Raw genomic sequence first — 57,671 nt, forward strand, 5'->3', positions numbered from 1 at the left:
GTATATTTATGGATATGAAGACATTGACTTTGCATTTAAGTTATACAAGGCAGGATATAAAACAATCTACAATCCTGCAGTGTTACTCTTCCATCATGAATCAGCAACAAGACATGAAGATGATGACAGGAAAAATCAGCTGAATTATCACAATATAATGCACTTTGCTGATAAGTGGGGAGACTTCATTTTTAAGGAAATTTTAAAGGATAAAATTGAGGCAAATAACTTTTTCACAAATAAAAAACTGGATTTCACGATTGTAGGTAAAAATAATGATTTAGTAAAAAAAGCAGTTTTTAAATTAAACAGTGAGGGTTATAATGTTAAACTTGTTCCCAATATTGGTGATTTGGACATCGGCCAGGACTGTGATATTTTAATATCAACTGAAAAGGAATATGATATTAAAAATGTAAGCTCAAGACTTAATTTAATAAAAATTTTAATATCTGATGAAGATAATGATGGTTATGACATGGTTTTAAGTGAAAATGACTTTGAATTTAATCTTTTAGATAAAATTAAAGAAAAATATTTGTGATACTATGAGTTATGAGGAAATTTATGAAACATATCAGGAAGTTGCAAAGGAGCATATCAACAGGGATTTATTTAATCATTCCTCAGAAGATGCGGCTGAAACAATTGAAGATATTAAAAATAATAAAATAGCTATTTATACAGCTTTCACAGGTGATTATGATACTCTAAAAGAACCTGAAGTAATTGATGAAAACTGTGATTACATATGTTTTACAGATAACCCTAATTTGGAGTCTGACACTTGGAAAATTATTCAAATGGAAGAAACTACCTTAGACAATAATAGGAAAGCCAAACAATATAAATTACTTCCTCATAAATATTTAAAAGATTACAAATACAGTTTTTGGCTGGATGGGACATTTAGAATAAAAGGAAGCATCAGGGAATATATCTACAAAAACATCAGGGCTTCCTCTCCAATGCTTTGTGTAGTTCACACAGAAAGGGACTGTGTTTACGAGGAATACGAAGCTTCTAAAATAATTCCAAGATATCCTCGTGCTGTAATGGAAGAACAGATTAATTATTATAAAAGTCAGGGGTTCCCGGAAAAATACGGATTGGGAGTAATGGGAGCTATTTTCAGAAAACACAATGATTCCTTAGTTATTAAAGTCATGGAAGATTGGTGGAATGAAAATATCAGGTTTACAAATCAGGACCAGCTTAGTTTTGCATATGTATGTTGGAAAAATGATTTCCATCCGTCAGTTAGTTTAATTTATTACTGGGACAATGAATACTGGGCCAAAGACAAGGGCAATTACCACCATAAGGTAGTGTTTTCAATGCCTATAACCAGTGATAACCTGAGAGCTAAAATAGGAACTCAGGTAGAAAATATGGACATTGGGGATACAATCGAGCTTTCAAAAGAAGAAATGTATCTTTTAATTAATGATGTAAAAGGAATGGCAGGTTATAGAATAGATACTGCAGGCAGAGTGGGATACCTGCAAAATGAATATAATACCTTTTTAAATTCCAATTCATTAAAGCTTACAAAACCGTTAAGAGTAGCTGGAGATGTAGCTAGAAAAGTTAAGAATAACCATTTCTTAAAATTCGCCAAACATAAAAATGCAGAAGAAAACATTAATATTTATGATACTATAAAACATTTTGGCATTTTTGACGAGGCAGAATACAAAAAATTGCATGGGGAGGTTGGAGATGCTGTTTTACATTTTATAGAAGAAGGTTCAAAAACAGACAGCATTGATGATAAATTAAAATATATCAATTCAATATTTGATTTATATTATTATATCAGCTCAAACAATCTTTCAGCTGATGAAGACCCTCTTATTCATTATATAACTAAAGGTTTTGATAAAAAATTAGCTATTAATAGAAATTATCCTCATTTTGTCGAGTATTTGCATGGAAATTTACATGAGCAGTTAGATGCTTTTGTCACTAAAAGAATAAAAGAAAAACTGGCTGATGAGAGTTATATTTCAGATTCAAAAATTTTAATTGATTATATTCATACAAATCATGAATTTAAAACAGATACAATTAAAGTGGGAGTATTTTTAGAGGATAATTTTGATAATATGAATGCATGTCCATTTATAAGGATTCATTCATTGTTTAAAGAGTTAAGCAAAAGCGGAGACTATCATTTCTTTGTTTATGGTCAGGAAATTCTACCTTTAATTGATGTGAATCAAATAATCAAATCAAAAATCTTTGATGTAATTGTAATTCAAAGAGTAAATCCGTTTTCCACTAAACTAGCTAAAAAAGCTAAACAGCATGGAATTAAATTGGTTTATGAAACTGATGATGACTTTTTGGATATGAATTCGTCCAATCCCTCATTTAACTATATTCAGGGTAATTTGGCAAATATTAAAAAGCTGGTTTCTGCAGCTGATGAAATAGTTGTAAGTACTTCAGAGCTTAAAAGACGTTTCGATAACCTGAATTTGTCCAGCAATGTAACAATCATTAGAAATTACTACTTGGATAATGTATTGCCATTAAAAGAATTTTCATATAGTGGCAATCAGTATGTAAAAATAGGTTACTTTGGAACAATGACTCATAATAATGATTTGGAGCTTATTCATAATGTTATATTAAGATTAAAAGATATTTTCTCTAAAAAAGGTATTCAGGTTGATTTGGAAGTCATTGGAGCATCTATTGATGAAAATGTAGACTGGTTCAATGTTAAAAAAATGCCGTATTATCCAATGTCAATGGCTACATTTATGAAGTGGATATCTGTCAGGGCGAACTGGGATATTGGAATAATTCCATTAGTTAACACAGAATTCAATAAATGCAAAAGTGAGTTAAAATACATTGAATTTACAGCTCTTGGAGTTCCGATAGTAGCTAGTGATGTTGATGCATATAAAGGTACTGTTGAAGAAGGAGTAACTGGATTTTTAGCCAATAGTGAAGATGAGTGGGTAAATAAATTATCTATGTTGATTGAAAATCCGAAACTTAGACATGGAATATTAAACAATGCACGTGATGATATTTTGAAAAACTATGATTTAAGATCCCGTGCAAAACAGTGGGATGAAATTTTTAAGAGGGTGTCCTGATAAAAAAGTTTTTTATTAATGGAAAATTGATATTATTTCGTAAATTGTTTTAATTTCTTAAATAAAAGTTATATACTAATAAAATTTATAATGGAGGTAATAAATTTAATGTACTTGTTAAAGATAGGGATACATATAAGTTTACTACTGCAGGTGCATTATTTTTTACAGAGAATCCTAATAAATTTGATGGAATAGATGTAGGGGTTAAGCTTGCTCGTTTTGATGGAACTGATAAAACGATATTCATTGATAAAGCTACTTTGAATGGTTCTTTATTAAAAATATTAAATGAAATTGAATCTTTTTTTAAAAGAAACACTAGATATGCTACAAAAATTATCGGTTTTGAAAGGTATGATATACCGGAATATCCATACGATGCTGTAAGAGAAGCAATTATTAATGCAATTGCTCATAGGGATTATGAAATTAAGGGAACTGATGTAACATTTTTTATTTATGATGATAGAATTGAAATTATTAGTCCGGGGAATTTAAAGTTTCCATTAACCTTGAATAATCTAGAGGATGGTAATTCTGTTAGGAGAAATGAAATAATCTGTAATTTGTTTCATCATACAAAGTATATGGAGCAATATGGAACTGGAATTGAAAGAATTAAGACAAAAATGATTGAACATGGCCTGCCTGCACCTAAATTTGAATTGAATGGAAATTTTTTTAAAGTAATATTATATGGGCCTGGAGAAAATATTCTTAAATTACAAGATTCAGTTCATGCTAATAAAATAGATCTTAAAAAATATGATTTAAATGATAGACAATATAAACTTTTAGAAATACTTTCTCAAAATAATGAAAATATTACAAATAAAGAATATAGAGAATTATTTGAAGTATCAAGATCCACAGCAGCAAGAGATTTAAGAAGATTGGTTGAATTAAATTTGATTCAAAAATATGAGATCAGTGGCAAAGAAGTTATTTATTCAATTAAATAATTCTTAGGAATGATATGTTGATTAAAGTAAAATGTTTGTTTATTATTTTTAAGTTTCTTTAAGTATCTGTAACATGATACACTCATGACACACTTAAATATTTTTTTTAAGTTTTATTATATTTGAATGGAGCTTTTATTATTGTGTGTTGTGTTGTGTTTTTTATTATTTTTTTGAAGTTTTCTTTCAGTATTTGTGTGTGTCCTATGCATGACACACTTAAATATTTTTTTTAAGTTTTATTATATTTGAATGGAGCTTTTATTATTGTGTGTTGTGTTGTGTTTTTTATTATTTTTTTGAAGTTTTCTTTTAGTATTTCACTTTGATGAATCATGACACACTAAAATTCAAATCTTTTTTTTCAATCTCTGTTTTATATTTTTAGTTTTATACTTAAACCAGCCTTTTGTAGTTTGCAGATTAGCTATCTGCTGGGTTTTATGAGCCAATTCAACTTCCAGCTGATGGATTCTATTTCTAAATAGCTGATAATCACCCATGAGACTGTAGGCTTCATCCAGATTTCTGGCTCTTATCTGGGTTATTATACTTTTAATTGCATTATTTTCAGGAGTCGGATTAACATCACCCATTTCGTCAAATAATTTAAGTGACTTATTTACCAGCTCCTTTTTATCTTCAAAGTCAATTGTTTCACTTAGAGCCACATCACTAATCCAGCAGCTTAAATGCTGGTTAAAAATAGTGTCGTAATATTTGCATGCATTGTTTTTCTTAAGTACATCTACTGTATTATTATATCCTTCAATTAATCCATCTAAATAATGCATTCCTTTAGATAAACTTGTTGAGCTGTTATCACCAGTTCTTAATCTGAAATTATAAACAATATCATTTATAAAGACTATTTTTGAGGCATTCACAAAAGCATCAATCATAAAAGTTAAATCTTCGGCAAAAACTCCTTCCGGAAAAGTTATTTCATTTTTATTAAGGAAATCTTTTGGAAATATCATTCTCCATATATTATTTATTGAAAAAAAGCGTAAATCTTCATCAATTGAATTTAAAACAACATCATGTGTAATCCAGTCTTCAGGAACTATTTTTTGCTCTCCAAATGTTTGGAATTTTCCGATAGCTACATCACATGAATTTTCAGTAACTGCATTGTATAACTTTTCAACACTTTCGGGCAGGTAATTGTCGTCATGATCAATAAACATTATATATTCTGCTGTAGAATTGGCTATTCCTATGTTTCTGGCTCTTCCTGGTGTTCCTGTTTTTTTACCTGATTCGAAGGTTTTTATATTTTCATATTTTTCACAATAGTGGTTTATTAACTCCTGTGTGTTGTCAGTAGAGTAATCATCAACAATAATCAGTTCTATATTTTCAAATCCGATGCTCTGGTTCATAATTGAAGCTATTGTTGAATCTAAAAATTCTACACTATTGTATGTTGGAATAATAACAGTGACTTTATAAGACATAAATTTATTTTTATGTTAAGGTATTATATAATATATTATGAATTTGTCTAAATCAATTAAAAGCAATCCTTTGGCTTACATAGCCATGAAATCAAAAGCCAATCCTAAAAAGATTTCAATGTATAAAAAAATTTATTCAAGGATTAAAAATTTGGAATTAATTGATAAAGACAAATATTTGGCTATTCATGATGACTGCAAAACTCAGGATATGGATGTTAACCTTCATTATCTCTATTATGGAGTTAAAGATGATTTGGCTACTCAGCAGTCATATATCACAGATGTATTTAACCTTGAATTTTATAAAAACAGATATAGTGTTGAAAATCCTGTTTTTGATTATGTTTTAGAAGGATTTTTTAAAAACAATCAAATCAATGTTTTTGACAGTAGGTATGTCAATACACTTGAAACTCCTATCTTCAATCAGTATTATGGGGGTCAAAATGATAAACTGCTTTCGGAAGTTAAAGATAATTGCTATATAACTGATAAGCGAACTTTAATTCCATATATTCAGCTTGAAAAACCTATATATTCAGATAAAATTAGAATTGGTGTTTTTACAAATGATCCTTTTGAAAATTTGGCCCCATGTCCATATATCCGACTTCATGCCCCATTTAATCAGCTAAGCAAATCTGATAAATACACCTTTTTCATGTATGGTATGGATAGCTATGTTATGATGGATATAGACAATATTTTAAGGTCTAAGCTATTTGATATTGTTGTTGTCCAAAGAATTTTGCCGTTTTTGGATTTGTTACTGGCCAGATGCAAAAAGCATGGTATTAAAGTTGTTTATGAAACTGATGATGATTTGTTGGGTGTTGAAAAAAACAGTCCTTCTTTTGAATATGTTGACAGTGTCAGAAGTCAAATAACTAATTTCATTGATAATGCAGATGCAGTAACTGTTACCACTCCTAATTTAGCTTCCAAATTTGATTCAGATAAGACTATGATAATACATAATTATTATGTAAATACTGTTTTTGATGTTAAAAAAGATATTAAAAGAGGTGGTAAATTAAAGTTAGGGTATTATGGAACATTAACTCATTCTAAAGATTTGTTTTTAATTAAAGATGTTATTTTAAAGCTTAAAGAAAAATATGATTTTGATTTTGAGGTAATCGGAGGCTTTAATGCAGAGGATAATGTATGTGAAGACTGGTATGATGCTGTTGAGCTTCCTTCAAATAATATGTGTTTTGAGGTATTTATGCCATGGCTTTCAAAAGTGGCTAATTGGGATGTTGCATTAGTTCCTTTGGAGAATTCAAAATTTAATTTGGGAAAAAGTGAATTAAAATATATTGAATTGGCAGTATTGGGGATTCCAGGCGTTTATAGTGATATGCCTGTTTATAATGGTGTGGTTAAAGATGGTATCAATGGTTTATTAGCGAAGGATACTGAAGAATGGGTTTTAAAAATTGAAAAATTGCTTTTGGATTTGTCTTTAAGAGAAAATATTCGTAAAAACGCTCTGGAGGATGTTTTAAAAAATTATTCTTTAGATGATGTTGTAAGTATGTGGGATGAACTATTTTCAAAATTGATTTAAGTTTATTTAATATTTTATAAACTTTACTTGATTTTTCTTAAAAATTATTATAATAAATGATTTAGCTACTTATTTTGGACATTATTTCCATAGTATAAAGTGTTTTTATATAGTTCTTTGTTTAATATATGTTAAACTGTATATTGTTGTTGTATATTTGCTTGCTAACTGTTTTAAACAATAAGGTTAATTTAGTTTTATGTAAAATTTAATTTTATTTAGTTTCTATTTTCCCACAGTTTCGGATGTTTTAGTTGTTGCAGTATTTATTTAAGTATTAATAATTGTTATAGCATTTATTATTTCAATAATTTAATTAAAATTCTTAATTAAATTATAATAAAAAGTATAATATTTTATTTCATTTTTAAAGCTTTTTCAGTTTCATATATTATTTTTAAATATATTAAAAAAATTAATTACTATATTTATACCATAATTTTATATACAATTAATTTTAAAGTTGATTAGTGTGGATTTTTTTATTATTGAATGTTATTCATAATGAAAAAATTTACATATATGGAATATGGTGATTTGAATGTTAGAAGAGTATATACCTTTTATAGGTTTATTAATTTTCGGTAATATTGAAAACTTAGTATTATCTTCACAAGGTGTGGTTGCCGGAGCAAATATTTTAAAATTAAGTATTTACAGTATTATTTGTGTTCTTATTTGGCTTATTGTAGGAACTGTAGGGGCTACTGTTGCTGCACAATATGCTAGTTTCATTGATTTTGTTGGCGGTCTTGCTATCTTTATATTAGGTCTTCAAGCAATGTATGAATCCATTGCAAATAAATAGTTAATAGGGGATTAAAATATGGCAAATGAATTTAAACAATTTATGGGATTATTAATTTTTGGTAATATTGAAAATTTAATATTGTCTGCACAAGGTGCAACAGCACATGTTGACCCATTCATATTAGGTGGGTTAAGTTTAATTTGTGTAGTTTGCTGGCTTTTAATAGGTACTTTTGGTACTAAATTCGCTATTAAATATGCTAGACACATTAACTTTATTGGCGGCCTTGCTATCTTCATTTTAGGTATTCAATCTATGATTGGAGCAATTCCAGGTATGTTAAAATTTTTTTAAGCATTTTTAATTTTTAGTTTGAAAAAGTTTTTAATCATTAAGTGTCTTAAAAACTTTTTTAAGCTATTATCTTTTTTTAGATATATTTAATTAATATTAAAATGAAAATTATTATCAGTTATTTTAATAAATTGTTTTGCTGATTTTTATGACTGAGAATAATGTTGACCCTTATGAAGTAGTTAAAAAGAGATATGAATCAACAGTAGACAGCTTTGTTTTAAGTGATTTATTCCAACCTACTTTAGAAAGCAATCAGGAATTAATTGATGATGTTAAAGATAACAGATTAGTTATTTACACAGCGTTTACAGGAAATTATGATGAATTGAAAGAACCTGAGTTTATTGATGAAAATTGTGATTATGTATGCTTTACAGAAAATCCTGATTTGGAATCTGACACATGGGAAATAGTTCAAATGGAAAAGTCAACATTGGATGATAACAGAAAAGCAAAACAATACAGGTTATTTACAGATAAATACTTCCCAGAGTATAAATACAGTTTTTGGTTAGATGGAACTTTTAAAATCGTTGGAAGTATCAGGGAGTACATTTACAAGTATGCAAAATCTAAAATGCTTGTTGTTGTTCATCCGGAAAGAGACTGTATTTATGACGAGGCAGTAATGTCAATGCCGTTTCCAAGATATTCAAATTACACCATGACCAAACAGGTTGAAAAGTACCGTTCTGAAGGAATGCCTGAACATTACGGTCTTCCAGCTACTGGTGCATTATTTAGGGCACATAACGATCCTGAAATTATTTCAATCATGAGGCAATGGTGGAGGGAAGTTGTAAACTACACTAATCAGGACCAGTTAAGTCTGCCTTATGTCATGTGGAAAAATAATTTTCACCCGTCAGTTTCGGATGTTTATTATTGGGTTAATGAATACTGGTCTAAAGAAGGAAGTTATCAACATAATTTTGAAATTGAAGATTATATAACTAGCAGAAATTTAATTGAATCTTTGGAGGGTAATATTAAAGATAAAAACACTTTAACTAAAGAGGAAATCAATTTGCTATTCAATGATATTGATGCACTTAGGGATGAAGCTAATGCATTAAACATAGCTCGTGATCATTGGGATAGACAGATTAGGGGAGTTAGAAATTCAACTTCTTGGAAATTAACTAGTAAGTTACGTAATATGCGAAATAGGGGAAACAATGACTAAACATTTGATTAATTTCTTGATTAAATCCAATTTTGATTTTAGAAAAGCCATGAAAAATTATAAATATTATGGGGCTATTGAAGAATCCGGGCTTTTTGATGAAAAGTTTTACTCTAAAACTTATGATGATGTTAAGGGGGACGGTTTAACTCATTATCTGGTTAAAGGATACTTGGAAGGAAGGCTTCCGAGTCTGGATTTTGACCCCGACTTTTATAATAATAATTATCCTGATGTTCACAGGGCTCAGTTAAATCCTTTACTTCATTATATTGCTCATGGAAAAGATGAAGGCAAAATATTTCAATATGCATATTCTGTTAGGAGAAAAGAGGAAATTTGCGAAACAAATTCAGTATTCTTAACTAATTATGAATTTGACACAGAACCTCTGGTTTCTATTATCATACTGACAAGAAATGGTTTAGGTCACCTTAAAAGATTATTTAAAGATTTTGATAAGAAAACCAATTATTCAAATTATGAAATTATTGTTGTGGATAACGCCTCAGCAGATGAATCTGTCAGCTATTTGAAAAATCTGGATTTGCCAATTAGAATAATTGAAAATGAGGAAAATGTCAGCTTTTCAAAAGGAAACAATGATGCAGCCAAAATAGCCAACGGGGAATATATATTACTTTTAAACAATGATATTGAACCTACTTACGGATGGCTTAATGAAATGGTGGGAGCTATTGTTAATGATGAGGATGCAGCGTCTGTAGGTGCGAAATTGGTTTTTCCATTTTATGAAAACAACAGGAAAAAGTCATTTAGAATTCAGCATAGTGGTGACATCTTTGCAGAAAGGATGTATCCTTGCTGTTTATATGCAATCAATAAAAGTAATGACCATTTAGACATTTTTGACTCTTCACTTACAAAGAATGCCCAATGTGTTGCAGTTACAGGAGCTGTTGACCTAATTGATAAAAAAGTCTATGATGAGCTTGGGGGTCTTGACGAAGATTATATTTACGGCCTTGAAGATGTTGATTTTTCATTAAAATTACATAAAAAGGGTTATAAAACCATTTTAGCTTCCAATGCTTTACTTTTCCATCATGAATCAAGTACAAGGGTTAAATCCAAAGATTATGAAGATAATGATAAACATAATTACAAAGTATTTTGGTCTAAATGGGGAAATTATCTTTCTAAAAATATGCTTTTAGATAAAATACATGATAACAAATTTTTCACTCAAAAGAAACTTAAAATTACAATAGTTGATGAAAATTATCATGATAATTTTGAATTTTTATCTAAAATTTCCAAAGGCTTCAATGAATTGGGTTTTACAGTTGAGCTGATTTCGGATCTGGAAAACATGTATATTGGAAACTCTTCAGATATTTTGCTTTGTCTATCTGAGGATTATGATTTGGAAAATATGGTGGCCAGGGATGATATTGTCAGGGTATTTATTTCACAAAACAGTAAAGATAATCCCAAAGGTTATGATATTGTAGTATCTGATGAAAATAAGACTTTTGATTCCAAATATAATTTTGCAATTAAAGATAATTTTGTTAAAGAATTTTTGGAGAATTTGGAAGATATTTTAATAAAAAGTGACGGATTTTTATGAGTTTTAAGAATAGGTTAATGAGTAAAATTCCAGCTAGCTATATTTTACATAAATCATCCAATAAAACAGAGGCTAAGTTAATTGTTAAAGGATATAATGCGATTCGTAAAAATAACTTGTTTGATGATGAATTTTACTTAAATAAATATCCTAAAGTTAAAGCTTCAGGAATGGATCCTCTCCTTCATTATATTTTCTTCGGATTCAATGAGGGAAAAAAGCCAAATAAGGATTTTGATGGGGTATTTTATAAATATCACTATGATGATGTGGAGATTAATCCTTTAATTCACTATGCATTATATGGAATTGATGAAAACCGCCAGATTAAAGTAGCCAATGAAGATTTGGCCAATTTCAATGATTTAAATAAAACTAATATATTATTTGTTCTACATGAAAAAATAGGAACTATTGGAGGCACAGGCTTTACCAATCTGGATATTATAAACAGCTTGGATAAAAGATTTGGGGCATTTATTTTAACTTCTGATGGGGAAGATGTTGAGCTGTGGAAATTCACATCTTCTTTAGAAAAAATAGCTAATTTTAACTGTCATCCTAAAAAATATGAATTTTTAGACAATAGGTTAGCTGGTATTTACGAAGAAATCCTATCAAAATTAGATATTAAAATTATTCATATTAATCATTTAATTAACCATACTTTTGATCTAGCCGAAATAGCAAATAAAAAAAGAATTCCTTATATTGTAAGTATACATGATTTTTATTATATCTGTCCATCAATTCATTTAATCAATGAAAATTACAGTTATTGCGAGTTCAAATGTAAAACTTGCAAATTTGAAACTATTTTAAAGGATTGGCAAAAATACGGTTTTAAATTACTTGAAAATGCTTATTTAAATATTGTACCGTCTGATTCAGTAATTGAAATCTATAAATCGGTTTATCCGGATTTAAATAATTTTAAATTAATCAAACATGGGCGAGATATTGAAAAATCAAATATTGAACCTGAATTATCTAAAAATCCAATTAAAATAGCTATTCCTGGCCATATCTCACAGCATAAGGGATCTTTATTGATTAAAAAAATAAAAAATTTAGATAAGGACAATGCACTGGAACTGCACTTTATGGGAACTGCAATTCCAAATTTAAATAAATATGGGATAAATCATGGAAGGTATAAAAGGGGAGATTTTAATAAAGTAATAGCTGAAATCAATCCTTCATTTATAGCTATTTTATCAACATGTCCTGAAACATTCTCACATACATTAACCGAAAGCTGGAAATCAGGGATTCCAGTAATAGCTACAAACATTGGAGCACTAAAGGAAAGAGTTAATAAGACTGGTGGAGGATGGTTAGTGGATTATAAGAATCCGCAAAAAATATATGATAAGATTCTAAGTATTGATGAAACAGATTATCTGGAAAAAGTAGAAAATATATCCAAAATCAATTTTAAAAGCCTTAAAGAAATGACTGATGAATACAATAAGATATATGGGGAAATGTCTGATGAATTATAAAATATCTGTAATAGTAGCTACTTACAACTCTGGCGATTTTTTAAATGAGTTTTTAGACTCAATTAAATCTCAGAGTTTGGGCTTTGAGGATATTGAGGTTATTTTTGTTGATGATGCTTCAACTGATGATTATACTTTGGATTTATTGAATAATTTCAATGAAAGCTACCCGAATGTTTCAGTTATTTTTTTAGATGAGAATTCAGGTTTTCCAGGAACTGGTAGGAACAGGGGTTTGGATTTGGCTGGCGGTGAGTATGTTATATTTGCTGATCATGATGACAGCTATGTGGAAAACGCTTTTGAAGTAATGTATGATAAAATAAATGAAAATGATATGCTGATATCTAATTTTAACCAGGTATTCGATGATAAAGTAGTTAAATTCAAATCATTATACAAAGACACTCCGACAGTCTGCGTTAAAAACATTGATGAGGATAGAAATCTTTTAAGAATTCCTGCAGCTATATGGACAAGATTATTCAGAAAGGATTTCCTGGTTGAAAATAATATCCGATTTTTAGAGAGGATGCTTTGTGAAGATGTTTATGTAGCCACTTTAGGTTGTTTAAAAGCAGAGGGAATAATTTATCTCAATGATTTCTATAGCTACAACTACAAAATCAGGGATTCTGAAGGAAACAGATCAACAATTCATATTAGAAACAGAAAATACATTGAAGCAATGTTGGACGGATATTATGAAATAGCTAAAATGCTTGAAAAGGAAAATAAAACAGGTTATGGAAAGGAAATATTTAGACAACATTTAACATCATGGTTATATACAATTGTATTAAGTAAATTAGATTATAATGATAAAAAAGAATTATTTGAAAAATCATATGACATTTTTAAAATGTATTATACACAAGATTTATACTTTAAAAAAAGGTATAATAACCTTGTTGACAATATTTTAAGTAAGGACTTTGATAAGGCTGTTGTTGAAGCAAATAAATTAGAAAAAACTCAAGAAAATATGAATGACAGAAGTTTTCTTTCAAGGTTAAAACGTAAATTGGGAAGATAAAATGTATAAAATTTCAGTTGTAGTGGCTACTTATAATTCCGGTGATTTTTTAAGTGAGTTTTTAGACTCAATTAAATCTCAGAGTTTGGGTTTTGAGGATATTGAGGTTATTTTTGTTGATGATGCTTCAACTGATAGTTGTACTTTGGATTTATTGCATGATTTTAATAAAAAGTATTCTAATGTTTCAGCTGTGTTTTTAGATGAGAATTCAGGGTTTCCTGGAACTGGCAGGAACAGGGGTTTGGATTTGGCTGGCGGTGAGTATGTTATATTTGCTGATCATGATGACAGCTATGTGGAAAATGCTTTTGAAGTAATGTATAATGAAATAAGCAAGGAAAATGCTGATTTTTTAATTACTAACTACTATAAAGTTTATGAAAGGGAGACAGTTAAAGAAAAAACTGTTTTTGATGGGGAAAATGTTGTTGTAAATACTTTTAAAGATGATTTGAGGTTATTTGACATTGGCCCAAGTATCTGGACAAAATTGTTTAAAAAAGACTTCTTAGCTGAAAACAATATTAGATTTTTGGAAGGGATGCTTGCTGAAGATTTGTATGTTTATGTTTATGCACTTCTCAAATCTAAAAAAACAGTTTATTTGGATGATTTTTATAGCTATAATTATAGTATACGTGATGTTGATGGAAACAAATCAACAATACATATCAGAAATAAAAAATACTTGGAAAGCATGGTCAATGGTTATTTTGAGGTAGATAATTTATTGGATAAACTAAATAAAGAAGAATTCTTTTCAAATATTTTTAAAAGACATTTTGTTTATTGGTTAACGAGTTTGGTAGTTAGTGATATTTCAGATGCAGAAAAAAGAGAGCTAGTGGTAGCTATTAATCCATTGCTTAAAAAACAGCTGGCTATAAGTTCTGAATTTGATGAAAAAAGTTACTTGCCATTAATTGATCTTATTTTAGCAGAGGATTATGATAAAATAGTTGAGGAAATATGTAAAATTAAAAAATCAAGAGCCAGAAAGGATAAAATCAAGTCATTTTTTGGTTTGCGATAAAAATATTGATTGTTTAAGCTAATTTGACTCATTATTTTAAACACAATATAAATTTCGTGTTTAATGTGTGGGGATAATAAGTTTAAATAATTTTTGGATAAGCAATCTTTTTATAATTCTTTTATTAAAAATAACTAACAGTTTTAAAAAATTTATTTTAGAGAGTTCCTGTTCATGTTTGAAAACAATGTGTATGTGCAAAATTTTAATAAGTATACTTTTCTACTTACTGAATTGATTAAAAGGGATATAAGTGGAAAATATAAGGATTCTACTTTAGGTTTATTCTGGAGTTTTTTAAATCCGTTATTATCTATGATTGTTTTAACAATGGTTTTCTCTTTAATATTTGCAAATACAATTGAGAATTTCCCGGTTTATTTGCTAAGTGGTAAATTGGTATTTGATTTATTTGCTAATGCTACTACTGGAGCTATGGATTCTATTAAGGCAAATTCAGAGATTATTAAGAAGATTTATGTTCCCAAATACATGTTTGCTGTTGGAATTGTCTGTTCAGAGTTTATTAACTTTTTAATCTCTTTGGTGGTATTGGTTGCTGTAATGATATTTACAGGTGCTCCGTTTCATTTTGCGCTGATTTACTCACCGATTCCATTGTTTTTCTTATTGGTTTTAACAATGGGGGTAGGTTTAATCCTTGCAACAGCTACAACATTTTTTACGGATATTAAATATTTATATGGGGTTCTTGTAATGCTTTTATCATTTATGACTCCGTTGTTCTATCCGATTGACATTATTCCTCAGCAGTTCTTATTTGCATATAAATTAAATCCTTTATATTCTGCTGTTGAGTGTTTCAGAAACATTATACTTGGCGGAACTTTCCCGGATACCTGGCCGTTTGTGTTTTTAATTGTAACTTCAATAATTTCACTTGTCATTGGTGTTTATGTATTCTTCAAGTATCAGGATAAATTTGTACTTAATATATAAGGAGGTTTTTTTAGTTTGACTATTCAAGTAAGATATCCAAAAGTTATTACTCAGGAAGAAAATTCCAATAAGTCTGAATGGGTTGATTTAAATAATGTTAGAATCGATGATTGGGATGAATTGGCTTCTACAGTAGTTAAATCAAATGAAGCTCCTCAGGTTATATGTACAAGTCATTTTGATTTTAATATTCCTGGTGATGCCAAAGTATCAGAAATTATTGTAGAACATGATTTTCATAAAGATTCTTCTGAAAATCCTATTAAAATGGATCCTCCAATGATTAAGGCAGTCATAGGGGATAATGAATTTGAAAAGGAATCCTTTGTCCATGCAGATGTTTATCCTGCAGACAGATCTGTAAAGATAACTGTCGATGACATCAGAGGTGAGGACATCAACAATGATTTTGCCGTTAAAGTAGAATTTCCTAAAAACACAAGTGAAAATGACGGAATACTTTATTTTGATTATGTTCGTGTTAAATTAGTTTTTGAAGTTAAAAGATATCTCATAACTTCTGGTGAAACTAACAATTATTTCCCAACAAAAGAAAAACCTATAAAAATAGCAGTAGGTGAAGAATTAAGGTACTCTATTTACTTCAGAAATGTGAATGGTATTTCAAAAGAACCTCAGAAGGTTAAAATCAATGTTCCTGAAGGTTTTGAACTTGTAAAATATTATTTCAAACCTAAAAAGGTTAATAAATTAGCTGAAAAAGATGTTGAAGTAGCTGAAGATATATTTGATGAAAAGAATTATGTTTGGATTCCTTCAGCACGCGGAAAAGGAATGTCCGGATTGAGATTGATTCTTAAAGCTACCCATGAAGGATCCAGCCATATAAATGCTTATACTAAACATTATGGTGCAACTCCTAATTTTTATGTTGAAGTTCATCCTGAAGGCTTTGAAAGCCCGGTTAACATGTTTGATGAAACTTCAGGGGTTTGGGCTTCTGAATTGGAAGATAATGAAGAATTTCAGAAATTAAATCAGGAAGTAGCTATTGAAGTTGACAATGTATCTATGGAATTTGAAATGCCTCAGGAAAAAGTGGATAATCTAAAAGAATATTGTATTAAATGGGCCAAAAGAGAACTTAAGCCTAAAACCAACTTCAAAGCACTTAATGATTTGTCATTTACCATTAACAAAGGTGAAAGGGTAGGAATTATAGGATTCAATGGTGCAGGTAAAAGTACTCTTTTAAAAGTCTTGTCCGGGGTATTTAAACCAACTAAAGGTAAGGTATACACTGCTGGAAAAATAGCTCCGTTACTGGAACTTGGTGCAGGTTTTGACCATAATTACAGTGGAAGGGAAAACGTATTTTTAAACGGAGCAATATTGGGTTATTCCAAGGAGTTTCTATTAAGCAAATATGATGAAATTGTTGAATTTTCAGAACTTGGAGACTTTATGGAAATTCCAATTAAGAATTATTCTTCCGGTATGAATGCCAAGCTTGGCTTTTCAGTAGCTACTGTTGTTGAGCCGGATATATTGATTTTGGACGAAATTCTATCTGTTGGAGATGTAAAATTCCAGAAGAAAAGTGGGGACAAACTTAAATCTATGATGGGTTCAGGAGTTACTGTTCTTTTAGTATCACATTCAACTGCTAAAATAAGGGAATTATGTACCAGAGCTATTTGGTTGGATAAAGGTAAGGTTATAATGGATGGTAATGTGGATTATGTCTGCGATGCATATATTGAAGCAGCTAAAAAAGCATCTGCAGATGAAATTAAAGATTTAGAGCTTGTATAAGTATGTATCTTAAACATAAAATTTATGGAAAACTCTTTAATTTATTTACAAAGTTTTCAATTAATGATAAGCAAATATCCTTTATTTTAGATTCCAGCGAATCATTTAAGGGAAATTTGGATTATATTAAAAAGGAATTTGAAAAAAGAGGAGATTTCCAATTTAACTTTTTTTATAAGGATAAATTATCTTTTTCCAGTTTTAAAAGATTGGCTACTTCCAGATATGTATTTCTGAATGATAATTTTTTTCCATTGGCTTTCATGAATTTTAAAAAGGATACAAAAGTGATTCAGCTATGGCATGCTCCAGGTGCCTTTAAAAAGTTTGGTGCATCAAGTGATAATAAATCCAGAAATATTTTAGGTAAAATCAGCAGGAATATTGATTATCTGATTACCTCTTCAGACAATATTGAAGATTATTACAGTGAAGCATTTCAGATAAATAAATCTAAAATCAAGTCTTTAGGTCTTCCAAGAGCAGATTATTACTTTAAAAATCATAATTTGGATAAATTAAGGGATAATTTTGATTCCAAATATCCTATAGCTAAAAATAAAAAAATAGTGCTTTATGCACCTACATTTAGGGATAATCCTGAGAACAATAATGTTTTTAACTTTTTAGATTTGGAAAAATTCAATAGGGAGTTGGGGGACGAATACATTTTGGTGTTAAGGCTCCATCCTAAGATTAAAAAGTTTTTTAAAGATAAAATCGAAGTTAATCAGGAATATGTTGATTGCAGTGATTTTAAAAATGAACAGGAGCTTCTGTTAATTTCTGATGTTTTAATAAGTGATTATTCATCAATAATGATTGAATTTGCTTTGTTGGATAAACCAATAATCTTTTTTACTTATGATTATGATACATACATGTCTGAAGATAGGGGATTTTACTTTGATTTTAAAGAAAATGTTCCGGGACCTGTTGTTTATACAACTGATGAGCTGATAGCTGAAATTAAAAATAATGATTTCGATAAAAATAAAATTTCCGAGTTTAGAAAAACACAATTTAATGCAACTGACGGTGAAGCATCTAAAAGAGTAGTTGATTTCTTATTAAATGATGGTGGAAAAAATGGATAATATTAAAGTAAGTGTAATTGTTCCAGTGTATAATGGTGAGAAATATATACAGACTTCCATATCCTCTATAATAAATCAGGAGTTTAGTGAGAATTATGAAATAATTGTTGTAGATGATGGATCAGATGACAACAGTTTGGATATTGCACAGGAACTATTAAGTAAATCTGACATTCCATATAAATTGGTTCATCAAAGAAATTCCGGTGTAAGTGTAGCCAGGAATAATGGAATTGAAGTTTCAAGGGGGGATTATCTGGTATTTGTTGACAGTGATGATTATGTATTGACAAATCATCTCTCTGAGTTATACAATGGAAAAACAGATTTTACATTAACTCAAATGGCAAAAGAAGGTTCAAAATCAACAGTCAATTCAATCAGTTATCCGGAAGTTCCAATATCTGCTCATGACTTAATTAAAATGGAACTTCAGATGATAATTCCTGAATTCAGCTTTTGCCAGCTAATCTATAAAGCAGATTTAATTAAGGATAATAATTTAAAGTTTGATTCGAAGGCTGTTTACGGGGAAGACACTGAATTTGCCCTAAAAGCGTTAAGCTATGGTGAAAGTGTAGCTGTCGGGGAAGAAATAACTTATCTTTATATTCAAAGGAACGACTCAGCAACAAGCAAATCAGGTCTTAAAAGATTTAATTTCATTGAAACTTTGGAAAATCTCTCAAAATTTTATAAATCAGGGGGACAAAATGAATTAGCGGACTTGGTAATTACAAGCAGAATTCCCAGAGCCATTTTTGGCAACATGAATTATTTTTTTTACCATGGTTATGATTTTGATGAAGTAATGTCTAAAATGGATGATTTGGATTTATTTTCAAAATTGTCTAAGTTTAAGGGAGATTCTAAATTCAAGTTTAAAATAAGGCTATTTTTATTAAATCCAAAATTATATTATAAAATGTGGAAAAAATTTAAAAATACTATCTGATTATTATGAAAGCTTCTGTAGTGACTCCAAATTATAACGGAAAAGAATTTCTAAAAACATATTTCGATTCTTTAAATAGGAATAAAGAATTTGTTGGTGAAGTTATTTTGGTAGATAATGGATCAACTGACGAAAGTATTGAGTTTATAAAAGATTATTCAAGTAATTTAGATTTTCCGGTTATCATAATTAGAAATGCTGAAAATTTAGGATTTGCAAAAGCAGTAAATCAGGGTATTTTAAAGTCTTCCTACCCATATATATTTTCTCTAAATAATGACACTCAGGTTGAAGAATCCGGAATCAAACCATTAATAGATTTAATTTCTTCAGATGATAGTATTTTTTCAGTTGCTTCTAAAATGGTTCAGTTTGATAATAAAAACTTGATAGATGATGCAGGTGATGAATACAATATTCTGGCCTGGACTAAAAAGACAGGTGAAAATCAGCCTGCAGAAAATTATGATGAAGTATATGAAATATTTTCAAGTTGTGCGGGGGCAGCTATGTATAATAAGGCCATTTTAGAGAAAATAGGTCTTTTTGATGAAAATTTCTTTGCATATATGGAAGATGTTGATTTAAGCTACAGGGCGAAAATCAACGGATATAAAAACCTATTCTGTCCTGATTCTGTAGTTTATCATATTGGAAGTGCAACAAGCGGAAGCAGATATAATAAGTTTAAAGTAAAATTGGCTGCCAGAAACAATGTGTGGACGGTTTATAAAAATTTTCCAATTCCTCAAAAGATTTTAAATTTTATATTTCTATTTTTAGGGTTTTTAATTAAATATTTATTCTTTGTTAAAAAAGGGTTTGGCAAAACATATCTGGAAGGCATTAAAGAAGGTTTAAAAACAAGAAACAAAATCAATAAAGTTAAATTCAGCAAAAAAAATACCAAAAACTACTTTAAAATAGAATGGAAATTAATTGTTAATGCTGTTAAATTTTTAAAAAAATAAAATTAGTTGAGAATTATGGATCTTTCAGTTGTAATTGTAAATTATCAGACATTTGACCTGACAAGGAATACTATAAATTCCATATTGAAATATGAGTATCCTTTTAGCTATGAAATAATAGTAGTTGATAATGCATCGGAGGATAATAGTTTAAGTAATTTAAAAGATTATTTTAAAGATTCAGTTAAATTTATTTCTTCAAAAGAAAATAATGGGTTTGCAGCAGGTAATAACCAGGGTTTAAGGATAGCTGGTGGGAAATATCTTCTTTTATTAAATTCCGACACTGTTGTTTGGGAAAATACATTAGAGAAGATTTATAACTTCATGGAAAATAATCCTTTTGTTGGAGCATGTGGCTGCAGGGTTCTTTTAGCTGACGGAACTTTGGATAAAGCATGTAAAAGGTCTTTTCCTAATGTTAAAAATTCATTTTACAGATTATTTCACATTCCGACAAATAGCAAAGAGGATAATTATAATTTGGATAATCTGCCTGATGACGGAATTTATGAAATTGACTGTCTGACCGGAGCATTTATTTTTGCACGTAAAAAATGTTTGGATTCAGTTGGATTATTGGATGAGACATTTTTCATGTATGGTGAAGATATTGATTTATGTTATAGGATTAAACAGGACAATTGGAAGATATTTTACTTTGGTGAGGCTAAAATAACTCATTTTAAAGGATCAAGCAGTAAAAAACAGAAGTCTAAATTAATATATGAGTTTTATAGGGCAATGTATATTTATTATAAAAAACATCATGCAAACAGCACTTCATTTTTTGTCAATTTTATTGTTTATTTGGGAATTGTCTGTTTATGCATTTTAAAATTGATTTTAAATTTCTTTAAAAAGAAAAATTAAATATTATAAGAAATTTAAAGATATACTTAAATCTATTTTTGTGATAAATATGATTAAGCAGAATCAAAGAGTATTAAATGTAGTTATGGTTTTATCAGATGCATTAGTTGTAACTATAGCTCTTTTCTGTGCATGGTGGTTACGTTTTAAAACCACTTTATTTGGTCCGATTGGAGGCCATTTAGGTTTACAAAGCTATGTTCTTTTTTTAACATTTGCTGTAATACCTACATACTTGATATTGTACTTTTCTTTTGGTCTTTACAAACCTTATAGAACTCATAAAACAATTTTTTCAGAAGCAACTAAGCTTATAAAAGTGAACATTGTTGCATTCTTTGTTTTAGTTGCTATTTTATTTATTGTTAATGAACCTAACTTTTCAAGAATCATGCTATTCCTTTTAGCTATTATAGCTACTGTTTTTGGAATAACTGAAAGATTTGTCATTAGGAGCTTCTTAAAAGAGATTAGATCTAATAACAAAAACTTAAAGCATATTCTTATTGTTGGGGATAATGATTTAGCTTATACTTTCGCACGTAAAATTAGAAATAATCCCTATTTGGGGTTTGTTGTCAGCGGATTTTTAGGTAAAAGCAATCATGTAGGTCTGGAAATTGAAGGAAGCAAGATTATTGGTGCGTTTAAAGACTTAGATGACGTTCTTGAGAAAAATAATTTTGATAGGGTTGTACTTGCTATTCCGTTAAAGTATTATTTTAAAATCAATGAGCTTGTGGAAAGCTGTGAAAAGGTGGGAATTAAAGCAGAGATTATTCCGGATTATATAAGGTATTTCCCTGCACAGCCATCAGTAGACATGATTGAAGATATTCCGATTATAAATATACGTTATGTTCCATTAGATGATGCATTTAATAATTTTTTAAAATCATTATCTGATTACATAATATCTATTATAGCTATTATAATCACATCTCCGATCATGCTGATTACTGCAATAGCTATTAAACTGACTTCTAAAGGCCCTATTATATTTAAGCAGGAAAGAATAGGATATCATGGAAAACCATTTATGATGTACAAGTTCAGAAGTATGAAAGTTCAAAATCCGAATGAAGAGAAATCAGAATGGACAACAAAAGATGATCCAAGGAAGACCAGAGTAGGTAATTTTATCAGAAAAACAAGTATTGATGAATTGCCTCAATTTTTCAATGTTTTAAAAGGAGATATGAGTGTTGTTGGTCCCAGACCTGAAAGACCATATTTTGTTGAAGAATTTAAAGAAAAAATTCCAAAATACATGGTTAAACATCAGGTTAAGCCGGGATTGACAGGATGGGCTCAAATTCATGGGTGTAGGGGTAATACTTCTATTAAAAAACGTATAGAATTTGACATTGAGTATGTAGAAAACTGGCATATGGGTTTAGACTTAGCTATAATGATTAAAACAGTTGTAAAAAGAAATCCTAATGCATATTAGAATTTTGCACATTTGAACTTTTGTGTAGTTTATTAAAATTTATATTCTATTTTTTTAATAATTATTTTAAAAATTACTTTTCAAATGCTGTCTCTAATAGTTTATATACATTTTAATTTAAAATAATAATTAACTTTCTAACGAGGGGTTTGGTATGGATAATGAAATTTTAGAATTATATGAACAGGTCAAAGATAAATTGACTATAGAAGAATTTCAAGCAAAAATAAATGATATTTCTAAAGAAAACGAAGATTTAGGTTTTGTTGATGATTATTATGCTGCTGAACAGGTGGTAAACAATATAATTGGAGCTAGTGAAGATGATCAAAAATCCAATGGTGAAATTTTAAACATAGGTGATTTGGAACAGGGACCCCAAGCAGCTATTGTTGGAAGGATTATGGGTATCTCAAATCCGAAATCTTTTAAAACACGTAAAGGCAAATCTGGACAAGTCTGCAATATGGAATTGAAGGATAGCACTGGTGATATTAGGGTAGTGTTATGGACAGAAAATATTAAACTTCTTAAAAATTTTAAAGAAGGAAACATTGTTAAAATTACTGATGTTGATATAAAAGAAGGTTTTAGAGGAGATAATGAAGCTAATTTAAGACCTAGGTCAACTATAACTCATTTTAAAGAAGCGGATTTATCAAAATTCCCCGAATATGAGGAAAAGATAACTGATATTGAAGATCTTGTCCCTGAAACTAAAGCAAATATTATTGCCAGAATAGTAAGGATTCCAACTCCAAGAACTTATGAAAAAAATGGAAAAGAAGGAAAAGTCACTTCTCTTGAGCTAAAGGATGCAACTGGAGAAATATCCTACACATTATGGAATAAAAATGTTGATTTGATTGATGAATTGGGTTTGGATGCAGGAGATTCTGTAAAAATATTAGGTGCACAAGTAAGAGAAAGGAACGGTGAATTATCATTAACTCATTGGGATGGCAGAATAATCAAAGGAGATTTTGATGTTCCTGAATTCACTCAGGAATTTATTAAAATTGGAGATATTACAGAACAAAATAATATAGCTATTAAAGGAGTAATTTCTAAATTGCAGGATATCAGAACGTTTACAAGAAAATCTGATGGGTCTGAAGGTAAATTAAGAAACTTTGATGTTAGTGATGATACAGGTTCTATTAGAACTACAATATGGGGAAATGATACAGATATTTTGTTAACTAAAGGAGATATTGTCAAAATTATTGGTGCAGATGCTCGTTTTGATGATTATACAGACAGTGGATATTCACTTAACACAAATTTCAACACTCAACTTTCAATAAATCCGGAAAACTTATCTGCTGAAGAATTGGACATCTTTGATGAAATCAAACAGAAAGTTTCTCAAATTAAAAGACTTAGTGAAGTTGAAGAATTTGATGAAGACGGAATTGAAGTTGATGTTATAGGAAGAATGTTTGCTATTGGTGAAATAAATGAATTCCAAAGAGATGACGGTAGTGTGGGATATGCACGTTCAGCCAAATTCTCTGATGGTGAAGGACGTGTTGGCCTAACATTTTGGGATCAGAAAGCTAAACAGGAATACAAAACCGGCGGAGCATACAAAATCGAAAATGCAAAAGTTAGATTGGGAATGTATGAAGTTGAATTGAATATTGGAGGTTCTGCACGTATAATGGAATTACCTGAAGACAGTGACCAAGCAAGATTCCTTCCATCCTTTAAAACTATTGAAACAATGCTTTATAGCCACAAATCAATAGCTGATGTTGAAGAAGATGATGAGGGCATTATTGTTACAGGCAGAATAATTGAATCAAGTGATGTTCGTGAATTTGATAGAACTGACGGAAGTAAGGGATATGTCAAATCTTTAGAAATAGCTGATAATTCAGGTTCTATTAATGTTACTTTATGGAATGAAAATGCTAAAAAAGAATGGAATGTTGGAGATGCTATTAAATTCCAAGATCCTCAAATCTCATTTAGAAACGATAGCTTGGAAATTAATGTATCAAGGTCCACTTCTATTCTTGAACCTGATGAATCAGAAATTGATGATTTACCAACTTATGATGAATTAAAAGAATCCATTTATGTTCCTAAAACCATTGAAGCTCTAGAGGACGATGATAGGAATGTTCGTATAACAGGTACTCTTAAAGAGGTATTCGGTAATAAGATATTAATTACAAAATGTCCTAGCTGTGGAAATACTGTAGATCAGTCATCAGATGATTTTGTTTGTAGTTTCTGCGGAGAGCCTATCGATGAACCTAGATATCTTTTAATGGTTCCGGCTAGACTTGAAGATGACACTGGTGAAATTTCAATCACTTTCTTTGATAATTTGGCTGAAGAACTTCTTGACATGAAAAAAGAAGAAATAATTAATCTTACTGATAATGGTTCTGATTTAGGACCTATGGAAGGTAGAATAGATGATTTGAATGGTTTAACTGTTGAAGTTATTACTAATGTTAGTTTTGACGATTATAATGAAGAAATTAGGCTCAATCCTAAGAGAATTTTATCCAAATATTATTAAAATAAAACAAATTAATGAGGCATGATTATTATGGTGGAATTAGAAGATTTACCAAGTGTTGGTGAAAAAACAGCGGAAAAATTAAGAGATGCAGGTTTTGCAGATATGATGAGATTAGCTACTGCAACTCCTAAAGAATTATCTGTTAAAGCAGAAATTGGTGAAGGTGTAGCTGAAAAAGTTATTGAAGCAGCTCGTAAATCTGAAAAAATAGACTTTGAAACAGCTTACGATGTTCTTGAAAGAAGAAGAGATGTAGGTCACATTTCTGTTGGTAGTGAAGGTTTCAATGATTTAATTGGTGGCGGAATTGAAACTCAATCAATTACTGAAGTATTCGGGGAGTTTGGTTCAGGTAAAAGTCAAATTTCTCATGAATTGGCTGTAACTGTACAATTGCCTCCTGAAAAAGGAGGACTTGATGGTGAATGTGTATTTATTGACACTGAAAACACTTTCCGTCCAGAAAGGATTGAACAAATAGCTAATGGTTTTGAATTGGATATTGATGAAGTATTGCAAAAAATCCATGTAGCTCGTGCATTTAATTCTTCTCACCAAATCTTAATGGCTGAAAAAATTAATGAACTTATCCAGCAAGGCAATAATATTAAATTGGTTATTGTTGATTCTTTAATGGCTCATTTCAGAGCAGAATATGTTGGAAGGGAATCTTTAGCTGTAAGACAACAAAAATTAAATCAACATTTACATGCACTTCAACAAATAGCCAATACTTATAATGTAGCTGTTTTCATAACAAACCAAGTTCAAGCTAAACCTGATTCATTCTTTGGAAGTCCTACTAAAGCTATTGGTGGACATGTTTTAGGACATGCATCTACTTATAGAATCTGGCTTAAAAAAGGTTTAGCAGGTAAAAGAATTGCTCGTTTAGTAGACAGCCCTCATTTGCCTGAAGGTGAATGTGTATTTAAAATTAAAACCGAAGGTATTGTTGATTAATTATACCTTTTAACCCTCTTTTTTTACATTTGAAAATATTTTCTGCTTTTTAGATTTGTCTCTAATTTTTTATTAGTCGTTATAACCAATGTTTTATAATCTTTGCTGAATTATGCAAAGCCAATTTCGGTTCTACAATAATGATATGGATTTTATTCGTAAGGAACTTATTCTCAGCATTTTTAACATATTCTTAACATTTTTTAATCCTCATTTTATTATTTAATTCAATAAAATTAATAATGTTTTGTTTTAGCTATAACAAACATTTATAAATATCTAAATCAATAGTTATATTTCGAGGTATTAATATGAATGCAATTGAAATTACAATTATATCTATTGTTTTAATGATTGGTTTAGGTTATTTCCTTAAAAGAATAGATTTTTTAAGTGAAAAGGATATTGATCCCTTAAATAAGATTGTAATGTATATCCTTATGCCTTGTATGATTTTTTCTGCCCTTTATTCTGCAGATATGAGTCTGTTACCTACTTTGGGAATTTTGCCGTTTGTTATTTTAACAGCATCAATTGGTTCAGGTGTTATATCTTATATTGTTCTTAAAAGACTTCATTATGATGATAAAAAAATTTGGAGTGTTTTAGTAACAGTAATGATAGCCAATACAGCTTTCATGGGATATCCTGTCAATTTAGGTGTTTATGGCCATCCCGGATTTTTAAGAGCTATATTTTGTGATTTAGCTACAACATGCATGTTCTTGTTATTGTCCTTTGTTCTTGTTCTTAAGTTTGGAGGAACTGTTAAAAGAGCATTTAGGGAAATTTTATTGTTCCCACCTTTATGGGCTGTTGTTTTAGGTATTTTATTTAATTTATTAAATATTCCTATTGGTCCAGTTTTAGATAAAACAGTTAATTATCTTGCTGATGGGGCTATTCCTTTAATTATGATTTCACTTGGTTTGTCAATTGAACTTGGAGGTCTGGCCAGAAGTAAAGCCATGGTTATTTTCACTTCAATTGTTAAATTAGGAGTATTTCCATTAATTGCTTTGATTGTTGTATCACTTTTAGGACTTACTGGTTTACAACATGATGTAGGAATTATTGAGGCAGCTATGCCTTCTGGTATGTTGTCTTTATTACTGGCTATTACTTATAAATTAGATTATGAATTAACTTCAGATTGTATTTTAATAAATACGGTTATTTCATTAATAACATTACCAATCATAATGACATTATTATAAATGTTGATTTTTGAACAGTTTTTTCTGTTCTATTCTTTTTTTTTAATGATTGGTGCTAAATATTTTCTTAAAGGGAGTGATTTTTTAAGTAAATGGGGTATCGGCATTTTAAGTTTATATTCTTTTGTTAGCTGGTTAACCTGCAGTTGATATTTTAGTAAATGCTATTGATTTCATTAGTTGCCCGGCATGTGCTGATATTGCTGTTATGACCCTTAAATTTCAAAATTTAACTTTGCCTAAATTTATTATTTTTCTTAAAGGATAATTGTTATTATTTTATAGCTTTTAGAAAGCTGTTTTGAATCGGTTTTTAGCTTAACCAATGATTTTAAACATGTTATTTTTTTATAGTATATAAACTTTACTCACCAATTTCTATAGAAATCTTTATTAATGTGGGTTTACTACATATTTAATATCTAATTAATTTCTAAAAATTATAATATTTTTTTTGCATTAGATTTTTATTAATATAATTAGATTATTTTCACGACTTGTACAAGGTGAATTAAATATGGCAGAAGAAAAAAGAGATAATAATGAAGAATTAAGGATTGGTGTTTACGTCTGTCACTGTGGTGTAAACGTTGGTGGAGTTGTAGACTGTCCGGATGTCGCAGAATACGCAGGTAATTTACCTGATGTTGTAGTTGCAAAAGACTACAAATACATGTGTTCTGACCCAGGTCAATTAATGATCCAAGAAGATATTAAAGAACACAACCTTAACAGGGTTGTTGTAGCTGCATGTTCTCCTCGTCTTCACGAACCTACTTTCCGTAGATGTGTAGAAGAAGCTGGTTTAAACAAATTTTTATTTGAATTTGCAAACTTAAGGGAACAAGACTCTTGGGTACACATGTCCGAACCTGAAGCAGCAACCGAAAAAGCTAAAGACTTAACTCGTATGGCTGTTGCTAAAGCAAGATTACTCGAACCATTAGAAGCTACTAAAGTAGCAGTAGATAACAAAGCATTAGTTATCGGTGGTGGAGTATGTGGTATTCAAACCGCTTTAGATTTAGGTGACATGGGCTTTAAAACCTACATGGTCGAAAGACACCCTACCATTGGTGGTAGGATGGGACAATTAGATAAAACTTTCCCAACTCTTGACTGTTCAATGTGTATTTTAGCACCTAAAATGGTAGACGTTTCCAAACATGAAAACATCGAATTAATTACCTACGCAGAAGTTAAACAAGTAGACGGATACATTGGTAACTTCCATGTAACTGTAGGTAAAAAAGCAAGATATGTAATCGAAGAAGATTGTACTGGATGTGGATCTTGTGTAGAAGCTTGTCCAATTGAAATACCTAACTACTACGATGAAGGTGTAGGTATGGTAAAAGCTGCTTACATTCCATTCCCTCAAGCTGTACCATTATGTGCAACAATTGATAAAGATTACTGTATTGAATGTATGTTATGTGACCAAGCTTGTGAACGTGGAGCTATTGACCACAATCAACAACCATCTGAAATTAAATTAGATGTTGGTACTATTATCGCAGCTACTGGTTACGACCCATTCGACCCATCAGGTATTTACCAATATGGATACGGACGTTACTCCAACGTAATTACCGGTATGGAAATTGAAAGGATGATTAACGCATCCGGTCCTACTGGTGGACACGTTGTAAAACCATCTGACGGTAAAGAACCTGAACGTGTTGCATTCATCCACTGTGTTGGTTCTAGGGATGAACAAATCGGTAAACCATATTGTTCCAGAGTATGTTGTATGTACTCCATGAAAAACGCTCAATTATGTATTGACCACGAACCAGATACCGAAGTAACCTGTTACTACATGGATATTCGTGCATTTGGTAAAGGATACGAAGAGTTCTACAAAACCTCTCAAGAAAAATATGGTATTGAATTTATCAGAGGTAAACCTGCTCAAATCTTCGAAAATGATGATTTAACCTTAACTATCAGAGCAGAAGACACTTTACTCGGTAAAGTAACTGAATACACTTACGACTTAGTTGTTTTAAGTGTTGGTCTTGAACACCCTGAAGGTTCAGAAGAACTCAGACAAACTTTAGGTGTTTCCAAATCCTCCGACGGATTCTATATGGAAGCTCACCCTAAACTCAGACCTGTTGACACCTTAACTGATGGTGTTTACATTGCTGGTGTAGCACAAGGTCCTAAAGATATTCCTGACTCCGTAGCACAAGGTTCAGCTGCAGCATCTAGGGCAGCTATCCCAATGGCTAAAGGTCAAGTAGAAATCGAACCTATTATTGCATGTACTGACGATGTAATTTGTGGTGCTTGTGAAGTTTGTGTTGAATTATGTCCATACGGTGCTATTTCCATTACTGGAGATGACAATGCTGCTCACGCAGAAATCAATGCTGCATTATGTAAAGGATGTGGTACCTGTGTAGGTGCATGTCCATCTGGAGCTATGGATCAACAACACTTCAAAACCGATCAAATTATGGCACAAATCAGTGCTGCTCTTGAAGACGTAGGTAAATAGATGCGGAGATTTTTATCTCCAATTCTTTTTTTTTAAAATTTTAGACTATTTTTAAAACTTAATGACTTATTTTACTTATCTTAGTCGGATGTTGATAATCTGATTATCTGCATTTGGATTATTTTTTATATTTGCTGCAAAAATCTTATATTATAAGATAAGCATAAATATCTATGTATCGTTAATTTTTAATACTAATTGGATACTTAGGTGTAGTAAATGACTGATTATCAAAATGAAGTTTTAGAATTTGAAAGAATCATGAAAGAACACACTAATTATATGAGAAACAGTATAAATCTCATTGCTAGTGAAAATATTACAAGTTCAGATGTAACTGAGGCTGTAGCTTCTGATTTAGCTCATAGATATGCAGAAGGACAATCTCATGAAAGATTATACGAAGGATGTCAATATATTGATGAAATAGAAGACCGTGTTATTGACTTATCTAAAAAATTATTCAATGTTGACTATGCAAATGTCCAACCTATTTCTGGAGTAACTGCTAATTTAGCAGCATTTTTCGGTTATTCTGATTATGGTGACAAATTAATGGCATTGGATGTTCCTTATGGAGGACACATTAGCCATGCTAAAGTTAGTGCTGCAGGAATAGCTGGTTTAAAAACCATAAGTCATCCTTTCGACAAAGATATTATGAATATTGACATCGATGCAATGAATAAAAAAATCCTCGAAGAAAAACCAAAAATAGTTCTTTTCGGAGGAAGTTTATTCTTGTTCCCTCATCCTGTAAAAGAAGCTCGTGAAGCAGCTGATGAAGTTGGAGCAAAAATTATGTATGATGCAGCACATGTTTTAGGACTTATTGCTGGAGGCCAATTCCAACAACCAATAGCTGAAGGAGCAGATTTGATGATGGGAAGTACCCATAAATCATTCCCAGGTCCACAAGGAGGAATTATTCTTTCCCACAAAGAAAACAAAGAAGTTATTGACAATGCAGTATTCCCAGGTGTTGTAAGTAACCACCACCTTCACCACTTAGCTGGTTTAGGAATTGCTTCTGCAGAAATGTTGGAATTTGGACAGGATTATGCTAAACAAATTGTTAAAAATTCTAAAGCATTAGCTCAAAGCTTATATGAACGTGGATTTGATGTATTGTGTGAAGAATTAGGATTTACAGAATCTCACCAATTAGCTATTAATGTTTCAAATATCAGAAGTGCTAGTGATATTGCACATGATTTGGCTAATAATGATGTTATTTTAAACAAAAACCTTCTTCCTGGTGACAATGTAGATGATAGTGACAATCCGTCTGGTTTAAGAATAGGAACTCAGGAAATTACCAGAAGAGGATTAAAAGAAAAAGAAATGGATGAAGTGGCTGAATTCATTAAAAGAGTTGCTGTTGATAAAGAAAACATTAAAGATGAAGTACGTGAATTCATGGACCAATACACTACTGTCCATTATTCATTCTCACAAAATGAAGGTTACAGGTTTCATAAACTTTAGATAATATGAGAATAGGATTTGCATTTACCGGAGCTGGTCATTTACTCAATGAGTCTGTTCAGGTAGCTGAAAAACTAGCTAAGGATCATGAATTAACTATATTTTTATCTGGTGCTGGTGAAGATGTTTTAAAAATGTATGGTCTTTATGATAGGGTAGTTAGTTTAACTGGTGGAAAATATAGGGAATTAGCTACTGACAGGACTCAAAAATTTAGCTATCCAATTACTGGAAGACTTTCACTTGGTAAATATGATTTGCTGATTGTGACTCCTGCTACTGCCAATACAGTTGCAAAGATTGTGCATGGTATTTCAGATACTTTAGTTACAAATGCCGTTGCTCAGGCTGGTAAGGGGGCTGTTAAAACACTTATAGTTCCGGTAGATATTCATCCGGGCCCTATCGATACAGTTTTACCTTCAAAAATGGAAGTTTCTAAATGTGAGGATTGCAAAGAGTGTGTTGCATCTTTAATATGTGAACAGAAAGCTATTGTTCCTCACAAGGAAATTGACTTGCTAAAATGTATCGGATGTGGTCTTTGTAAAGATGCATGTCCAAATGGAGCAATATCTGAAGGTAAAATCATAACAATGTATATGAGGGATATTGATATTGAAAATACTAAAAAATTAACTGGTATTGGAGATATTGAAATATTTGAAAATCCTAATGAGTTATTGGACTTTTTAAAAGATTATTAGATGAATTCTATTTCATCTCCTTTTTTTAATTTATTTTTTATTTTATTTTCTTCAAACTCAATTATGTAATCTGCTTTTTTTAAAGGGGTATATTTTTCCCAGGGTTTTAGGGTTTGAATATCAAAAATCTTTAAATTTTCATCTAAAAAGTACACATCTATGTTAAATTTCATAAAGGATGTATGAATTCCTGAGCTAAATCTATTTTTAGCTTTTATAATAAAAACTAAGCCATAATCAATATTTTTTTTAAACATCAATCCTTTAAGGCGTTTGAAATATGTGTCTGCATATTTAAGGTTTATATTAATGTTTTCTTTAGTGGTTTTATTGTAAATTCCTTTTTTCATTAGCTTAGCTTTTGTTTTTATTGTTTTTAAGTTTTTAGAATCTGATTGGGGAATATTGCTTTTGTTTTAAGAAATTTAGTTTGAAAGTTAAAATCCCATACATTTATTTATTAATTAAACTAAAAAAATATAATATAAATAACTGATATGTGTTGATAAAATGAGAAACATAATTGTAAAAGAATTAAATCAAACTTATATTGAAGATATCGATATTGAAATCGTTGAAAGAAAAGGTATAGGTCACCCAGACAGTATTAGTGATGGTATTGGTGAAACTGTAAGTGAAGCTTTATGTAAAATGTATATGGATGAATTAGGTGGAGTTCTTCACCATAATACTGACGAAGTTCAAATTACTGCTGGTGAATCCAATCCTGTATTCGGCGGAGGTAAAATCTTAAAACCTATCGATATATTATTAACTGGTAGGGGAGTTTCAGAATATGACGGAATTAAATTCCCTCTTGACAGAGTAGCTATTGAAGCAGCTAAAAACTTTTTAGATGATACTATCATTAATTTAGATGTTGAATTGGATACTGTTGTTGAATGTAAAATCGGACACGGATCTGGAGATTTAGTAGATGTATTTAAAAGAGAAGGTGCACCTTCTTCAAATGATACTTCTTTTGGTGTAGGTTATGCTCCATTTTCAGAAACTGAAACTTTAGTTAAAGCTACTGAAGAATTATTAAACTCAAAACCTTTCAAAGCTAAACATCCTGCTGTTGGTGAAGATATTAAAGTTATGGGTTTAAGGGAAGGAGAAAAAATTACCTTAACTATTGGATGTGCAATGGTTTCAAAATTTGTTGCAAACAGAGAAGAATACATTGCTGTTCGTGAAGAATTAAAAGATATTGTATCTGATCTTGCAACCAAATACACCAACAGGGAAGTTGAAGTATTCGTTAACACTGCAGACAATGATGATGCAACTGATGAATCAGGTTATTATTTAACTGTAACCGGTACTTCTGCTGAAATGGGGGATGACGGTTCTGTAGGTAGAGGAAACAGAGCTAACGGATTAATTACTCCGTGCAGACCAATGTCCATGGAAGCTAGTTCCGGTAAAAACCCTATTAACCATGTAGGTAAAATTTACAATATTTTATCTAATGAAATAGCTAAGGATGTTGTTGAAAATGTTGAAGGAATCAAACAGATGAATGTTATGATTTTAAGCCAAATTGGTAAACCTATCGATCAGCCAAAAGCAGCTTCTACTCAGGTTATCTTGGAAGACGGTGTCAAACTTGAAGATGTTGATAAAAAAGTAGAACAAATTGTTGACAGGTGGCTTGAAGATATATCAATCATTACAGAAAATGTTGTTCAAGGAAAAACAAGAACATTTTAGATTGCAGGTGTGTTTAATCAGGGTTTGATAACTGTGTATTAAATTTCCTTTCTCGTTTTTTCAACTAAATTAAATCTCTATTTATTAGAGATTTTTATTTTTTTTTAAATTATTCAACACAATATATCAATTAATTTCTTATTAATATAGGGAGAATTAACATGCCAATAAAAGAGGCAGATAAATCATATGATCATAAAAAAATAGAAAAGAAGATTCAAAACTTCTGGATAGAAGGAGATACTTTTTCTAAAGTAAATAAACTTAGAGCTAATGGTCCCCAATATTCATTTTTAGATGGGCCTCCATATTGTAGTGGTAAAATACACTTGGGAACTGCTTGGAATAAAGTTATTAAAGATTCCTACTTGCGTTATAAAAGCATGAACGGATTTAGCTTAAGGAGACAGGCTGGATGGGATATGCACGGTCTTCCGATTGAACACAAAGTGGAAGAATTGATGGGCATCAAAAGCAAACAGGAAATTGAAGAAAACATTGGAATAGCTAAATTCGTTGATAAATGTAAGGAATTTGCAATAGACAATAAATTAGCTATGGAAAAAGAATTTGATGATTTGGGAGTTTGGATGGACTGGGAAGACCCATACATGACTTTGGATCCTAAATACATGGAATCTTCATGGTGGACTTTAAAAAGAGCTAATGAACAAAATTTGCTTGTAAATGATAAAAGAGTAATTAGCTGGTGTCCTCATTGTGAAACAGCATTGGCTGCAGCAGAAATTGATTATGAAGAAAAGGTGGACCCTTCAATTTTTGTCAAATTCCCGGTTAAAACTCCAATATTGGAAGACAATGATTTGCCCGAATTTTTCCTTGTATGGACAACAACTCCATGGACACTTCCTGCAAACTTGGCTATCTGTGTAAATCCTGAATTTGATTATGCACTTGTTAAGATTGACGGAGAAATTTTACTTCTTGCTCAAAACTTAGTAGAAACCGTTTTAGGTCCTGCTACCATTGTACATAAAACTAAAATACCTGCTGAGAATGAAGATGAAGAAGACAAAATCATAAAAGAAACTGAAGTTGTCTATGAGATAGTTAAAGTTGTTAAAGGTGAAAGCTTACTTCATAAATCCTACATTTATCCGTTGGAAAAAGAAGTTTCAATACATGATGAATTTGATAAAAATGAAAATGTCCACACTATTTTACCTGGAGACCATGTAGAGCTTGGTGAAGGTACTGGATTTGTACATACAGCACCTGGCCATGGTCCTGACGATTTTGAAGTAGGTAAAGCTTATGATTTGCCGATTTTCTGTCCTGTTGATGAAAGCGGTAATTTCACTGATGATGCAGGAAAATATGCAGGTGAATTCTGTAAAGCTGCCAATGACGGAATTATTGCTGATTTGCAAGAAAGCGGTTTGATGTATAGAAATGAAACAATAGAACACAGATATGGAGTATGCTGGAGATGTAAAACTCCTATTATATATTTAGCTACCAAACAGTGGTTCTTGAAAGTAACAGACATTAAACAAAAAATGCTTGATGAAATCGACAAAGTAGAATGGGTACCGCAATGGGCAGGTCAGGGAAGATTCAGAGACTGGGTAGACAATGCTAAAGACTGGACCATTTCAAGACAAAGATACTGGGGTATTCCAATTCCTATTTGGGAATGTCCTGATTGTGGTGAATTAAAAGTAATAGGTTCTGTAGAGGAATTAAAAAATGAAGCTTTAAATGATATTTCTGTTGATGATGATGAGCTTGTTCACAGGCCATATGTTGATGAAATCATAATGAAATGTGATAAATGCGGTTCTGAAGTAAAAAGAATTCCGGATGTTTTGGATGTTTGGATTGACTCAGGAGTAGCTGGATGGGCTTCATTATATTATCCTCAACAACAGGAGAAATTCAATCAATGGTTCCCGTATGACTTCATTACAGAAGGCCATGACCAGACTAGAGGATGGTTCTACTCACAATTAGGTACTGGTGTAATTTCAATGGGACAAGTGCCATATAAAAAAGTATTGATGCATGGTTTTGTTTTGGATGAACACGGTAAGAAAATGAGTAAATCATTAGGTAATGTAGTTTCTCCTGAAGAGGTTATTGAAAAATACGGTGCTGATGTATTAAGATTCTATTTATTATGGGCAAGTAAACCATGGGATGATTTAAAATTCGTATGGGATGAATTGCTTAACGTAAATAAGATGTTTAATATTTTATGGAATGTATATGTATTTTCAACTACTTACATGTCTTTAGATGAATTTAATCCAACTAAAATAACTGAAAAAGATATTATTTTAAGGGATGAAGACAATTGGATTATGTCAAGGGCCAATACTTTAGTAAAAGAAGTTGGTGAAGATTTAGAAAAATTATCATTCCATAAGGCTACAAGAAAAATCAATAACTTCATATTGGAAGATTTAAGCCGCTGGTATGTAAGGCTTATTCGTGGAAGAACATGGGTAGAAAGTGATGATCCGGATAAACTTGGAGCATATTACAGTTTATACACAGCTATCTACAAGCTGATTTCAGTTTTATGTCCGATAGCTCCTCATGTCTGTGAAGAAATCTATGAAAACTTAGTTAAAGGAGTAGATGAGAATGCTCCTGAAAGTATTCACATGCTTGACTGGGGATATGATGAATCTAAAATAGATTCTGATTTAGAGCAAAAAATGGATGTAGTAAGGGAAGTAATTGAAGCGTCTGCAAGAGCAAGAGATATAGCCAGATATAAACTTAGATGGCCTGTATCTGATATTACCATAGTATCTCAAGATGAAGATGTTCTTAAAGCTATTGAAGAGTTGCAAGATATTATTAAAGACCAATCAAACACTAAAGAAGTATTGACTGCTGCAGAGTTTGAAAACTTGTCATTTAATGCAAAACCTAATCTTAAGACTTTAGGTCCTAGACTTAAAGGAGATATGGGTATTGTTAAAAAATATCTTGAAGAAGCTGACGGTAATTTAATTAAAAATGAATTGGATGATACTGGTAAATTCACTGTTGAATCAGATGGAAAATCATTTGAATTAGATGATGGGGATATATTATTTGATACTGAGCTTCCTGATGACTTTGTAAGTTCTGAATTTGAATTCGGTAATGTATTTGTAAATACTAATGTAACTACTGAAATCAAACAAGAAGCTATGGCTCGTGAACTTATTAGAAGAGTTCAGGACATGAGAAAAGATTTGGATTTAGATGTAGAAGCTAACATTGATGCTGTTGTAAGTACTTCTAGTGAATTTAAAGAATTAATACTCCCACAATCTGAATTTATTGTTAATGAAATCAGAGCACGCAGTTTAATTACTTCTGATGGAAAAGAATGTTTAGATTGTGAGGATGTTTATACTAAAGATTGGGATATTGAAGGCGAAGACGTCTGTATTTCTATAAGATTAGTGCAATAGGTGTTTAAAATGACTTTGACAGATTCTGAAATGGAATATATTGAAGGAATCCTTGGCAGGAAAATGAATGAGTTGGAAGAAGGGATGTTAGATGTAATGTTTTCAGAACATTGCTCTTACAAAAGCAGTAGGCCAATTTTAGGCACATTTCCTACTGAGGGTGAAAATATTATTTTAGGTCCTGGAGATGATGCAGGTTTAGTTTCAGTAACTGATAAATATGCTTTGGCTGTAGGTATGGAAAGTCACAACCATCCTTCAGCTATTGAGCCTTATGGAGGGGCAGGTACTGGAATCGGGGGAATTTTAAGAGATATTATTTCTATGGGTGCAAGACCAATAGCTCTTTTAGATTCTTTACGTTTTGGATCTTTAGATGATGAAAAATCAAAATATTTATTTGAACATGTTGTAGAGGGAATTTCCGACTATGGTAACAGGGTAGGAGTTCCAACAGTAGCAGGTGAAGTTGAATTTGATGATTCATTTAGAACAAATCCCTTAGTTAATGTAATGTGCGTGGGACTTGTTGAAAAAGACAAAATCGTTCGCGGAAAAGCTCCGTATGTTGGAGATGTCTTTTTATTGATGGGTGGTACAACTGGCCGTGACGGAATTCATGGTGTAACATTTGCATCAGAAGAGTTAACTTCAGATAGTGAAACAGAAGACAGGCCTGCTGTACAGGTAGCTGATCCATTTACTAAAAAAAGAGTTTTAGAAGCTTCACTTGAAATTTTGGACGAAATTAATGTTAGCGGAGTTAAAGATTTAGGTGGTGGAGGATTGACCTGCTGTATTTCAGAGCTTGTTGATGAATCAAATAACGGTGCAAGAGTTGATTTACGCAATATTCCTTTAAGGGAAACTGGAATGACTCCATATGAAATCATGCTTTCAGAATCTCAGGAAAGGATGGTTTTTGTAATTAATCCTAAAGATGTTAAAAAAGCACAGGAAATCTGTGATAAACACGAAATTGTTTCAGCAGTTATAGGGGAAGTTATTGACGGAAATAATATGATAATTGATGATGAAGGTTCTTCTTTAGCTGATTTGCCAACTATCTTATTGGCGGATCCCCCTTCACTTAATCGTGAATTAAAAGAAATAGCTGAAGATACCTCAAAAGTTGAAGTGGATCATCCTCCAGTTAGGCAATCATTACTTGAACTTTTATCTTCACCTAATATTGCTTCTAAACAATGGGTTTACAAACAATATGACCATGAAGTTCAGGTAAGAACTGTTGTAAAACCAGGTGATGATGCAGCTGTTTTAAGAATTGATGATGATACTGCTATTGCACTCACAACTGATGCAAATACAATCCACACCAAATTATCTCCGTTTGACGGTGGTGCAGGTTGTGTGGCTGAAGCTATTCGTAATGTAATTTCTATGGGTGCAACTCCTTATGCTGTTGTAGATTGTCTTAATTTCGGAAATCCTGAAACTCCGGAAATTTTGTGGCAATTTAAAAGAACAATTGAAGGTATGTCTCTTGTAGCTGAGAATTTTAATGCTCCAGTTATCAGTGGAAATGTAAGTTTCTATAATGAAACCGAAGGTATTAAAATCAATCCTACTCCTGCTGTTGGTGTTATAGGTGTTGAAAACATTGAAAACATCAGAACAATGGACTTTAAAAACTCTGGTGATAAAATCCTTTTAATCGGTACTACCTATGATGAGGTAACCGGTTCTGAATATCACAGGACTATCCATAATATTGAAAAAGGTATGGCTCCAAGAATAAGGATTGAAGATGAATTGGCTAACGGTAAAACTATTTTAAAATTACTTGATGAAGATTCATCTAAAAATATTACAGCTGTTCATGATGTATCTCATGGTGGATTGGCTGTTGCATTATCAGAAATGGTTATGAAAGGTAATATTGGTTGTGAAATAGATTTGGATTCAATTATAACTTCTGAGGATTTGGAAGAATCAGATTTAATTTATAGTGAATCACATGGTAGATATATTATAACAGTAAATGCTGATGCTGTTGATGAAATATTAAATAAAATAGATGTTCCTGTAGCTATTATAGGGGAAGTTAAAGGAGCTGTTTTAAAACTTGGAGATAATGAATTTACCATTGATGAATTAAATGATTCTTATCATGGAGTTATTGAAAAATATATGGCTTAAGCTGGTGCGCTGATGTTTTTGTCTAAATTAGATTCTCTAAAAGATGCTTTAAAATTAATAGAAAATAATCAGAAGGTAATGGATTATGAAGAAATACCTTTAAAAGATGCTCATAAAAGGGTATTGGCTGAGGATATTATTTCTTTTCATGATTCTCCTCCTTTTGACAAATCTGCAATGGATGGTTTTGCTCTTAAGGGAGTAAATACTTTTGGAGCATCACAAAGTAATCCTAAGCATTTAAAAATTGTTGATTCAATTGGTGCAGGGGATTTTTGTGATAAGACAATAGGTGAAAATGAAGCTATTGTAATAGCTACAGGATCTCCTGTGCCTGAAGGTGCAGATGCTGTTCTAATGAAGGAATATACTACAACACAGGGGGATGAATTAACTATTTACAGTCAGGTCACTCCAGGTGAAAATGTAAGCCCAAAAGCTGAAGATATCAGTAAAGGTGATGTGGTTTTATCTAAAAATACATTTATCAGATATCAGGAAATGGGTTTAATAGCTTCTGCAGGTTACAATACAGTTAAAGTTTTTAAAAAGCCTAAAGTAAAAGTAATTATTACTGGTAATGAACTTGTAGAGCCGACTAAGGAAGAAATATCTAAAGCTAAAATAATCAACTCTAACCAGTACACAATTGGCTCAATGCTTGAAGACTGCGGGGTTATTTTTGATATTTGTCATGTAAAAGATAGTTTTGAAGAAGTCAAAGAAGCTATTTTGGAATCATTGGAAGAATATGACGTTATAATGACTACTGGTGGAACAGCTATCAGTAAAGGTGATGTTGTTTTAGATGTTGTTGGTGACATTGGTGAAATACTGTTCCATGGTGTATCCATAAGGCCTGGAAAGCCTATTGGTGCAGGTATTGCTAATGATAAAATGATATTTACATTTTCAGGACAGCCAGTTGCAGCTATGTCTCAATTTGATATCTTTGCAAGGAAATATTTATTTAATATGCAGGGCAGAGACTTTAATTTCCATATCGTCCAAAGAGAATCTTTATTAAAAATTCCTTCTCAGCTTGGAAGAACTGATTTCATCCGTGCATTTTCAGATGATGATTTTGCAAGGCATGTGTTAAACAGAGGTTCTGGTATAATCAGGTCTATGGTGGAGGCAAACAGCTACATCATAATAGATGAAAATGATGAAGGATATCAAAAAGGCGATATAGTTGATGTTGTCTTCTTTGATTCATTAATTTGGTAGGCTAAGAGGTCGTTTAATGAATGGTATTTATTATTATTTAATAGCTTTCATTGTTATCTGGATATTGGCATTTGGACTGAAAAATAAATTAACTAATCATGGATTTGAAATTCAGTTTCCTCTTATAATGTGGAGAACTGAAAAGTTTAAAAATTTCATAAAAAGAATGGCTAATCTTTCTCCAAAGTTTTGGAAATGGTTTATGAATATAGGGATTGTAATTTCATATATTGCAATGATATATATTACATGGACTCTGGTTAGTTCATTATCATCAATGTTGGAAACTCCTTCAGTTTCTTTAGTTATTCCTGGTGTTGAAATGCCGGGTTCATCAATTTATGTTCCTTTGGGATATGGATTAATTGCTTTAGCTACTGTATTGATAGTTCATGAATTTTCTCATGGCATATTGGCTATTGTTGAGAAAATAAATGTTAAATCAGTAGGTTTGATGTTATTCGCAATTCTTCCGGGAGCATTTATGGAACCTGATGAGGAAGAAATGAAAGAAGCTAAGAAATCTTCTAAATTAAGAATATATGCTGCAGGGTCAATGGCAAACATTACTTTGGCAGTGATGGCTCTTTTAATAGTTTCTGCAGTAGGATCTTATGTTATTCCTTCTACTTTTGAAGAAGATGGGATTGAAGTTGACAGGCTTGTAGGTGATTCTCCCGCAAGTAAGGTTCTTAAAGAGGGAATGATTATTGAATCAATTGATAATCATAAGGTTCATGATTCAAACAGCTATGTAAATGCGGTTAATAATCTTAAACCTGGTCAAAACATAACTATAGGCACGAATGAAGGTGATTATTCTATAATTTTAGATAAAAATCCAAACAATGAGTCTAAAGGATATATGGGTATTCAAGCAGCTAAACATTATGAATTAAATGATGGTGTAGCTAGCATATATGGTGATACACTGCCTTGGATATGGTTTGGGGTACTTGAACTGTTCCAGTGGATATGTATACTGAATTTAGGTATTGGTTTATTTAATTTACTTCCATTAAAACCATTGGACGGAGGGCACATGTTTGAAACATTGCTTAGCTATAAACTGCCTAAATACTTCTATAAACCTATTGTAAATTCATTATCTTTGATTTTAGGAATGATTATTATATTTAGCATTGTATATGGATTTTTATAATAAATCCTGTTTTATTTTTTAATAGGGATAATTTCCTTTTTCTTCATATTCTTTTTTAACCATTCTTTAAAAATAGAATCATATATTTTATACTTATTTTCATCTAATTCTATTAAACTCTTATTTTGCAAGGTTTTTTAGTGAAACACCAATAGTTTCGATGGTTACATCTAAGTTTATTTGCTATTTCAATTCTTTTTCAATAAGAGATATAATGATTCTTTTCTTGGTTATTTAGTTTGTACCATTCATTTGTTAAATGCATTTCCTAAGGCAAGCTGGTCATAATTTCACATTTCCGTTAATATGTTTAAAAACTCAACTCACCTCTTATTTATTATATATTTTATCTTCAAAGTATTTACCTTCTTTGTTGAAAATCTCCAATAAACTCATACTAGTTATTGATTCATAGTTTATGATATCTTTATTTAGTAATTCTTCTTTGAGAACTCCTTTAAATTGAGGATACTTTTCAACAAACCTCACTAATTCTTCAGCATGAAAGAAAAAATCAGTTTTATGCATTTTAACATACTCATTACGTTTCACATGTTTTAATACATATACCCTTTTTAAATTATTTTCTTCAATAATTTTTAATCTAGTAGGATTATCTTTAAATTGTAAAGAAATCCCCCATGGTAAAAAATCAGGTATATTAATTAATTCTTCTTTTTTTTGATTCACAAATGACAAATCAATATATTTTGACTTCAAATTTTCCATTTAATTCACCAACAAGATATCAATTATTCTTAAGTCATAATTTCACATTTCCGTTAATATGTTTAAAAACACACATTGCATTATTATAAATATGGAAAAAACTTGAAAATAACTTGGTTTTTTATAAAAAAGCATAAATGCTTTTGAGAACTCTTGAAAAATCATTAAAAATAAGTGTTGTAAAATTAGTTAAATTAAAAATAGATTCGGATACTGAATATAAATCCGGAGTTAAAAAAAAGATTAAGGAAGAATAATTAAATTCTTTCCTAAATCTAGAAGTATCTTTCTAAAATTCCTTCTAAGATTTTGTAGTGGCGTCCTTCATCTTTGGAACTTTCTTTGAAGAAGTCAGTTGCATCTTCGAGGTTTTCAGCTGCAGCTTTTTCAGATGCTTCTCTTTTTTCAGCGTTAGCCATTTTTTCTCCTTCTAACATCATTTCAATGTTAGCTTTGAGATCATCTTTAATGATTCCGTTCATTTCACAGAATCTTGCTGCGTGTTCTGCTTCTTCCCAAGCTAATCTTTTGAATACTTCAGCTAATTCTCCGTAACCAGACCTTGATGCTTGTCTAGACATAGCTAAGTACATACCTACTTCTTGGGTTTCTCCGTTGAAATTGTTTTGTACTTCTTTTTCTACTCCAGTACCTACAGTACTGCCTATTTTATGTTCGTATTTAATCATAATAATAACCTCCAATTATTAGTAATTAATAAATTTATATTTCATATTTTATAATTCTTTACATGCTTTAGCTAAAGTTTTTCCTAACTCATAACTGTCAATATTCTCTTCTTCAGTTGGGATGTAATAAATTTCTTGGGAGTCCACTACGTCAAATCCGTAATTTTCAAGTTTTTCTGCGAGTTTTTTAGCAGTTCCTCCTTTTCCACCCATTGAACCAAATGTGACTGCTTTTCTGTTGATGTTTGTTTTATCAAATCTAAGACCTTTTAAGTAGTACATGATGTCCCCAATACTTGGGTATGGTTCGTCATTAATGGTAGGATCTCCGATAGCTATTCCTTTACTGGTTAAAATACTTTTAACGATTTCACTTCTTTCATCTTCGTGCAAGTAGAATATTTCAACATCGTAACCTTCAGATATAGCACCTTCAGCTAATTCATGAGCCATTTTTTGGGTAGAGTAGTGCATAGTATCGTAGACAATTGTAATTTTGTCTTCACATACACCTTGTGCCCAGTCAGTATAAGCTCCGATAATTTTCATTGGGTCAGTCCAGATTTGACCGTGGGACGGTGCAATCATTTTGATTTGTTCAAGTAAACCTAATTCCACTACTTCGTTTAATTTTTTAAGAACAAGTTTGGAAAGTGGAGTGATTAAGTTAGCATAGAATTTTTGTGCAGCATCCATTAACACATATTCTGGAACTTCGTGGTCGAATCTTTTTGTGAAACATAAATGTTGACCGAATGCGTCATTTGGGAATAAAATTCCATCATCTACAAGTAAGGTAAACATACTGTCAGGCCAGTGTAATAAGAATGCATCTAAAAATGCAAAGGTTCTGCCGTCCATTTCTAAAGTGTCGCCTGTACCTACAGTAACAAATTCTGCACCTTCTAATGCGGGATAATGTTTTAAAAGACCTTTTACAGCAATTTCTGAACAGTAAATTGGTGCTTCAGGGAATCTTTTATGTAAATCTACAAGAACTCCTGAGTGATCTTTTTCAACGTGATTTTGAATAATGTAATCTACAACTACTTCATCTCTGCCTTCTTGTGCGAAAGCATCTTCAATACGTGCCATCATTTCTTGAGTTTTACCCGGGTAAGCATTATCAATAACAGCTACGTGGTCTTCACCAAATACAATGTATGCATTATAGGTTGTTCCGTCTAAAGTGTATCCATGGTAACTTCTTAAGTCCCAATCGAGTACACCAATCCAATATACTCCATCACCGATTTTTTGAGCATTTGCTTTCATTTTGAATCGCCTTATATGTCTTTTTGAATTTTGTTTTATTTCATACGAATAATTTGCATGATTAGAATTGTATTATGTATGAACTAATATATAAATTTATTGGGTCTTTGATATATCCTTAAGTTGAACATTTTATAAATGAAGGGTTAATTTTATTAGATACGATATACTTATATAAATTTAGTTTGTTAGTATAGTTACAAACGGAGATATTTTTAATGATTAAACAAAAACCACTTCAGATATTTTCTAAAGATGCGGATATGGGTATTGATGTTGTTAAAAGCCCAGTCAAACTTACAATTTTGGAAATGCTTCGTAGCAATGACATGGAATTTGATGAAATTGTTAAAAATACGGGTAAATCAAAATCTACAATTTCTGTACATTTAAAAAGTTTACGGGAAGATGGAATAATCTCATACAGATTAGGCGAGTCAGACAGCAGAAGAAAAATTTTTTATTTAAATTCAAAATATCTTGGTTCTGTAGAAGTATCAAAGAAAAATGAAATTGAAGAAACAAGAGCTGAATATTTAATTGAGAACATTGTTGAAAATGACGGAGATTTCACAGTCTTATTATTCCATACTTTAAGGTCCATGCTTATACAGGAAGGAATAAATATTGATCCGGTATTGCATTCTACTGGTATACGTATGGGACAATCTTTATATAATAAGTTGTATGATGATGATTTGGAAGTATTTATAGAAAATATTGCTGAATTTTGGGAAACAAAAGGCTTAGGTAAATTATCTTTTAAATTAGGTCAAATTATCAAAATCACAGCTTCCGATTGTTTTGAATGTGAATTGCTTCCAAAAACAGGAAAACCGGCATGTTATTTGGACACAGGTATTTTTCAAGCTTTGTTCAGCGAATTTTTCGGATTGCCTGTTCGTGTAATTGAAATTCAATGCTGTTCAATGGGCGATGAAAACTGTGTTTTTGAAATTGAGCCTTTTAAACGCAAATAATTTTAGTCATCTGTAAATTTAATTATGGTTGTTGTAAGGTATGGTTTTTCAGTTGAAAAACCTTCCACTATTTTTTCATTTTCTTGGGTACAATTTTGTACTGAAAATACTTCTTTAGGTCTGTTTTTTTCATCAATAGCAGATTCCAATTCTTTTGTATTTCTGGAAGCTTTCATTAAAACGATTGAATCACTATGTTCCAGGAAATTGTCCAATCTGCCATCTATTTTTGGAACAATAGTTAATATGTCATTTTTTTCAACTAAAGGTTCATTTTTAGCAGCTGCACAGGCAGTAAATGAAGTAATCCCGGGTATTGTTTCTATTTCATATCTATTGGCCAGTTTCTTTTGAGTATATGAATATGTACTAAATATTGAAGGATCTCCAAGAGTTATAAAAGCTACATCTCTTCCGCTGTCTAAATAATTAGCTATTAATTCTGCAGCACTATTCCAATATTTTTCAAGCTCTTGCTGATCTTCAATCATTGGGAATAAAGGTTCTACAACCATTAATCTTTTATAATCTTTTCTTTTTTCTAAAATTGGTGTTACAATTGACAATGCTATACTTTTCTTTTCTTTTGCGGATTTTGGTGAAAATATTACCGGAACACTTTCTAAAACTTTAGCTGCTTTTAAAGTAAGTAATTCTGTATCTCCAGGTCCAACACCAATTCCAATTAACTTTCCTTTTTTCGCCATATTATCATCTTTATGATTTAATTTTTGTGAATATTAGTTTTCATATGCACTTCTATAATTTATTTATAGTATTGTAACTAATATATTGTTTGATGTCTAATTCTATTTTTTGTCCAAATTGTGGTATGTTAAAAAGTAATTGTACTTGCGGTCATTCAAATAATGAGGTTTCTTCATCAAATGGGGATTCTGTTGATTTGTTTAGCTTTCAAAAGCCAAGATCTTCTTCTATTTTAGATGATGAAATTCCTGAAGTTTATTCTATTGAAGACCACAGGTTAGATGAAGATACAGTTTCTTATCTTCAGGGAAAATACCCGCACATTGAAACAGACATAATTGAAAATTTTCCTTTTGAAACACCTAGGGTGGGGCAGCTTGATATTATACAGGATATTAACGATGCAATTCGTCAGGGATATAAATATATTATTTTGGAAGCAGGAACAGGAACAGGTAAATCTGCAATAGCTACAACATTAGCTAAAATGTACGGTTCTGCTTATATTTTAACAATGACAAAACAGTTGCAGGCTCAATATGCTGATGAGTTTGATTTCCCTTTAGTTAAAGGTAGGCAGAATTTTGCCTGTTTAAATGATAATTTAGAGTCTACATGTGATATGGGAACTTGTAAGACAACGCCAACTTCAAGTAACTTTTTCTGCCCATATGGTGTAGCTAAAAATCCTACTTTAGATGCAGAATTAGCTTTTGAAGATTCTTATGGTGGAACTGTATTTTATCAATCAGGTCAGCACTGCCATTATTGGAATCAGAAGGCAAATGCAGTTAACTCTCCAATTACTTTGATGAACTATGACTATGGAATTCTGGAGTTAAATTATGTAAAACATTTTGGTACAAGATCTTTATTGATTTTAGATGAAGCTCATAATATTGAAAATAAATTAATGAAGACAATGGAAGTTAATTTATTTAATTACCGTTTAGAGAAGGATATTAATAAAGTAATATCTAAAGAAACATTGAAAGACGGGGAACTTGAAGACTGGATAATGGAAATTGCAGCTATTACAGAAAGCTATGAAGATATTGACATTAAAGATATTTCTAAAAATAAGGCGGATAGAGTGAGGTCAACTATCGGAAGGCTTAAGTCACTTAAAAATAACCTGGAAAAAGAACCTAAAAATTGGGTTATTGATGCGGATGATACAGGTGTTACATTTAAACCATTAAAAGTTCATCACTATGCTACCAATAATTTATTAAAATACGGGGATGTTGTTATATTTATGAGTGCAACTATCCTTTCCCATAAGATGTTTTCAAAGTGGTTAGGTTTAAATCCTAATGAAGTATATCATATTAAAGTTGACAGTCCATTTTCAAAAGAAAAAAGGCCTATTATTTTAGATTTGGCAGGTAAAATGTCTGCAAACAGGATTAAAGATACTGCACCTAAAACAATTCCTATTTTGCAAAAAATTCTGGAAAAACATAAGGGCGATAAAGGTTTGATTCATACCAACAGCTATAAATGTCAAAGGTATATTAATCGGAATTTGCCTAATTCAAGGTTAATTTCACATACTTCAAAAAATAGGGAAGAGGTATTAAATTATTTTGAAAAAGATGAAAATCCTTTGGTTTTGGTATCTCCGTCAATGAGTGAAGGGGTGGATTTGCCATACGACAAATGCAGATTCCAGGTTATTTATAAAATTCCTTTCCCTTATCTTGGAGATAAGCAGGTTGATATGAGACGTAGAAGAGACCAAAAATGGTATGCATATAAAACAGTAATGACTCTTATGCAGGCTTATGGTCGTGGAATGCGTGCAGAAGATGATTCTTGTTATACTTATATCTTAGATAGTGATGTTAACATGATTCTTAAAAGTCCATTATATCGCTCTTTAATCCCTGACTTCTTTAAGGAAGCTATTGTCAGGCTTAAGGATTAAAATATTTTAAAAAAAGTACGGACCTAGGGGGATTTGAACCCCCGACCTCAGGATCCGAAGTCCTGCGTCATTCCTGGCTAGACTACAGGCCCAAAATAGTATTTATTCTTTTTTATTTTTCTTTGAATCAACAGAGACAATAGGAATTTCATCTATTTCTTCAACACTTGAGAAAATATCGTCAATAGATTCATTATCTAAACTAGCTTTTTCGTATTCTATTTCTTCAATTTCTTCTTGACTAAGTCCTTTTTCTTCTTCAGGTCTTTCTTTAGGTAATGGGACATCGTCCAGTGTTGCTTGTTTGGTGTGGGTGACTCCTTCTAATTTGGAAACAGGTTTTTTAAGGTTTTCTTTAAATTCACCAATGTCAAATTCTCCAATTTTGTAAGATTCTTTATCTAAAGGGATATTACTTTTTGGAATAATTTTTTCTTTTGGTTTTTCTATTTCTTTTTTTTCAGCTTTTTCTTCCCTGTCTATATTTTTAATTGAACTAGCTAGTTTATCTGCTTGTTTAAAGCCAAATATTTTGTATGCTCCAATTATCACCAACAGCACTCCAATTATTATCATAACTGCAACAATACTGTTGTGTTCTCCGGAGGTTACATTGTCAATAACTCTATCACTAGCTCCTATAAACATAATAATGGATCCAATAAGTAATAATATTCCTATAGCTAAACTAACTATTCCACTTACAGGAGTTCCACCTATTTTTGCATTTAATAGATTATCAAAGCCTTCAGAAATAGTTCCGTCTAAGGAATCAGAGGGTTCTTCGCTGTATTCTTCATTATCTTCAGAAAATTCAATATCATCTAATTTAGTTTTTATGATGTAATCTTCATTTATTTCTTTTTTTTCTAAATTTTCCCCGGGTGTTGAATCAGAATCAGGGCGATAAATAAATTCATCATCTATTTCGTATTCTTTGTTGTCATCTGTGTCATGAAGGTATGCAAGTAATTCTTCATCTTCTTCATACTCTTCATTGTCTTTTACATCGAATACATCTTCTGAATTGTCAGCAGATTCGTTTATATCTTCATCTTTGACATTATTTAGCATATCCTTTAAATTAGAAATCCTATGCTCATTTTCTTTAGATTTTTTCATAAACTATCCTCTTAATCGTATTCTCTCCATGTGTGTCCACATTTAAGACACTTAAAGAAACGTGTTTCAGCTTCATCAGCACTACGGGTTTGTTGTAACCACCATGAAGCTTCTGTGTGACCACATTCTGGACAAACCGCTTTTGTAGTTGGAAGTGTATTTACATCTTCTCCTTTTTCAATAACACTATCATTTTCTTTAATTTTTTCATTAACATTATATTCTGATTTATCTTTTGATAATTTTTTAGTATATCCGCAACTACATTTTAATTCATTGTCTTCTGTTGGAAGTAACATTGATCCACATTCAGGACAAAATTCCATATTTTTTAACCCCTTATATAATTTTTTCTTATCAAAACTTTTATAACATTTTAAATTATATTCTCAAGTTATTTATATTTTTACTATTTTTTAACATTAAAATTTACTTGAAACGGCATTTAAACAATCGTTAATAATTTTTGCATGGTCGAAAGCAAGTTCGATGTTGACCAAATCTTTTTGGGAAAAAATACCTATTTCACAGGCATCACTATCTGCTTTTTTATTATCCATATTTCCTTTGGCTATATAAGCTACGGTTATTGTGTGCCCACGAGGGTCTCTATCAGGTTTTGAGTAAACATTAACTAAATCTAACAGTTCTACATCAATGTTTGTTTCTTCTTTAGCTTCACGAATAGCTGCTGTTTCTACAGTTTCACCATATTCTACAAAGCCTCCTGGAAGAGCCCAATGATTTTTAAATGGATCATTTTTTCGTTTAATAAGAATAAAATCAGTGTTTTCATCAAAAATAAAAATGTCTGTGGTTAATGAAGGAATTTTATAATCTCCCATCATATCCCCTCAAAATAAAATAAGTTTTTATTGAAGTTATAAAGTTTCTTCAATAAGTTTTTTAAAGTCTGCAGCATCATCTTTAAGTTGGCTAGCTGCTTTTTTCAATACTTTCCTTGGTCTTTTTCCTCTTTTGGTTTTGATGGTCATATTTGGTTCACCGGTAAGAGGATGGTCAATATTGTAAACAGCATATTCAACATCACTATCTTGCATTAAGATGTGTCTAAGTGCATTACATACTCCGTGGCTTTCGCCATGTACAATAAATTCAAGTTCTAATGTTTTATCTTCAATAATTTCAATATTGGTATTGTTATCCATCATATCAACCTTAATTAGCTATTAACATAATTTATAGAAACTTCACGTTTTTCTTTTTTCTTACATGTTCTACACTGGACTTCATTTTCTTTTTGTGTGGTATTCATATAATCTCTGCAACGGGTACACATTGCTTTTAAAACTCCACAATCTTCATCCACTGTAGCTAAATCAACATTATCTCCAGTAATTTTTACTACTTTTGCTTTTACAATATCTCCAATTCTAAAAGCATCTGTCAATTTATCTAAATATCCTGATTTTGCTTGGGATATGTGAATTGCACCCATGTATGGAAGTGCTAAAGGTCTACTACTATCTGTTAAACAATCAATATTTACATTAGCTCTTTGAGTTTTTATATCTGTAATCTGTCCGTAAACAGTATCACCTAATTTTAAAAGAGCAGGTTGGCTAGATTTGGCTTTTACAGTAATAGTCCTCATTTTTGAATCAATTTGAACATTTCCTAATACTGATGATTTAATCTCGCCGTTATCTTCATAAGTACCTTTTCCAAGTAAATATTGCTCAATTATTCCTAGTTTATCTCCAGGCATTACAAATGCCCCGTTTTTTATACTCATAATCAAATCACCAAAATAAGGAATTATTAATATTAATATAATAATTTTATTTTTATTAATATTTAAAACTATTTGTACCTTTCATGGAATAAAATTTCATCCAATTGGTAATTTTCCCATTGTCTTTTATTTAAAACTATTTCAAGTTCCTGTGGTGTTAATAATGGTTTTTTATACATTTGAGAATCATCAATAGCTATTCTTGGACAGGCTGAAACAACAAAAGCATCTAATTCCATGTATGGCAGTAATATGTCGGGATTTATATTGTCCGCCATTATGATATATGCCTCCATTTTGTTATCTTCTAGAATTTTTTTGATTTCTTTAGCTAGTTTCATTCTGTATTGTCCCTCTTTAGAAGAAACTATTATTCCCCATTTTTCAGCTTCTCTTGCTTTTGTAATTCTTGCAAATCTGATTCTCAATATTCTGTCTGCAAAAGCACTGATATCTCTTATTTCACTGTTATATGGGTCTAAAGCCAATACTGGTGATTTGGTAAATAAATAAATTCCTAATGGATGGAAATTTCCGCTACCTATAAATAAGTAAACTTCAGCGTCCAAATTTTTGATTGATGAAAAATTGCATCCTAAAACTTGTCCTTTTTTAGTATTTTTAGAAGATCCAAGAACTACTTCTTTTCCATTGTCTTCCAAATAATCTTTAATTTCATTTAACAAATGTAAGTGTTGTGTTGTAGTTACAAGAGCTATTTTTGAATAGTCTTCTAGTTTTTCAAGACATTTTTCAAGGTCTTTTTTGACATCAATATTAGAAAAAGCTTCTATGAACAGTGTCGGCACTTCATATTTTAATGGAAGTGGGGTGTGGCCATAATGAACGATTAAATCAACGGAACCTTTCATTTTGTAATCACTTACATCACAGGCTCCAAAACAAGGGTCTCCAGATATTATCACGGTAGCAGGAGTTTGTGATTCAATAGCCTTTGCTATTTTAACTGCCTGCATTTTAAGACCTTCCGGAAATTGAAGACCTACAGTTCTAGCTCCTTTTTTATTAATCTTTCTTATGACTTTGTCTAAGTCCATGTTATACATTGACATTTTAATCTTCAATGGTTTTTTCGATAACTACTTTGCCGTCAATTACATCTAATTTTACAACTGAAAATATTGGAATGCCAGTTTCTTTTTCAACTAATTTTTTGCCTTCTCCTTTTTCAATAACAGCTACTGCAGCTTTTATGTCAATATTTAATTCTTTTAGTGCATTTAAAGTTGAAATTAATGTTCCTCCAGTACTTACAACATCATCTATTAAAAGGATTTTTTCTCCTTCTTTTAAATCATTTATATATAATTTAGAAGACCCGTAGCCTGTTTTTTGACTTATTTCTTTTTCTCCTTCAAGTCCATATTGTCTTTTACGGATAATTACAAATGGGATGTCGGTAGCTAAGGATAAAGCTGTAGCTAAATGTATTCCCATAGCTTCAATAGCGACTATTTTATCAATATCCATATCAACATGTTCTTTTACAACATTTGCTAATTCACGAAGCATTGAAGGTTTCATAGTTGGAACTCCATCACTTATAGGATTAACAAAATAATTATAATCTCCTTTTTTAACAATAGGAGAAGCTTCTAAAGATTTTTTAACTTCTTCTAACATTTATCTCACACAAAAATTTAAAAATTAAATCAAATATAATATATATTTAATATAAATATTAATATAAATTTTTCTTAAAGAATAATTTTAATCGTGTGATATTATGGCGATGCTTGGAAATTTAGGTGAAAATCTTACTAAGACTATGAAAAAATTAGTAGGAATATCAGTTATTGATAAAAAAACAATAGAGGAAGTTGTAAAAGAAATACAACGTGCTTTAATTCAATCTGATGTTAATATCGCTTTAGTTTTAGATTTATCCAAAAAAATTAAAAAAAGGGCTCTTGAAGAGGAACCTCCAAAAGGTATTACTCCAAGAGAGCATGTTATAACAATTATTTACGAAGAAATGGTAAATCTGTTAGGTGGTGAGGCACCAGGATTGGATATTGATGTTAAACCTTATAAAATCTTGTTCTTAGGTTTGCAGGGTAGTGGTAAAACAACTACTATTGGTAAATTATGCAGATATTTACAGAAAAAAGGTTTTAACCCTGCTGTTGTGTGTACAGATACATGGAGGCCTGCTGCTTATGAACAGTTAAGACAATTAACTGAAGAAATGCAGGTGCCGCTCTATGGAGATCCTGATAATAAAGATGCTCTTGATTTGGCTCAAAAAGGTTTGAAAGAGTTTAAAAACAGGAAAGTCATTATTTTTGATACTGCAGGAAGACATAAACAGGAAGAAGATTTGATTGCTGAAATGGATACCTTGGATGATATTATTCAGCCAACTGAATCTATTCTTGTAATTGATGGAACAATTGGTCAGCAAGCAGGTGAACAGGCTAAGGCATTCTCACAGGCAACTGATGTCGGTTCTATAATAATTACCAAACTTGACGGTTCAGCTAAAGGTGGGGGAGCAATGTCTGCAGTAGCTGAAACTGGAGCTCCAATTAAATTTATCGGTACTGGTGAACGTATTGATGATTTCGAATTGTTCGATCCGGCAAGATTTATTTCAAGATTGCTTGGAATGGGAGATATCCAAACCCTTATTGAAAAAGCCGAAGACAGCATTGATGAGGATATGGCTGAAAAAACCATGAAAAACATGATGTCTGGTAAATTCACATTGGTTGACATGAAAAATCAGTTTGAAATGATGAACAGTATGGGGCCGATGCAGCAGGTTTTAAGCATGATTCCTGGACTTGGAAATAAGGTATCTAAAGAGGCATCTAAAATGACTGAAGACAAAATTGACGGATATAAAGTCATAATGTCTTCAATGACTAAAAAAGAAATGGAAAATCCAAAGTTGATTAAACAGTCACGTATTAGAAGAATAGCTATGGGTGCAGGTGTTGAGGAATCAGAAGTAAGAGACTTGTTAAAATATTACAACAACACTAAAAAGACCATGAAAGGCATTGGAAAACGCGGACGTTTTGGTAATAATTCAATGAACCGTATGATGGGTCAATTCATGAAATGATTAGCATGTATGATTTAGTCAAAAAAATATTGAAAGAAACTAACGGTCAAATTTGCAAACATTGTTTAGGACGCAAACTTTCCCATATTGTGGAAGGCAGAGATAATATAAATCGTGGAGAAAAGATATTTGAAGATTTGGAAATTCCGAAGCCTGAAAACTGTGTGGTTTGCGGAAATATCTTTGATAAAATCAATGATGAATTATTTAAAAAGATTTATGACAAAATTGACTTTTTAAATGTGGAATTTGATACATTTCTTGTAGGATCCAGAATTGATAAGCAAATTAAAACCTGGGATGATGAACTAAGTGAAAAATTCGATTTAGATGTTGAACCAATTAAAAAAGAATTAAACAGAATAATTGGTCGTGAAATTGAAAACACTTTAGAAAAAGAAGTTGAATTTGAAAAACAGGATATTGTAATCAATGTTGATTTAAGAAAAGAACCTAAAGTTAGAATTCAGATTAATCCTCTTTTCATTGAAGGAAAATATAACAAATTAGTCCGTGGAATTCCTCAAACAAAATGGCCCTGCGGCAAATGTAAAGGAAAAGGATGTGAAGAATGTAATTTTACAGGTAAACAGTATGGGGAATCTGTAGAAGAATTGCTGTCTGAACCTATTTTGGAAGCTACAAATGGCTGGCAGGCCAAATTCCATGGTGCAGGTCGTGAAGACATTGATGTATTGATGTTGGGTTCGGGAAGACCTTTTGTTCTTGAAATCAAAGAGCCTAAAATTAGAAAAATCAATCTGGATGCTTTGGAAGAAAAAATAAATAAAATGACTGAAGGAAAAACATCTTATCACAATTTAAAATTCTGTGAAAGGAACAGAAAAGCAGAAATTAAGGTATCTTCAAGTGATGCCTATAAAATTTATAAAGCATTGGTAAAATGTGATAAACCTTATGATAGGGATAAATTAGCCAGTTTAAACAATTTGGATGAAATTCATCAACAAACACCTTTAAGGGTGCTTCACAGACGGGCTGATAAAGTAAGGATTAAACATGTTCATAATGTTTCCTGTGAAATAATTGATGATACCACTTTTGAAATGACTGTTAAAACAGAAGGTGGTTTATATATTAAAGAATTGATTTCCGGTGATGAAGATAGGACCAAACCTAATGTTGGTGAAGTTTTAGGAGTTAAATCTATTTGTGAACAATTGGATGTTGTAGAAGTAAGTGAAAAATAGGAGGATTAATATGGGTAAAGAGTTTACACACTTAACGGATAGTGGGGTGCACATGGTTGAAGTTGGTCAAAAACCAGATCAAAAAAGATTAGCTATAGCTAGTGGAAAAATACATCTGGATAAAAATACTATTGAAATGATTCAGAATGAGGAAATTAAGAAAGGAAATGTATTAACTACTGCTCAGATAGCTGGAATTCAGGCAGTTAAGAATACTTCTTCAATTATTCCTTTATGTCATCCGTTAAATTTAACTGGAATTGAAATAGATTTTGATGTTAAATCAACTGAAATAACTGCAACATGCAGTGTTAAAACATTAGGAAAAACTGGTGTTGAAATGGAAGCTTTAACTGGAGTAAGTGCTTGTTTGCTTGCAATATGGGATATGGTTAAAGCAGTTGAGAAAGATGAGAATGGACAGTATCCTGATACGAGAATAAGCGACATTTGTGTAATTAAAAAAGAGAAAATCTAAAGTTTATATACTATGAAAAAAATAAATATAGTCAATTATTTTTATAAATTAATTTAAAGGGAGTTTATCATGTCAAAAAAGAACGATAAAATTAGCATGCCTCAAACAGGTGCTGGTTTAGTAAGATATTTTGATGAAGAAAGTGTAGGTCCAAAACTTTCTCCTGAACACGTTATAGTTATTACAGTTATTTTAGCTATTTTCTGTTTTGTTTTAAGATTCTCTGGATAAAATCCAGACTTTTTTCTTGTTTTTTTTAAAAAAACAAGCTATTTTTTATATTTAGGTAATTTAAATGTTAACTAAAAGAATTATTCCTTGTTTGGATTGTGATTTGCAAGTTCCTGAAGGAAGAGTGGTTAAGGGTGTAGAATTTAAAGAAATTAAATATGCAGGAAATCCTGTAGATTTAGCTACACGTTACTATGAAATGGGTGCTGATGAAATAGTTATTTTAGATATTACAGCATCTTATGAAAGAAGAGCAACAATGGCAGATGTAATTGATCGTTTGACTGAAAATGTTTTCATACCTATTTGTGTTGGTGGGGGAATTAGAAAGGTTGAAGATTATACAAAAATGCTGAAAGCAGGTGCGGATAAATGTTCTACAAACACTGCAGCTATTAAAAATCCTGAATTGCTTACTGAAGCTTCTAAAGTTGTTGGTTCTCAAGCTGTCGTCGTTGGAATTGATGCAAAAAGAAGATATGTGGATAATCCATCAGATGCTCCAGATAAAAATGTTGTGGAAACTGATGAAGGATATTGCTGGTTTGATTGCAGTATTTATGGTGGAAGAGAATTTACTGGTATGGATGCTATAGAATGGGCGGTAAAATGTCAGGAACTGGGTGCAGGTGAAATTCTTTTAACTAGTATGGACGGAGACGGAACTAAAGAAGGTTATGACATTGCTCTAAATAAAGCTATCAATGATGCAATTGATATTCCGGTAATAGCTAGTGGTGGCGGAGGAAATCCTGCACATATTTTAGATGTATTTCAAAAAACCGATGTTAGTGCAGCTCTTGCAGCAAGTATTTTTCATTTTAACCAATATTCAATTAATGATGTTAAGCAATACTTAAAAGAAAATAATGTTCCTGTAAGATTATGATAATTAAAGCTCCGATTGACCTGGAATTAACTCAAAATTCAGGTCAAACATCCCAACCTCCCTGGAAATTGGATAATAATATTTACTCTGATGTTGTTGTAGCTGACAATAAAGCGGTTTTATTTCAAGTTAAACAAAAAGAAAATAATTTGGATTTTAATTTCATTGGGGATATTTCTAATAAGGAAGCTACCAAGAAAATAAAGACTATTTTTGATTTGGATTTTAATTTAAATAAATTTTATAAATATTTAAATAATCAGCCGGAATTGGCTGATATGACTAATTTTTGTAGAGATTTAAGATTGTTTTTAGCTAAAGATAAATTTGAATGTGTGATTTCTTCAGTATGCTCTGCAAATAATTCAATAGTCAGATGGACAAAATCCATTGATGATATTAAAAAATCATGGGGGAATAAATACACTTATTCTGAAAAAGATTATTTTACATTTCCTGATGTTTCTGATTTTAAAAACATATATTGTGATGATGTAGAAGAGTTTGAGTGCTGCAGCAATCTGAATAATCCTGGAGAATGTATCAATAATTTAAAAAGCTGCGGTGTTGGATATAGGGCACCATACATGAAAAAAGCCAGTGAAATTTTTACACTTGAAATGGACCTTGATGATATTTCAAAAATGTCTTATGATGAGGCATTTGACACAATGCTGAAAGTTCCTGGTGTTGGGCCTAAAGTGGCTGATTGTATTTTGCTTTATGGTTTTAATTTTAGGCAAGCGTTTCCTACTGATGTTTGGATTAAGCGTATAGTCTCTTATCTTTATTT

50 protein-coding genes and 1 tRNA gene (2 of these 51 running past the window's edge) are annotated in these 57,671 nt (G+C 31.0%); 37 read left to right on the forward strand and 14 right to left on the reverse strand.

Annotated elements, in window-relative coordinates; translation table 11 throughout:
• The 3 genes from MSM_RS06625 to MSM_RS06640 all read left to right on the forward strand — a co-directional run.
• Positions 1–544, forward strand: partial view of a glycosyltransferase family 2 protein gene (locus MSM_RS06625; protein ID WP_011954434.1) — the end only. 995 nt of this gene lie to the left of the window's left edge; only the last 544 of its 1,539 coding nucleotides appear in the window; its start codon lies beyond the left edge, outside the window; its stop codon occupies positions 542–544.
• Positions 545–548: 4 nt separating this feature from the next.
• A complete protein-coding gene (locus MSM_RS06630; protein WP_011954435.1) occupies positions 549–3,116 on the forward strand; it encodes a glycosyltransferase domain-containing protein in 2,568 nt (855 codons plus the stop codon).
• A gap of 263 nt (positions 3,117–3,379) precedes the next feature.
• On the forward strand, positions 3,380–4,081 hold the full coding sequence (locus MSM_RS06640) for an ATP-binding protein (RefSeq protein WP_011954437.1): 702 nt from the start codon (positions 3,380–3,382) through the stop codon (positions 4,079–4,081).
• Between the two features lie 350 nt (positions 4,082–4,431).
• On the opposite strand, the gene MSM_RS06645 is transcribed toward MSM_RS06640, so the two are convergent.
• Positions 4,432–5,541, reverse strand: coding sequence for a glycosyltransferase family 2 protein (locus MSM_RS06645; RefSeq protein ID WP_011954438.1), 1,110 nt, complete (start codon positions 5,539–5,541; stop codon positions 4,432–4,434).
• A 37-nt stretch (positions 5,542–5,578) separates the two neighbouring features.
• Between MSM_RS06645 and MSM_RS06650 the strand changes: the two genes are divergently transcribed.
• The 21 genes from MSM_RS06650 (at position 5,579) to MSM_RS06750 (ending at position 32,087) form a co-directional block, all read left to right on the forward strand.
• Positions 5,579–7,117, forward strand: coding sequence for a glycosyltransferase (locus tag MSM_RS06650; RefSeq protein WP_011954439.1), 1,539 nt, complete (start codon positions 5,579–5,581; stop codon positions 7,115–7,117).
• Positions 7,118–7,658: 541 nt separating this feature from the next.
• Complete coding sequence (locus tag MSM_RS06655) at positions 7,659–7,925, forward strand: hypothetical protein (protein ID WP_004032596.1); 267 nt, start codon at positions 7,659–7,661, stop codon at positions 7,923–7,925.
• 18 nt (positions 7,926–7,943) lie between these two features.
• Positions 7,944–8,222, forward strand: a complete 279-nt coding sequence (locus tag MSM_RS06660; RefSeq protein WP_011954440.1) for a hypothetical protein — start codon at positions 7,944–7,946, stop codon at positions 8,220–8,222.
• 148 nt (positions 8,223–8,370) lie between these two features.
• The gene (locus MSM_RS06665) at positions 8,371–9,411 is read left to right on the forward strand and encodes a glycosyltransferase domain-containing protein (RefSeq protein ID WP_004032594.1); all 1,041 of its coding nucleotides are present in this window, start codon (positions 8,371–8,373) and stop codon (positions 9,409–9,411) included.
• Entirely contained in the window at positions 9,404–11,005 is a 1,602-nt protein-coding gene (locus MSM_RS06670) for a glycosyltransferase family 2 protein (protein WP_011954441.1), read from the forward strand. Before MSM_RS06665 ends, MSM_RS06670 begins: the two co-directional genes overlap by 8 nt.
• Entirely contained in the window at positions 11,002–12,510 is a 1,509-nt protein-coding gene (locus MSM_RS06675) for a glycosyltransferase (RefSeq protein ID WP_048058633.1), read from the forward strand. Before MSM_RS06670 ends, MSM_RS06675 begins: the two co-directional genes overlap by 4 nt.
• A complete protein-coding gene (locus tag MSM_RS06680) occupies positions 12,500–13,546 on the forward strand; it encodes a glycosyltransferase family 2 protein (RefSeq protein ID WP_011954443.1) in 1,047 nt (348 codons plus the stop codon). Before MSM_RS06675 ends, MSM_RS06680 begins: the two co-directional genes overlap by 11 nt.
• 1 nt (position 13,547) lies before the next feature.
• Positions 13,548–14,582, forward strand: a complete 1,035-nt coding sequence (locus tag MSM_RS06685) for a glycosyltransferase family 2 protein (protein WP_011954444.1) — start codon at positions 13,548–13,550, stop codon at positions 14,580–14,582.
• Between the two features lie 174 nt (positions 14,583–14,756).
• On the forward strand, positions 14,757–15,542 hold the full coding sequence (locus tag MSM_RS06690; protein ID WP_004032589.1) for an ABC transporter permease: 786 nt from the start codon (positions 14,757–14,759) through the stop codon (positions 15,540–15,542).
• A 15-nt stretch (positions 15,543–15,557) separates the two neighbouring features.
• A complete protein-coding gene (locus MSM_RS06695) occupies positions 15,558–17,318 on the forward strand; it encodes an ABC transporter ATP-binding protein (protein WP_011954445.1) in 1,761 nt (586 codons plus the stop codon).
• A 2-nt stretch (positions 17,319–17,320) separates the two neighbouring features.
• Positions 17,321–18,415 carry a CDP-glycerol--glycerophosphate glycerophosphotransferase gene (locus MSM_RS06700; protein WP_011954446.1) on the forward strand — a complete coding sequence of 365 codons (1,095 nt, stop codon included), beginning with the start codon at positions 17,321–17,323 and terminating at the stop codon, positions 18,413–18,415.
• Positions 18,408–19,370, forward strand: coding sequence for a glycosyltransferase family 2 protein (locus MSM_RS06705; RefSeq protein ID WP_011954447.1), 963 nt, complete (start codon positions 18,408–18,410; stop codon positions 19,368–19,370). The genes MSM_RS06700 and MSM_RS06705 overlap by 8 nt, the downstream gene beginning before the upstream one ends.
• A gap of 5 nt (positions 19,371–19,375) precedes the next feature.
• Positions 19,376–20,341 carry a glycosyltransferase family 2 protein gene (locus tag MSM_RS06710; protein WP_011954448.1) on the forward strand — a complete coding sequence of 322 codons (966 nt, stop codon included), beginning with the start codon at positions 19,376–19,378 and terminating at the stop codon, positions 20,339–20,341.
• A 15-nt stretch (positions 20,342–20,356) separates the two neighbouring features.
• On the forward strand, positions 20,357–21,214 hold the full coding sequence (locus tag MSM_RS06715) for a glycosyltransferase family 2 protein (protein WP_004032583.1): 858 nt from the start codon (positions 20,357–20,359) through the stop codon (positions 21,212–21,214).
• Positions 21,215–21,263: 49 nt separating this feature from the next.
• A complete protein-coding gene (locus MSM_RS06720) occupies positions 21,264–22,667 on the forward strand; it encodes an undecaprenyl-phosphate glucose phosphotransferase (RefSeq protein ID WP_011954449.1) in 1,404 nt (467 codons plus the stop codon).
• A 154-nt stretch (positions 22,668–22,821) separates the two neighbouring features.
• Entirely contained in the window at positions 22,822–25,203 is a 2,382-nt protein-coding gene (locus MSM_RS06725; RefSeq protein WP_011954450.1) for an OB-fold nucleic acid binding domain-containing protein, read from the forward strand.
• 30 nt (positions 25,204–25,233) lie between these two features.
• Positions 25,234–26,169, forward strand: coding sequence for a DNA repair and recombination protein RadA (radA, locus tag MSM_RS06730; RefSeq protein WP_004036279.1), 936 nt, complete (start codon positions 25,234–25,236; stop codon positions 26,167–26,169).
• Positions 26,170–26,480: 311 nt separating this feature from the next.
• On the forward strand, positions 26,481–27,386 hold the full coding sequence (locus MSM_RS06735) for an AEC family transporter (protein WP_011954451.1): 906 nt from the start codon (positions 26,481–26,483) through the stop codon (positions 27,384–27,386).
• Between the two features lie 517 nt (positions 27,387–27,903).
• Entirely contained in the window at positions 27,904–29,892 is a 1,989-nt protein-coding gene (locus tag MSM_RS06740; RefSeq protein WP_011954453.1) for a CoB--CoM heterodisulfide reductase iron-sulfur subunit A family protein, read from the forward strand.
• Between the two features lie 219 nt (positions 29,893–30,111).
• Positions 30,112–31,380, forward strand: a complete 1,269-nt coding sequence (gene glyA, locus MSM_RS06745) for a serine hydroxymethyltransferase (RefSeq protein ID WP_004036282.1) — start codon at positions 30,112–30,114, stop codon at positions 31,378–31,380.
• A 5-nt stretch (positions 31,381–31,385) separates the two neighbouring features.
• Complete coding sequence (locus MSM_RS06750; RefSeq protein ID WP_004032574.1) at positions 31,386–32,087, forward strand: dihydromethanopterin reductase (acceptor); 702 nt, start codon at positions 31,386–31,388, stop codon at positions 32,085–32,087.
• Here MSM_RS06750 and MSM_RS06755 read toward each other — a convergent pair.
• Positions 32,084–32,437, reverse strand: a complete 354-nt coding sequence (locus tag MSM_RS06755) for a DUF192 domain-containing protein (RefSeq protein ID WP_004032573.1) — start codon at positions 32,435–32,437, stop codon at positions 32,084–32,086. The two genes, MSM_RS06750 and MSM_RS06755, sit on opposite strands and share 4 nt — an antisense overlap.
• A gap of 160 nt (positions 32,438–32,597) precedes the next feature.
• On the opposite strand from MSM_RS06755, the gene MSM_RS06760 reads away from it, so the two are divergent.
• From MSM_RS06760 to MSM_RS06780, 5 genes are all read left to right on the forward strand, one after another.
• Positions 32,598–33,803 carry a methionine adenosyltransferase gene (locus tag MSM_RS06760; RefSeq protein ID WP_004032572.1) on the forward strand — a complete coding sequence of 402 codons (1,206 nt, stop codon included), beginning with the start codon at positions 32,598–32,600 and terminating at the stop codon, positions 33,801–33,803.
• 161 nt (positions 33,804–33,964) lie between these two features.
• Positions 33,965–37,237, forward strand: coding sequence for an isoleucine--tRNA ligase (gene ileS, locus MSM_RS06765; RefSeq protein WP_011954454.1), 3,273 nt, complete (start codon positions 33,965–33,967; stop codon positions 37,235–37,237).
• 9 nt (positions 37,238–37,246) lie between these two features.
• The gene (gene purL / locus MSM_RS06770; protein ID WP_011954455.1) at positions 37,247–39,397 is read left to right on the forward strand and encodes a phosphoribosylformylglycinamidine synthase subunit PurL; all 2,151 of its coding nucleotides are present in this window, start codon (positions 37,247–37,249) and stop codon (positions 39,395–39,397) included.
• Positions 39,398–39,409: 12 nt separating this feature from the next.
• Positions 39,410–40,627, forward strand: a complete 1,218-nt coding sequence (locus MSM_RS06775; protein WP_004032569.1) for a molybdopterin molybdotransferase MoeA — start codon at positions 39,410–39,412, stop codon at positions 40,625–40,627.
• A gap of 16 nt (positions 40,628–40,643) precedes the next feature.
• A complete protein-coding gene (locus MSM_RS06780; protein WP_004032568.1) occupies positions 40,644–41,789 on the forward strand; it encodes a site-2 protease family protein in 1,146 nt (381 codons plus the stop codon).
• Positions 41,790–42,119: 330 nt separating this feature from the next.
• On the opposite strand, the gene MSM_RS06785 is transcribed toward MSM_RS06780, so the two are convergent.
• The 3 genes from MSM_RS06785 to MSM_RS06795 all read right to left on the reverse strand — a co-directional run bounded on the left by MSM_RS06785 (position 42,120) and on the right by MSM_RS06795 (position 44,482).
• On the reverse strand, positions 42,120–42,518 hold the full coding sequence (locus MSM_RS06785; protein WP_011954456.1) for a hypothetical protein: 399 nt from the start codon (positions 42,516–42,518) through the stop codon (positions 42,120–42,122).
• A 275-nt stretch (positions 42,519–42,793) separates the two neighbouring features.
• A complete protein-coding gene (locus MSM_RS06790) occupies positions 42,794–43,207 on the reverse strand; it encodes a ferritin-like domain-containing protein (protein WP_004032565.1) in 414 nt (137 codons plus the stop codon).
• Between the two features lie 48 nt (positions 43,208–43,255).
• Positions 43,256–44,482, reverse strand: coding sequence for an FprA family A-type flavoprotein (locus tag MSM_RS06795; protein WP_011954457.1), 1,227 nt, complete (start codon positions 44,480–44,482; stop codon positions 43,256–43,258).
• A 218-nt stretch (positions 44,483–44,700) separates the two neighbouring features.
• Between MSM_RS06795 and MSM_RS06800 the strand changes: the two genes are divergently transcribed.
• Entirely contained in the window at positions 44,701–45,462 is a 762-nt protein-coding gene (locus MSM_RS06800; protein WP_011954458.1) for a V4R domain-containing protein, read from the forward strand.
• Between the two features lie 2 nt (positions 45,463–45,464).
• Here MSM_RS06800 and cobI read toward each other — a convergent pair whose 3' ends face one another.
• Positions 45,465–46,169: a precorrin-2 C(20)-methyltransferase gene (cobI, locus tag MSM_RS06805; RefSeq protein WP_004032562.1), complete on the reverse strand. Its 705-nt coding sequence runs from the start codon at positions 46,167–46,169 to the stop codon at positions 45,465–45,467.
• A 92-nt stretch (positions 46,170–46,261) separates the two neighbouring features.
• Between cobI and MSM_RS06810 the strand changes: the two genes are divergently transcribed.
• The gene (locus tag MSM_RS06810; protein ID WP_011954459.1) at positions 46,262–48,100 is read left to right on the forward strand and encodes a helicase C-terminal domain-containing protein; all 1,839 of its coding nucleotides are present in this window, start codon (positions 46,262–46,264) and stop codon (positions 48,098–48,100) included.
• A gap of 18 nt (positions 48,101–48,118) precedes the next feature.
• On the opposite strand, the gene MSM_RS06815 is transcribed toward MSM_RS06810, so the two are convergent.
• From MSM_RS06815 to hpt, 8 genes are all read right to left on the reverse strand, one after another.
• Positions 48,119–48,192: transfer RNA gene (locus MSM_RS06815), tRNA-Arg, on the reverse strand.
• 10 nt (positions 48,193–48,202) lie between these two features.
• Positions 48,203–49,222 (reverse strand): hypothetical protein, encoded by a 1,020-nt coding sequence (locus MSM_RS06820; RefSeq protein WP_004036305.1) that lies wholly within the window; start codon positions 49,220–49,222, stop codon positions 48,203–48,205.
• A gap of 11 nt (positions 49,223–49,233) precedes the next feature.
• Positions 49,234–49,548: a transcription factor S gene (locus MSM_RS06825; protein ID WP_004032559.1), complete on the reverse strand. Its 315-nt coding sequence runs from the start codon at positions 49,546–49,548 to the stop codon at positions 49,234–49,236.
• Between the two features lie 96 nt (positions 49,549–49,644).
• Positions 49,645–50,067: an NUDIX domain-containing protein gene (locus MSM_RS06830; RefSeq protein WP_004032558.1), complete on the reverse strand. Its 423-nt coding sequence runs from the start codon at positions 50,065–50,067 to the stop codon at positions 49,645–49,647.
• Positions 50,068–50,103: 36 nt separating this feature from the next.
• The gene (locus MSM_RS06835; RefSeq protein ID WP_004036309.1) at positions 50,104–50,394 is read right to left on the reverse strand and encodes a DNA-directed RNA polymerase subunit L; all 291 of its coding nucleotides are present in this window, start codon (positions 50,392–50,394) and stop codon (positions 50,104–50,106) included.
• A gap of 11 nt (positions 50,395–50,405) precedes the next feature.
• Positions 50,406–50,978 carry an exosome complex RNA-binding protein Csl4 gene (locus tag MSM_RS06840; protein ID WP_004032556.1) on the reverse strand — a complete coding sequence of 191 codons (573 nt, stop codon included), beginning with the start codon at positions 50,976–50,978 and terminating at the stop codon, positions 50,406–50,408.
• Between the two features lie 68 nt (positions 50,979–51,046).
• The gene (gene dph2 / locus MSM_RS06845) at positions 51,047–52,051 is read right to left on the reverse strand and encodes a diphthamide biosynthesis enzyme Dph2 (RefSeq protein WP_011954460.1); all 1,005 of its coding nucleotides are present in this window, start codon (positions 52,049–52,051) and stop codon (positions 51,047–51,049) included.
• Position 52,052: 1 nt separating this feature from the next.
• On the reverse strand, positions 52,053–52,622 hold the full coding sequence (gene hpt / locus MSM_RS06850; RefSeq protein WP_004032554.1) for a hypoxanthine/guanine phosphoribosyltransferase: 570 nt from the start codon (positions 52,620–52,622) through the stop codon (positions 52,053–52,055).
• Between the two features lie 103 nt (positions 52,623–52,725).
• On the opposite strand from hpt, the gene MSM_RS06855 reads away from it, so the two are divergent.
• The 6 genes from MSM_RS06855 to MSM_RS06880 all read left to right on the forward strand — a co-directional run.
• Complete coding sequence (locus MSM_RS06855; protein ID WP_004032553.1) at positions 52,726–54,069, forward strand: signal recognition particle protein Srp54; 1,344 nt, start codon at positions 52,726–52,728, stop codon at positions 54,067–54,069.
• Positions 54,066–55,280 carry a tRNA pseudouridine(54/55) synthase Pus10 gene (locus MSM_RS06860; RefSeq protein WP_048058634.1) on the forward strand — a complete coding sequence of 405 codons (1,215 nt, stop codon included), beginning with the start codon at positions 54,066–54,068 and terminating at the stop codon, positions 55,278–55,280. The genes MSM_RS06855 and MSM_RS06860 overlap by 4 nt, the downstream gene beginning before the upstream one ends.
• A 10-nt stretch (positions 55,281–55,290) precedes the next feature.
• Positions 55,291–55,758 carry a cyclic pyranopterin monophosphate synthase MoaC gene (moaC, locus tag MSM_RS06865; protein WP_011954462.1) on the forward strand — a complete coding sequence of 156 codons (468 nt, stop codon included), beginning with the start codon at positions 55,291–55,293 and terminating at the stop codon, positions 55,756–55,758.
• A 69-nt stretch (positions 55,759–55,827) separates the two neighbouring features.
• On the forward strand, positions 55,828–55,989 hold the full coding sequence (locus MSM_RS06870) for a preprotein translocase subunit Sec61beta (protein ID WP_004032550.1): 162 nt from the start codon (positions 55,828–55,830) through the stop codon (positions 55,987–55,989).
• 64 nt (positions 55,990–56,053) lie between these two features.
• Positions 56,054–56,878: an imidazole glycerol phosphate synthase subunit HisF gene (gene hisF / locus MSM_RS06875; RefSeq protein WP_004032549.1), complete on the forward strand. Its 825-nt coding sequence runs from the start codon at positions 56,054–56,056 to the stop codon at positions 56,876–56,878.
• Positions 56,875–57,671, forward strand: the 5' portion of a protein-coding gene (locus tag MSM_RS06880; RefSeq protein ID WP_011954463.1) for a DNA glycosylase. The gene runs 139 nt beyond the window's last position; the window shows 797 of its 936 coding nt (coding positions 1–797); it begins with the start codon at positions 56,875–56,877; its stop codon lies off the right edge, out of view. Before hisF ends, MSM_RS06880 begins: the two co-directional genes overlap by 4 nt.

Origin of the sequence: Methanobrevibacter smithii ATCC 35061 (genome assembly GCF_000016525.1) — an archaeon.
GTDB lineage: Archaea > Methanobacteriota > Methanobacteria > Methanobacteriales > Methanobacteriaceae > Methanocatella > Methanocatella smithii.

Excerpts from the sequence above, each read along its gene's own strand:
- MSM_RS06630 (WP_011954435.1), top strand. The coding sequence starts at position 549 with ATGAGTTATGAGGAAATTTATGAAACATATCAGGAAGTTGCAAAGGAG.
- MSM_RS06645 (WP_011954438.1), bottom strand. The coding sequence starts at position 5,541 with ATGTCTTATAAAGTCACTGTTATTATTCCAACATACAATAGTGTAGAA.
- MSM_RS06650 (WP_011954439.1), top strand. The coding sequence starts at position 5,579 with ATGAATTTGTCTAAATCAATTAAAAGCAATCCTTTGGCTTACATAGCC.
- MSM_RS06655 (WP_004032596.1), top strand. The coding sequence starts at position 7,659 with ATGTTAGAAGAGTATATACCTTTTATAGGTTTATTAATTTTCGGTAAT.
- MSM_RS06660 (WP_011954440.1), top strand. The coding sequence starts at position 7,944 with ATGGCAAATGAATTTAAACAATTTATGGGATTATTAATTTTTGGTAAT.
- MSM_RS06665 (WP_004032594.1), top strand. The coding sequence starts at position 8,371 with ATGACTGAGAATAATGTTGACCCTTATGAAGTAGTTAAAAAGAGATAT.
- MSM_RS06670 (WP_011954441.1), top strand. The coding sequence starts at position 9,404 with ATGACTAAACATTTGATTAATTTCTTGATTAAATCCAATTTTGATTTT.
- MSM_RS06675 (WP_048058633.1), top strand. The coding sequence starts at position 11,002 with ATGAGTTTTAAGAATAGGTTAATGAGTAAAATTCCAGCTAGCTATATT.
- MSM_RS06680 (WP_011954443.1), top strand. The coding sequence starts at position 12,500 with ATGAATTATAAAATATCTGTAATAGTAGCTACTTACAACTCTGGCGAT.
- MSM_RS06685 (WP_011954444.1), top strand. The coding sequence starts at position 13,548 with ATGTATAAAATTTCAGTTGTAGTGGCTACTTATAATTCCGGTGATTTT.
- MSM_RS06690 (WP_004032589.1), top strand. The coding sequence starts at position 14,757 with ATGTTTGAAAACAATGTGTATGTGCAAAATTTTAATAAGTATACTTTT.
- MSM_RS06700 (WP_011954446.1), top strand. The coding sequence starts at position 17,321 with ATGTATCTTAAACATAAAATTTATGGAAAACTCTTTAATTTATTTACA.
- MSM_RS06705 (WP_011954447.1), top strand. The coding sequence starts at position 18,408 with ATGGATAATATTAAAGTAAGTGTAATTGTTCCAGTGTATAATGGTGAG.
- MSM_RS06710 (WP_011954448.1), top strand. The coding sequence starts at position 19,376 with ATGAAAGCTTCTGTAGTGACTCCAAATTATAACGGAAAAGAATTTCTA.
- MSM_RS06715 (WP_004032583.1), top strand. The coding sequence starts at position 20,357 with ATGGATCTTTCAGTTGTAATTGTAAATTATCAGACATTTGACCTGACA.
- MSM_RS06720 (WP_011954449.1), top strand. The coding sequence starts at position 21,264 with ATGATTAAGCAGAATCAAAGAGTATTAAATGTAGTTATGGTTTTATCA.
- MSM_RS06725 (WP_011954450.1), top strand. The coding sequence starts at position 22,822 with ATGGATAATGAAATTTTAGAATTATATGAACAGGTCAAAGATAAATTG.
- radA (WP_004036279.1), top strand. The coding sequence starts at position 25,234 with ATGGTGGAATTAGAAGATTTACCAAGTGTTGGTGAAAAAACAGCGGAA.
- MSM_RS06735 (WP_011954451.1), top strand. The coding sequence starts at position 26,481 with ATGAATGCAATTGAAATTACAATTATATCTATTGTTTTAATGATTGGT.
- MSM_RS06740 (WP_011954453.1), top strand. The coding sequence starts at position 27,904 with ATGGCAGAAGAAAAAAGAGATAATAATGAAGAATTAAGGATTGGTGTT.
- glyA (WP_004036282.1), top strand. The coding sequence starts at position 30,112 with ATGACTGATTATCAAAATGAAGTTTTAGAATTTGAAAGAATCATGAAA.
- MSM_RS06750 (WP_004032574.1), top strand. The coding sequence starts at position 31,386 with ATGAGAATAGGATTTGCATTTACCGGAGCTGGTCATTTACTCAATGAG.
- MSM_RS06755 (WP_004032573.1), bottom strand. The coding sequence starts at position 32,437 with ATGAAAAAAGGAATTTACAATAAAACCACTAAAGAAAACATTAATATA.
- MSM_RS06760 (WP_004032572.1), top strand. The coding sequence starts at position 32,598 with ATGAGAAACATAATTGTAAAAGAATTAAATCAAACTTATATTGAAGAT.
- ileS (WP_011954454.1), top strand. The coding sequence starts at position 33,965 with ATGCCAATAAAAGAGGCAGATAAATCATATGATCATAAAAAAATAGAA.
- purL (WP_011954455.1), top strand. The coding sequence starts at position 37,247 with ATGACTTTGACAGATTCTGAAATGGAATATATTGAAGGAATCCTTGGC.
- MSM_RS06775 (WP_004032569.1), top strand. The coding sequence starts at position 39,410 with ATGTTTTTGTCTAAATTAGATTCTCTAAAAGATGCTTTAAAATTAATA.
- MSM_RS06780 (WP_004032568.1), top strand. The coding sequence starts at position 40,644 with ATGAATGGTATTTATTATTATTTAATAGCTTTCATTGTTATCTGGATA.
- MSM_RS06785 (WP_011954456.1), bottom strand. The coding sequence starts at position 42,518 with ATGGAAAATTTGAAGTCAAAATATATTGATTTGTCATTTGTGAATCAA.
- MSM_RS06790 (WP_004032565.1), bottom strand. The coding sequence starts at position 43,207 with ATGATTAAATACGAACATAAAATAGGCAGTACTGTAGGTACTGGAGTA.
- MSM_RS06795 (WP_011954457.1), bottom strand. The coding sequence starts at position 44,482 with ATGAAAGCAAATGCTCAAAAAATCGGTGATGGAGTATATTGGATTGGT.
- MSM_RS06800 (WP_011954458.1), top strand. The coding sequence starts at position 44,701 with ATGATTAAACAAAAACCACTTCAGATATTTTCTAAAGATGCGGATATG.
- cobI (WP_004032562.1), bottom strand. The coding sequence starts at position 46,169 with ATGGCGAAAAAAGGAAAGTTAATTGGAATTGGTGTTGGACCTGGAGAT.
- MSM_RS06810 (WP_011954459.1), top strand. The coding sequence starts at position 46,262 with ATGTCTAATTCTATTTTTTGTCCAAATTGTGGTATGTTAAAAAGTAAT.
- MSM_RS06820 (WP_004036305.1), bottom strand. The coding sequence starts at position 49,222 with ATGAAAAAATCTAAAGAAAATGAGCATAGGATTTCTAATTTAAAGGAT.
- MSM_RS06825 (WP_004032559.1), bottom strand. The coding sequence starts at position 49,548 with ATGGAATTTTGTCCTGAATGTGGATCAATGTTACTTCCAACAGAAGAC.
- MSM_RS06830 (WP_004032558.1), bottom strand. The coding sequence starts at position 50,067 with ATGGGAGATTATAAAATTCCTTCATTAACCACAGACATTTTTATTTTT.
- MSM_RS06835 (WP_004036309.1), bottom strand. The coding sequence starts at position 50,394 with ATGATGGATAACAATACCAATATTGAAATTATTGAAGATAAAACATTA.
- MSM_RS06840 (WP_004032556.1), bottom strand. The coding sequence starts at position 50,978 with ATGAGTATAAAAAACGGGGCATTTGTAATGCCTGGAGATAAACTAGGA.
- dph2 (WP_011954460.1), bottom strand. The coding sequence starts at position 52,051 with ATGTCAATGTATAACATGGACTTAGACAAAGTCATAAGAAAGATTAAT.
- hpt (WP_004032554.1), bottom strand. The coding sequence starts at position 52,622 with ATGTTAGAAGAAGTTAAAAAATCTTTAGAAGCTTCTCCTATTGTTAAA.
- MSM_RS06855 (WP_004032553.1), top strand. The coding sequence starts at position 52,726 with ATGGCGATGCTTGGAAATTTAGGTGAAAATCTTACTAAGACTATGAAA.
- MSM_RS06860 (WP_048058634.1), top strand. The coding sequence starts at position 54,066 with ATGATTAGCATGTATGATTTAGTCAAAAAAATATTGAAAGAAACTAAC.
- moaC (WP_011954462.1), top strand. The coding sequence starts at position 55,291 with ATGGGTAAAGAGTTTACACACTTAACGGATAGTGGGGTGCACATGGTT.
- MSM_RS06870 (WP_004032550.1), top strand. The coding sequence starts at position 55,828 with ATGTCAAAAAAGAACGATAAAATTAGCATGCCTCAAACAGGTGCTGGT.
- hisF (WP_004032549.1), top strand. The coding sequence starts at position 56,054 with ATGTTAACTAAAAGAATTATTCCTTGTTTGGATTGTGATTTGCAAGTT.